Raw genomic sequence first — 57,671 nt, forward strand, 5'->3', positions numbered from 1 at the left:
GTGTGGGAGAGTAGGTCATCGCCGGTTTATTTTTGAACCGAGAACCCCATGTCGAAAGACATGGGGTTCTTTGTATATCGGGTACGTCAGGGTATATCCGGGCATGTCAGGGAACTACCGCAGGGGGCACCCCGGGGTATATGCACGGGGAGATTCAGCGCTCTACCTGTAGCATCTGTAGCGCCTCCTCTCTCCCCTTTCCTCCCCCCATAAAGAACAAACAATAGCCGCCCGCCAGAGTAAAACTCTTGGCGGGCGGCTATCTTTCATAAAGCGCTCCCTCGCGCCGCTAGCGGCGCCTCAGAAAGCTATCTTAGATCCCCTGAGAGAAGAAGAAGATACGGGAACGCTTATGCGTTCTTCCAGGGGTCCTCCACGGGACGAGCTGCGTTGTAGGCTGCGGCGCCTGCAACACCCAGAGCAACCAGCAGACCCAGGAACGCCAGGCCCTTACGGGGGCGCTTGCCGCCGTTACGCTCAATACGAGCCAGTTCCTTCTCAGCGGCACGAACAGTCTTTGCGGTAGCCTTACGAGCCTTCTTCAGGGCCTTCTTGTTGCCGGTCAGCTTCTCAGCGAACATCTCAGCGGTCTTGCCTTCCAGCGCGGACTCAACAGCAGCCAGAGAAGAGACAATAGTCTGAGCCTTAGCAGCCTTGCGTGCCTTACGCTTCTTGCAGCAGAACATGGGGTGACCTCCATCGGTTGAAATGCGCCAGCGACCAGAAAACGCCGCCGCGCGCGTAGTGTTCACCTCTCAGGATATTCAATTCCCGCCCAAAAAGCCCGCCCAACGGTGCGCCCGGGGCGAAAAAACATGTTAGATGGCGAATGAGCGCCGCCCCGTGCCACAATAGAGCCATGACTAATGCAACTGCTAAGGCAACTATCCACACTAACTACGGTGACATCGTCGTCGAGCTCTTCGGCAACCACGCACCGCTGACTGTTGAGAACTTCATCGGCCTGGCTGACGGCTCCCGTCAGTGGAAGCACCCCCGCACCGGTGAAATCATGAACACCCCCCTGTACAAGGACGTCGTGTTCCACCGCATCATCAAGGACTTCATGATTCAGGGTGGTGACCCCCTGGGCATGGGCGTTGGTGGCCCCGGCTACCAGTTCAAGGACGAGATTCACCCCGAGCTCTCCTTCTCCAAGCCCTACCTGCTGGCAATGGCTAACGCAGGCCCCGGCACCAACGGTTCTCAGTTCTTCATCACCACCGTTGAGACCCCTTGGCTGAACGGCCGCCACACCATCTTCGGTGAGGTTACCGACGAGGCATCCAAGAAGGTTGTTGACGCTATTGAGGGCGTTGAGACCGGCTTCCAGGACCGCCCGGTCAAGGACGTTGTCATCTCCTCGATCGACATCGAAAAGCTCTAATAAACCCCATCGGAAGGCTCATACGAGCATTCTGCTGAAGGTGTTGAGAAAACACGTATAGTTCAGGGGCCCGCCAGGATTCTTCCGGTGGGTCCCTGCGCTTATATGCCCCCCCACACCACCCCGGTTGATCCGGCATACCACCCCTGGAGGTTCAGTGGAGAACTTTCCCAACTACATGAACTACGGGCAGAGCCCCACGGTCTGCGTTAACCACCCCAACCGCGTCAGCTACGCCCAGTGCGGGCGCTGCAACCGCACCGTCTGCGGCGAATGCCAGGTAGCGCTGGATGTGGGCATGGTCTGCCCCGATTGCTACCGCGAACTTAAAAGCGGTAGCTCGAAGGCGAAAGGCTCGTTCCTGGCGCGCCACTGGCATATTACGTACACGCTCATTCTGATTAACGTCGTGGTGTATGGTCTGCAACAGCTTATTCCCAACGAATGGGTGGTTAGGCATGGCAACATCTGGTGGCCCTATGTCCAGCACGGCGAGTACTACCGCATCATCAGCTACGGTTTTCTGCACATGCAGAACGACCCGATGCACCTGGTGTGGAACATGATTAACCTCTTCATCTACGGTGTGTCCCTCGAACGCATGATTGGGCGATGGAAGTTCCTTGTGGTGTACCTGGGCTCTATCATCTTTGGTGCATTAGGCGTGTATGTGCTGGCTCCTGGAACGAGCGTGGTGGGTGCCTCCGGTGGTCTATTCGGTCTCATGGGCTCGTTCTTGACCCTGCTAATCATCATGAAGCAGAAGGACACCGCACGAGTGTTCGTCATGATTACTGCCCCGAACATCATCTATAGCATTCTGACCCCGTCGAATATCTCCCACGCATGCCACGCGGGTGGTTTTATCGGTGGTGTGCTGTTGACACTGCTGTTTGTCCCGCTTGTGGATAAGCCCGAGTCCTCGAATCCGCCGCAACAGAGTCCGCAGCAATGGCAAAACGGCAGGTACTAAGCCTGAAAATACGTGAAAAATCTTCGGAAAATCCGGCACAAAATCTTTGGAGGGTCAGTGGAGAACTTTCCCAACTACATGAACTACGGGCAGAGCCCCACGGTCTGCGTTAACCACCCCAACCGCGTCAGCTACGCCCAGTGCGGGCGCTGCAACCGCACCATCTGCGGTGAATGCCAGACGGCACAGGATGCGGGTGTAGTCTGCCCCGATTGCTACCGTGACCTCAATGGAGGCGCCTCGAGCCCGAAGCGTTCCTTCATCGCCCGTCACTGGCATATTACGTACACGCTCATCCTGATTAATGTCGTGGTGTACGGCCTGCAGCTGATCATTCCGTTCCGCTGGGTACACAATCTCGGCATGATGTCTGGTCCCCGTGTCCACCACGGCGAGTACTACCGCCTCATCACGCACGGGTTTGTGCACTCGCAAACTGACCCGATGCACCTGGTGTGGAACATGATTTACCTCTTCATCTTCGGTGTGTCCCTCGAACGCATGATGGGGCGGTGGAAATTCCTCTTTGTATATATGGCGGCTACCGTAGGTGCCGGCTGCAGTGTGTACCTCTTCACCTACTACCGTGGTGCCGTGGGCGCATCAGGCGGTGTGTACGGCCTCTACGGCGCGTTCTTCGTCCTTCTGCTTCTTCGGAAGCAGAAGGATACTGCACGCCTCTTTATTCTGCTCATGGGTATTGACGTTGTGCAGAGCCTCTTCCACCCGAATATTTCTCACGCGGGACACTTTGGCGGTCTTGTCAGTGGCGCACTAGCAACCCTGCTGATTATCCCGTTCGTGAAGAAACCCGAGTCCTCGAATCCGCCGCCGCAGAGCCCGCAGCAGTGGCTCAACGGCAGGTATTAAGCCTGGAAAACCGCGGAAATCCGGTGCAGAGACACGTTATCCACAGCAGTTTTCCACACTGTGTATAACTACATTCGTGTAATTCCACGAGTGTGAGTACATGTTAAAAACCTGTGGATACAGGCTAAAACAACCGAATTACACGGGGTGAATTACACGGGTGTAAGAGTTTTCCCCAGATTTCTCCACAGATGTGGAAAACCTTAAATACCAGGGTGTGTGTAATTACAAAAAATTCCGGTGCTACGCACCAACAAAAAGTGCCCGGAAGGATCAACCTTCCGGGCACTTTCACGTATCGAGCCCCTTACGGGGCAAAGAAGCAGCGGGTGCGAACCTAGTTCGCCTGAGCTTCCGCCTCCTCAACCTCCTCGGGGGTGAGCTCCACGCCGGTGTACAGGCGGAACTGCTCAGCGGCCTGCAGAGCAATCACCTCGCCGCCGTGAATAACTTCCTTACCCGCCGCGCGAGCCGCACGAACCAGCGGAGTCTCAACGGGCATCGCCACCACGTCAAAGACCACCTGTGCCTCAGCAATAGCCTCCTGCGGGTAGGACAGCTCCTCGCTCTCCTCACCGCCAGCCATGCCAATCGGGGTCACGTTCACCAGAATCGGCGCTCGCAGGTTGCCCACCTCCGGCGCCCAGGCGTACTCGTAACGCTCAGCCAGCGCGCGGCCGGTCTCCTCGTTACGGGCAATAATCATGCCCTGCGAGAAGCCCGCATCAAAGAACGCACCAGCCACAGCCGCAGCCATACCGCCCGAACCGCGCAGCAGGAACGGCAGAGACGGATCCACATTATGCGAACGCAGCAGGGAGGCCACCGCAATCACATCCGTGTTGTACGCCTTCAAGAAGCCGTCAGTGTTCACAATCGTGTTCACCGCACCAATAACCGCAGCTGAGTGGTCCATATCGTCCATCAGCGGGATAACAGCCTGCTTAAACGGCATAGACACCGAGCAGCCACGAATACCCAGAGCACGTACGCCGGCGATAGCACCCTCAATGTCGGTGGTGGTCATCGCCTTGTACAGGTAATCCAGACCGTGCTTCTCGTACAGGTAATTGTGGAACTTAATGCCGTGATTCGACGGGCGACCAGACAAGGAAATGCAGACCGTCGTATCGCGGTTCAGCGCCGGGCGAGTCATCTTAAGCCTCGCCGCCAGCGTCGAGAGTGTTCTGGATCAGCTTCTTCACCTTGTTGCGGCTCACCAGGTCAGCGACCACAAAGTGGGTGTCGCCGGTATCCACGGTGGGGACGGTTGCGTTGCCGTCGTTGAGGGACTTCACGTGCGCTTCAGCCTGCGGATCCTCCCAAATGTTGACCCAGGTAGCGTGGTCGCCCAGCTCGCCCAGCTTAGAATCCAGAGCCTCGCAGTAGGGGCAGCCGGGGCGCCAATAAATGACGACGCCGCCATCCTTCATGACCTCGCGTGCCTTCTGCTGATCGGACTGCTGACGTTCAAACATAGTTCCTCCATAAACAGGGTGCTCCGCGGTCTCCAGGAGGCGCTAAAACCTGCCTGAGGGCGCAGCTCAATAAGTTGATGTATCAAGCATAGCCTGAGTACGTAGGTGCGGGGGAGAGGCCCTCATCGGGCGAACGCCCGCGCCGCACCCCGGCAACCCGCACAGCACTCCCGCAGAAGCCTTCACCCTGCGCCCCAGAAGCCTTCCCCCGCGCATTAACGGCATACGCCCCACACCAAGGTTGCCGGACCAATGATGCGGGGCGTATACAGTTCGCGAGAAAGCGCGAGCACTTGTGCTGAGTAAGAGTAAAAGAAGAGTGAAAACAGGCTACCAGGCGGTAACCGAAGCTGAGCAATATGCCGAGTGAGTCGGTGAATGAAAGAACCCAGGCGGGGCAGAACGCCCCATTATTCGAGAGAGATGTTGAGTGAAAGCCGTTGAGTGAAAGCCTGTGATGCAAACCCAGGGAAATGGCGCCCTACCCCATGAGGAAGCGAGGCAGGGCGCCAATCCAAAGGAGGCTGTCGCCTTACTTGCCGAACTTCTCGGTCAGCTTGGAGACGTTCTCGGTCACGACCTCTTCAACCTTGGCAACGTGCTCGTCGGTGACGACCTCCTTGCCAGCCTTCTCGTTGATGACTTCCTGAGCCTTGTCGAGGCCCTGCTCAACGGTGCCCTTGATATCGAAGCCCATGGGGGCCTCCTTTCTGCGCTTTCGCGCTCTAAAGCCTCACTTCAAGTGAGGGGTCTGCCCGGACGGGCAGAAAACTGGAGTGTGATGCTTTGGTGGACGAAACCTGCAAGCTGGGTTTGTATGTGACGGTAGAACCCAGTGTAGATGCTATCCATATGCCGGACTATGCGCATCGAAACTTTACAGCTCACGGATTGCGTCCGTCGATAAGTGTACATACCCGCGAAGGCAAGAAAAACCACCCTCAGAAAACGTGGCGCCACTTTTGACCAATGACCAAAAAATTATGGCTTATCAGCGCGTTATTACGGGGGATGAGCGGAGGAAATTTGCAGAAACTCGCAGGAAACTTCCAGCTATGAATATTGTTCAAAACCCCGAAAAAACGCCCCTATGACACCCCGCTGATTTATGACAGACTTCAGCACCCAACCCTACAACACCGGAATATCCGTAGGAGCAGCGCCCGCAGCCCAATCATGAGACGCCGCAAAACCAGCAACCATCGGCAAAAAACGAGGCGCCGCATAGCCGCGCACAGCATACGCAGTCGCCACCGCATCCGCGGCAGCCTCCAGCTGAGAGGTCGGAATCAGCGCCATCACCGCGCCACCAAAACCACCACCCACAATACGGGCACCCAACGCGCCCCGATCCAGGCACACCTGCACCGCATCATCAATCTCAGGGCGAGAAACACGCAACTCATCACGCATCGATACAAACGACTCCGTGAAAATGCGGCCCGCCTCCTCAAACGCCGCAAAGCCCAGCTCATCAGCATGTTGCAGCAAATAGCTCGCACGACCCACCAGAGTCATATCGTGGAACGCATGACGCACCCAACCACGCGGGAACGAACACGGACGACCCGCATCCTCCAGAGCATCCAAGGCACGATTCACCGAAGAATCCACCAAGTCAGCACGCCACGCCTTTGCCGCACGCGCATCCATACCCGCACACGACAAATCCTCCGGTAGGGCATCACGCAAAAAACGCAGACCCAAAGCGTCAGCGCACGTCTCAGACGCCGCACGACGAGCCGCAAAACCGCCATCCGTCAGCTCATGCGGAGTGTTCGTATCGATCACCAAAAAACTCAGGCCATGCTGGGCAATATCCACCGCAACCGGCTCAATCGAAAAATCACGGAAATCAATCACCAGAGCCTGCTCCGGATACGAACGCAACGACGCCGTCTGATCCAGGCCACCCGTATGCGCGCCAGCCACCTTATTCTCAGCCGTAATACACACCTGAGCCAGACGCGCACGCAAAGCATCACTATCAGCCGGGGTAGCATCCGCCTGCGGGCACTCCTCACGCACCGGACACGAGAGCTCCAACAACGCCAACGCCGTCGAACACTCCAAAGCCGCCGAAGACGACAAACCGCCACCCACCGGAACACGAGAATTAATCAGCAGGTCAGCACCAAACTCATCGGGCAGCATAATATCCCTGCCGCCCTCCTGATTCATCGCCCACGCAACACCCGCCACATAGGTGAACCAGCCCTTTAAATGACCCGGCTGGATATCGCGAATCACGACCGTGCGCTCGTCGCCGGGCATCTGCAAAGAAGCCGCGCGCAACACACCATCACGACGCAACGCACCCGCCACATAGGTGCGGTACGGCAACGGCATCGGCAGGCACGAGCCACCCAAAAAATCAATGTACTCGCCCAAAAGATTCAGACGCCCAGGCGCAGACCACACACCATCCGGCTCGTAACCATACGCAGTAATAAACTCCTCACGCACACGCGCAATCTCCGCGCTATGGTCCGGAAGAGCCGCCCACTGGGCGGTAGCGGTCATCGACATGGAACACCTCTGATAAAGCCCAACAGGGCACTAAAACATAAACGACACCCTTCGCGCACCCGATACACTCCGGGTACAAGCACGTGTCACCTCTAGACTAAAGCAGAAAACCAGCGAACATCGACTCAGCCGCCAAACCGCACCGGTATCAGCGTGCGGCAGGGCAGCCAAAAGCCAACGCACGCAAAAGCCCCGCACCCTACAAGGGGGCACGGGGCAACATACATAACTAATAAACCAACAGAAGGGCCAAGCGATTACGCATCCTGCGTATAAGGCTCCTGCACCACCATCATCGTGTCAATGGCAGAAAGCAGATCCTGGCGGTAACGGTTAAACGCATTCTCAATCAGAGGAACATCGCCACTCGCCACAGCCTCCTGAGGCGAAATCAGCGGCAGAGTCTGATACTCCTCCACCAGGCTCAACGCAATATGGGTCAACAAACGAGCACGACGTAGCGCCTCCGCATGACCCAAACCAAGAGCCTGGAACTCATGAGCCATAGCCACCACAGGCTTCAACTCACGCGGGTGCAGAGCCAAACTCAAACGCACCACCTCAGGGCACTCACGAATCGGGTACAGCAGGGAGAACAACGTATCGCCGCGGCGAATCATCGAAGCACGAATAGCCTCCGGATTCGCCTCAGCCTCCTCAGACATCGACTTCGGGGCACGAGCCAGAATGTAATCCGCCAACAGAATCAGAAGCTGCTGCTTATTCTTCACGTGGTAGTACAGGGCGCCGGGAGCCACGTGAAGCTCCTGAGCGAGTCGGCGCATGGAAAGGTCCGCCAAACCGTAGGTCGCCAAGACCTCGTAGGCGGTATCTAGAATCTTTTCACGGGAAAGTACCACCCTTTCATTTTAGGGTGTTCAAATCTGTAACGTGAGCAAGATGCACCCCACGGCAAACAAAAACCCCACAAATACGCGGCACAAACCCAAAAAGCAATGTTGATTCTCACTCACCCGGAGCGAACGGTTCGCGTTTCACGAGCACTTTTGCCACCAAAACCACTCCAGCACGCACAGAACAGGTAGCCGCCCACGCTCTCGGCATAAAATCACGTCTTAAACCGCCCAAAACCGCCAAGACAGGTAAACCTCGCGGGCGCACGCCCCAAAATCAGGTGTTTAATATTCGGTATGAGCAATGCATTTTCTGAACTAATCGAGCGCGCCACCGCAGGCGAAGGCCTCAACCGCGAAGAAATCCACACCCTCCTCGTGGATGGTGAAGGCCAGGACTTCGCCCTCATCGAGGCAGCCTCCGTCGTGCGCCGCAACGAATTCCGCAACATGATTGCGATCCACACCGAAGATGAAGCACTCGCCGACGCCCTCGGTACCCGCTCCATCGCCGTGGACTCCTACGAAGTACTGGATATCTCCCGCGATATCGATTCCGAAGAACTCGCGGCAACCATCGAACGTATTGCTGAATCCTCCGCCATCGGCGTGACCGTACTACTGCCCGAAAATGCAGTACCCATGATGCTGATGCGCGTGCTGTCCATCCTGCGCCTGGCAGCACCCGCCAAGGTCATTCACCTGCCCGAAGGCTACGAACAGTCCCTGCGCTCGCTGACTTCCCTCGCAATGCACGTGGTCAGCGCCATTACCATTACCGACGACATTGAGCAGTGGCCGATGGTTAACGAGGTGCTCAAGGCACTGCGCCACGGTGGTATCGTCATCTCCGGCACCGGTGGACGCGACGCCCTCGCAGGCTACCTGCGTTACCTCTCCGACCTGGGTGTGGATCTCATGGGTCACCGCGATGCACGCGGCTCCGCCTGCGGCTCGGTCGACGGTGGCGGCTGTGGCTGTGGCTCGGGTGGCTGCGGTAGCCACGAGGAGCCGGCACATTCCGCCGGTGGTTGCGGTTGCGGCTCGGGCGGATGCGGTTCTTCCGCTGAAGCTCCCGGTGAGCCTCACGGCCACTCCCACGGTGGTGGCGGTTGCTGCGGCGGCCACGACGAGCCGAAGGAAGAAAAGGGTGGCTGCTGCGGTGGTCACGACGAGCCTGAACCGGTTGTCGAGGAAGCCTCCGCTGGCGGTTGTGGCTGTGGTGCTGGTGGATGCGGCTCTAAGTAATCCGCTAGAGGTAACTACCCCAATCGATATATTCCAAATATAGAATTTTCCCCTGGATAACCTGCTGAAAAGCAAGGATATTCAGGGGAAAACTCTATATTCCGTAAAGAGCATTAGGCTTAGAGGTAAACAACACCACAATAAACGGTGCAGAACCCCCATATCCGAAAAGCGGAATGAGCCCCTCCGGTAGAGTAGAAAGACGTAGCCGACTAACCCTAGCCGCGCGAAAGGAACAACACCGGACCAATGCTTTACCTCTCCGTTATTGTCATCATCCTGATTGCGACCGTGTTTATGGTCAGCGTCGGTGATCGACTCAACCTCCCCTGGCCGGTCATGATGACCCTGCTCGGCACCGCCGCGCTCTTCATCCCCAACCGACCGGATCTTACTATCGACAGCGACATCATCCTGCCGATCTTCCTTCCGCCGCTACTGTGGGCCATCGGCGTTAAATTCTCCTGGGGCACCCTGCGCCGCCGCTGGAGATCCGTACTGCTCTACTCGGTCCTTCTCACCACCGTCTCCGCCCTGGCAATTGCCAGCGCAGCCATGTGGTGGGTCCCCGGTATGACCATCGCCGTCGCCCTTGCCGTCGGTGCCGCCGTCTCCCCGCCCGACCCCGTCGCCGTGGAAGCAGTCGCTGAGCCCGTCGGCATCCCCCGCCGCCTCATCGGTACTCTGCAGACTGAAGGTAGCTTCAACGACGCTATCGCAATCGTTCTCTTCCACGCCGCAATCCACTCCATGACCAGCGGCCACCACATCGAGCCGCTCTCGGTCGCCAAGGACTTCGTGCTCGGCTCGATCCTCGCGGTCATTATTGGTTATATCTTCGGCTGGCTTGGCGGCTACGTTCGCCAGCGTGCCCACGACGTGGTCACCAGCAACGCCGTGACCCTCATGATCCCCTTCGGCGCCTACCTCGCTGCTGAAAGCGTGCACGCCTCCGGCGTTATTGCCGTGGTCATCGGCGCTATCCAGTTCACCAGCACCAAATACATGGCGGCACTCGAAGCGGAAGAACGCCTCTCCTCCACCTCCTTCTGGCAGATTATTGAGCTGCTCATGACCGGTGTCGCTTTCGGCCTCATCGGCCTGCAGGCAAGTAGTATCATCGCCACCGCCGACCCCTCCCGTATCGCAAGCCTCTTCGCTGACGGTGCCCTGGTCGCACTGGTCGCCATCCTGGTGCGCCTCATCTGGTTCACCATCGTCTGGCTGGCAGGACGCAAGAACCCCATCCACGAGGGTGCACCCGAAAGCTTTGCTGAAGTTATCGTTATGACCTGGTCCGGCATGCGAGGCCTCGTGACCCTGATTCTTGCCCTGTCCATCCCCGTGGTCAACGGCACCGAACAGGTACGCCAGGACGCCATCGTCATGATGCTCTCCGTACTCTTCTTCACCCTCGTGCTGCCCGGCCTGACCCTGCCCCTGCTCGTGAAGGTCCTTGGCGTGCAGGCTAACCATGAAGAAGAAACCGCCGTACCCGAGCTGCTCCAAATTGCGCAGGACGCCGCCCTTGAAGCGCTACAGGCTGAAGCGAAGGCAACCACCGACCCGGAAACCTACGCTCGCGTGAAGGAAATGTGCTCCGCCATTACCCGCCGAGACGAAATTAGTGAGGCACTGCCCGAAGAATACAAGCAGTACATGGAGAAACTTAAGGACAAGAGGAACGACTTTGTACGCCTGCGCGACGCCGCCCTCGTCGCCGCGCAGAATGAGGTCATTGCGGCGCAGGACCGCTACGACTCCCACGACGTGACCCGCGTGGTGCGTAAGCTGGACATCCTGGCGCAGGCTGAAAGCATCCGCTCCTCCGGCATGTTCATTCTGCCCGCCATGACCGCCGGCGCGGTCGCCATGGAACGCTACAACCTCTGGAAGAAGCACCAGGGCACCCTGAGCACCCGCGCAATCCCCGTGGTGGAGAACGCGCCCGCCTCGCCCCTGGTCACTAACGAGGTAACCCCCAAGTCCTAGCCGGTACGCCCGTGCGCGAACACTACGTTTCTGCCCCTGCCTACGCCACCGAGTAAAGCCCGCTGGTCTTTAGCTCACAGGCGATAGACAGGGGCAGAAGCAGATTAAGCCTCAACTATCACCTAAAATGAGAACCGAACGTTAGCTCTCTCAAACTCACGAACACATTGAAAGTAGACATGGATTTCAAGACTCTTTCGCCTGCGTACCTGACCTCCCTCGGCGTGATTTTTTGCGGCGCGCTCTTGATCGGAACCTCCAGCCCCTGGCTCCTGTGGCTCGGCTGGATTCTTCTGATTCTTGCGCTGGGTCTGAACGTCCTTGCCTTCGTGCTGTCCGTGGGTAAGGCGAAGGGTAACCCGACCCCCGCACTGGTTGCCAACCTGGACGGCTTCGAGTCCTCTGTGGAGAACCGCATCCGCGAGCGCTCGGAGCACCGCCGTGAAGAGCGTGAAGCTGCTGAGCATGAGGTAGTCGAGCAGGAGGCGGGCGAGCACGAGGTAGTGGCGCAGGCTGAGCAGGAAGTAGCTCCCGCTGAGGCTGTTGAAGCGACCGCGCCCGCTGAAACTGCAGAGGTCCGCGAGGAAGAGCCCACCGAATCTCAGCCGATTGTTGATCGTGCCCCCGGCCGTATGAGCGTTCTGCCCTCGCGTCCCCGTTCGGGTCGTACCCCCAAGCCCCGCTCCAACGCACGCTAGGTAGGTCGGTAGTGAATACGAAGTTTTTGCTTTCCCCGGCGTACCTGGTTTCTGTTGCCCTGATGCTTTCCGGCGCGGTGCTTTCCGGTGGTCGGTTCATGCTGATCGGCTGGATTCTGTGCATTGTGGGTGTCTGCCTGAACGCCATGACCCTGGTGGTGCTGACGAATCGCGAGCAGCTGTACACCATGGAGGCGAAGGCTGCCCGAGGCACCCGCCGCGGCTTTGATGACCGCCCCGCTGTGGTGCAGCGATTGGACGAGGCTCCGGCTACTGACAGCGCAGACGAAGGATCTGCGGAGTCCGTCGAGGAAGCCGCAGAAGAGCCTGCTGAAGCACCCGCACAGAAGACCAACTAGGGTGTAACCCCTAAGACGTAAAAGACCCCCGCAGAGGGTATCTGACGTAAATAAAAGACCGTAACCGCCCCCCGTACAGGGGAGTGGTTACGGTCTTTTGGGTGCCTGAACACTCACCTCGACTAACGCTCGTCGAATACTTTTTGGGAGGGGCGAGCGAGCGCAGCGGGGTCTTTAGCGCTGAGTGCCCAGCTTCTGTGCCGCGAAATCCGCGTACTCTTGCACGTGCGCGCGAGCCTGCTTGGTCAGCGCCTTATTCTCATCCAGGATGCGCGTCGACTGCGCCGCCATCAGCTTCAGGTACTGGCGGTCGCGGGTCTTTTTCCATGCGGTGCGTGCCGCCTCCAGCTCCGCAAAATCGTTGAGCGCCTGACGCTGCATCGTGTAGCGAACCCACATGAGCACCAGAATCAGCACCAGCGGGATGAGACACGCCCAGCTCTGCCACAGCCCGTACAGCGCCGCCGCAATGGCGCCCAAAACAATCAGCACCGGGGAAATGGAGACGATGGGGGAGTCCGGGCGGCTCTTCTGGTTCTTCACGAGCGATTCACGCGCCATAGCGCGGAAGGTGTCGGAGAAGCTGGACGGGTCGTAGGACTGAGCAGGCTCGGCCTGCTGGTTCTTCTGGGACTGGTTCTTCTGGGACTGATTCTTGCCGGGCTGGTTCTTTGGGGGTTGAGCGGGGCACATAGAAACCTCACGGGGATACACGGGGAGTAACGGGAAAGCGGACGTTTCACGTGAAACGGGGGAGTAGGCGGTGAGTGCGCGTGAGAGAAGCGGCGAGTACGCGGAAGCGGCTGGCAGACGGGCGCTCGCCGCACCTAAACGCCACCTCGGCAGCTTCTACAGGGAAGCCTCAATAAACTCGTACGCCTTATCCACACAATCGGTGGTGACAGCCTTAACCTCATCGGGGGAGTAGCAGAACGACGCCGAACGGTCAGCGTAGCGGTGCATGTCGATATCGTTCCACGAATCTCCAATCGTATGCACCTCATAGGAGCTACCCGGATGCTCCGACTGCAGGTACTCCACCAGATGCTGCAGACCGGTGCCCTTTGTGCAGGCGGGCGGCACAATATCCAGGAAATCCTGGTTCTTGTGGCAGTCCACCGAATTACCAAAACGCTCTAGAATCCAGGTGTACGCCGCCTCGCGAACCTGAGCATCCGGAATCCACAGGGGTACACCCACGTACTCGTGGTTCTGTAGGTCATCAGCCGGCAGGGGAGTGAACTCCGGCAGGATATTCGTCGAGGAGCCCACCCGGTCGCAGAGGCTGTAATCGTTATCCAGAGTCGTCGCGAACAGAGCCACGCCGTCCACGGTGCTGAAATGCTCGTAGCACGCCTGCACAACACTCACCGGAAGAGGCTGATGGTAAATCACCCGGTACTGCCGGTCAGTAATCACCGCACCCGTGTACAGCACGTGGTAATCAAAGCGGATGGCGGTCGGGTTCAACGCCAGTTGCGTGGCAAAAATGCTCTTGCCCGTGCACGAGACCGCCAGGTTACCCTCCGCCTGCCAGCGGGCAATCGCCTGCTCAGTGGCAGGCTCCACGGCACGGTTAAACAGGATCGTGCCGTCAAGATCGAAAGCCATCAATTTGGTCATAGAAACTCCTTCGCGGGAGGGCTGCATTGCCGCGAATTGTGCGCCGCAACCGATAGAAAACGCCCATGAAAAACGGGGGTGCCGCCGGTACTTTTAAGTGTACCGACCGCACCTCCGCCACTTGAGATATAGCCCCTGAATCTCACGCTCTCATAGAAGGGTGAAAGGGTTCATCCCTCAGATTTTTAGAGGGCCAGGAATCCCAGGTAGGAACCGAGGATGCCCACGCCGAAGAGGGCGAAAATCAACCAGATGGCGTTAATCTTCTTCTTCAGAAGCCACATGCACAGGAAGCACAGACCCAGCGAGGCCAGGCCCGGCAGCAGATCGTTCAGCACGGACTGGACGGTCACATTTACCGTCTCGCCCGCCTGGTTTGTGTAGCTAGTCAGCGGCAACGGAATGTTCACGCTCGTCCAGCGGTACACCAGAGCACCCATCACGAACAGGCCCATCACGGAGGCGCCCTGAGTAATCTTCTGCAGGGTGTTGCCGCCCGCCTCGGTCACAATCTGGGTGCCCTTCTCGTAGCCGTACTTGAAGCCGTACCAGCGGGTTGCCCAACGAATTGCGGTCATGCCGAAGAAGAACAGCAGCGGGCCCAGAATATTGCCGGTCACCGCCAGGGATGCGCCCAGAGCCGCCAGCACAATACGTGCGGTACCCCAGAAAATCGGGTCGCCCACGCCGGCCAGTGGGCCCATCAGGCCCACCTTAACGTTGGTGATGGCGGCTTCGTCGATGTCCTTACCGGCTGCCTTCTCACGCTCCATCGCAGCGGTCACGCCCATAATCGAGGATGCAACCCACGGCTGGGTGTTGAAGAACTCCAGGTGGCGGGTCAGCGCCTCCGCCTGGTCTTCCTTCTTGGTGTAGAAGCGCTTAATCGCCGGAATCATGGAAACCGCGAAACCGATGGACTGCATACGCTCGAAGTTAAACGAACCAAGCAGAAAAGTGGAGCGGAAGTAGGTTTCGACCTTGTCGCGCTGGGTGAGCTCGGGAACTTCAACGAGCTCGACGTTCTTGTTCTCAGTCATGATGATGCTCCTTACTCGAGCTCGTTATCGAGGTCGTTTGCTACGGCTGCCGGTGCTACGGCGGGTGCCTCGCTCTTATGGAAGAGCGGGGTCAGCTGGGTGTACAGCAGACCCAGGCAGGCGCCCACAATACCGATAGCAACCAGGTTGAACTGTGCCTGACCGGACAGGGTTGCGACGAGGTCCTTCGCGCCTTCGGTGCCAGCAATCGAAATCGACTGGGTTGCCGGGATAGCGGCGGCGGCAATGAAGCCGAGGAAGAAGAAGGGCATGAGAGCCTTCGAACGCATCATGTTGATGACCATTGCGAAACCGACCACGGTAATCATGCCACCGGCGATACGCAGGCCAACGGTCACCTCTGTGGGAATCATGTTCAGCAGGCGGGTCAGCTCTTCGGAGCTAATCAGAGCCACAATAGCGGTCGGGATAGCCACACGCAGACCCTGCAGAGCCATACCGCTGATGTGCATCAACTCAATACCGCGGAAGTTCGCGGTCTTCGCGAAATTATCCGCCTGATGCTGGAAGAACACCGTAATGGTACGAACGAAAATGGTCAGAACCTGACCTGCTGCAGCCAGCGGCACAGCAATAGCAATACCGGTGGTGATGTCCTGGTGACCCTGAATCACAACAACAGCGGAGATGGTGGATGCCAGGGCCGAGTCGGGAGCCATAGCCGCACCGACGTTCATCCAGCCCAGTGCGATGAGCTCCAGTGCGCCACCGAGCATAATGCCGGTAGTCGGGTCACCCAGCGCAAAACCCATCAGGGTACAAGCGACCAGGGGGCGGTGGAACTGACGCTCGTCCACCACGGATGCGACGCCCGCAATGAACGCCACGAGAACAACGAGAATAAACGTCAGGGCGCTCATGCGTCCAGGCCTTTCTGCTTGAGGATCTTTTCCAAATCAACCGGGGAGTGGTTGGGCAGCTGCTGCACCGTCAGCTTCACACCGCGCTTAATGAGTTCGCGGTAGGCTTCCAGGTGCTCCTCGGAGGCGTACACTGCGTCCGAGAGCTGAACCATGCCGGTCTTGAAGGTGACGCCACCAACGTTCACTTCGTTGATCTTGACGCCTTCGTCGAGCAGTCGCACCACGTCAACGGGGGATTCCACGACGAACATGGTCTTCATGCCGGTGTACTTGGGGTTGTTGTACACGCGGCCAGCCTTAGCGATGTCCAGGACATTGGTCTTCACGCTGGTCGGCGCGACCTGCAGCAGCAGGGACTTGCGCAGCTGATCGTGTGCCGCATTATCGGATGCCGCGATGAAGGTCTGCGGTGCGATGTGCGGAACCCAGGTGCCTGCCACCTGACCGTGAATCAGGCGGGAGTCGATGCGGGTGAAGATAGCGTCCATGGTGCCGCCGGGAACCTGCTGAGCAGCCGGAACCTCGACCGCCTTGGTCTCTGTGGGCTTCGCCTCGGCGGGCTTGGCGGCTGCGGGCTGGTTCGCCTCCTGGAAGGAGCGAATACCCTTAGTGCCAGCCTTGTGCGCCTTAGCGACCAGGGACTTGAGGGTTGCGTTCTTACGGCCTGCGCCGGAGATGACCTCAATAAGCATCGGTACGTTGACACCGGAGACGACGTCGACGCCCTCGCGGGTGGCTGCGAACTGCGCACCGGCGTTGTAGGGGCTACCGCCGAAGAGGTCGACCAGCAGCAGGGTTTCTTCTGCTTCAGACGCCTCAACGATGCGGGTGTACTCTTCGACGAGATCTTCGGGGCCCTGACCCGGCAGGAACGTGACCGGGTGGACGTTCTCGAAGTTACCGAGGATCATGCCGGCGGTCTTCAGCAGAGCCGGAGCCGACTCGCCGTGTGCCGCCACAATGATAGTGACCATAGTGGTCCTCTCGTTTTCGTGACATGGTGTGTATAGGGCCCGTGAGGGGCCTCATAATTCTCAGATGGTAACACGTATATTGTGTGTTTTGTGGGTTTTTCTGGTTATGCACACTTTAGGTTCTGGTGACATTTTTTCAAGTGTTGGAATATGGGTTTTTGATGTCAAAACACGTATTTATTACCGGGGTGCGAAAAATTTAAACAGAACACCGAAAAAAGGTTGTCGACACGGGGAGAAATGCGTTATTTTTGTGAAATTTCAGGAATGACGGCATCTTGCAAGCGGACTGACGAGGTGCTTGTTATGGGATATTTTGGACTGTGATAGTGCAAGAAAATGATTTACAAAGAAAATACCGAACAAAAAAATGGGTGCACGGATCAAAAGATGTGGGATTTATAAAAAACCAACATTTTCCTGCGGTCTGTCCACAGAATGGTATTTCTGGAATATGCCGCTATAAACCGTCATTTCAAAATTTAAATCGACGCGCTAACGCGCGAAGGAAAACCCGGGAAAACGACAATTTAGTGACAGGTTGTATATATAAATAGCAACCCACCTTTAACGGCCACGTTCCGCCCGGCATCACCCCTCTAGAATCCTCACTCCCAGATTCTTCACTCCCCGATTCCCCATCCGAACCCCTCACCGGGATTCTGAGGCGCAGATTTCGCGGCATAGAAAAAGCGACCGGGAACCCTCCCGGTCGCTTTCTATCGAACATGCGCTACGCGTTAATGCCCCACATATCCCGCGCCAGACGCGCAATATGAATCGTCAAATACGTCAACTCATCACGAGTCAGGCTCTGCTTCAGCTGCATCTGCAGTACCAACAAAACCTTCTGCGCACACGCGTAGGCGCGCGGTGCATCCTCACGAAGAGCCGCCAACAAACTCGGCTGCGACACCTCATCTGCATCCTCCGCGCGATTCGCGGAGGCGCGGCTCGCCCGCACAAACAGGTACCGCAGGTGCGTCACAAAACGTGCCGCACTCATCGAATCCGGGTCGATCTTCCGCTCGTAGCTTGCCTCAATAATTTCAAAAACCTGCGCGAAAACCTCGGTCATGCGGAATGCCTGAGACATATCCGCCGTCGCAAATTGCGCGTTGACCAGGTGCAACGCCAGGGGGATAGCCTCGTTCGGGTCCAGTTCAACCTGCAGGCGCTCGCGAACCATTTCCAAAACCGTGCGGCCGTACTCCACCTCGCGCGGGTAGAGGACAGTCACCTCCGGGGCGAGCGGATACTGCACCCGCACCCCGTCACGCGCACGAACCACCGCATAGTGCAGGTGATCAGCCAGCGGAAGAATAAATGAGTTCGACAGCTCCAGTGCACCCTCGGCGCGCACCTTCGACTCCAAAAGCGTGGCAATCGACAGAATCTCCGCCGGAATCTCAGACAGAGTCATGCTCAAACGCTCACCCGACATGCCCTGCTCCGGCACAAACGTCTGCTCCACCGCAGACGGGTCAATCAGCTGACCCTTACGCTTACCAAAAGCAATGCCGCGACCAATCATCACGGACTCCTTGCCGTAATGATCCACCGTGAGGACAACATTGTTGTTATAGATACGGCTAATGCGCATGTGTCCTCCTCTGCGGGTGTCGGGGCGCCTGTGTCGGGGTGGCACACTGAAACAATAAAAGGCGATTGAGTATCACCTAAGCTACTACAAATTTTACCGAAAGATTGAACCCGTATAGAAGGGGTAACGCGCGTGGTTGGGATAATGGGCGGCGCGAAACTGTGCCCCAGCTGTGACGCGGGCAAGCATTCCATAAGTTTGCGGCTGAAAACTGGCTCCCGACCCACCGTGAACCCTAAATCGCGATACTCTTAACCACATGAGCAGCAAAGCAACCGAAATCGCAAAGAACCTTCCCGCGCTAGAGCACCCGGACGGTAGTCCCATCCGCGCCCTCGTCGTTGACGATGAGGAGATGCTCAAAGAACTCGTCAGCATGGGTCTGAAAATGATCGGCTGGGATGTGCAGTCCGCAGGTGACGGTCCCTCCGCACTCGCGATTGCCCGCGATTGGCGCCCCGATGTGCTCGTGCTGGATATTATGATGCCCGGCTTCGACGGACTGGAGCTGCTCTCCCGTATCCGTAAGTTCTACCCCGAGGTTCCCTGCCTCTTCCTGACCGCTAAGGACTCGGTGGATAACCGTATTGAGGGCCTTGCCGCAGGTGCGGATGACTACGTGACTAAGCCCTTCTCCATGGAAGAGGTCATGATTCGCCTGCACCGCCTGGTGCAGCGTTCCGGTGTTGCCGCCATTGACGATGCTGAGTTGGTCGTTGGCGACCTGGTGTTGAACCAGGATACCCGTGAGGTCACCCGCGGTGGCGAGCAGATTAACCTCACCGCGACTCAGTTCGACCTGCTGCGCTACCTCATGGAGAACGCGAAGCGCGTGGTCTCCAAGAGTCAGATTCTTGATAATGTCTGGAACTACGATTTCGGTGGTCAGGCAAATATTGTGGAGCTGTACATCTCCTATCTGCGTAAGAAGATTGACGTGGGTCGCGAACCGATGATTCACACCGTGCGCGGTGCCGGTTACGTGCTGCGTCCCGCTGTCTAAGTTTATTCTCTGCTCTTCATATGGCGCGGTATAACACCCGGTTATACCGCGCCATATCAGTTATATTCCGTATTTCGAATATAGAAAGAAAGGATGCTCGTGGGCTCCTACTCACCCGGTGACCCCGCCTCCCTGGATAACGAAGCAACCCGCCCCCTGCGCGCGGGTACCCCCGCACGAGACGGCGCCACGCGCTCGCCGGGGAACTTCTTCGTGCGCCTACGCGCCGCCTGGAAGAGCATGAGGAATCCCGAAGCATCCCCGGAAGAACTCGGGTACGTACCCCACCTTCGTTCACGTCTTATCGCAATCCTCGTGGCAGCCCTCGGCATCGCCTGCCTCATTATTGGCCTGTCCACCTACGTGACCCTGCAGAACTCCCTCTACCAGCAGGCACAAAGCGACCTCAAAGAAACCAGCCACCGTGTAGTGCAGCCAACTTCTCGAGACGGCAAGCGAGAAGAAGTGGACTGCAGCGACCTGCAGAAGAGTAGCTCCCTTTTCGCACCCGGTCAGGCGTCCGGAACCATCATTACCTGTGTCGAGTCCGAAGGTGCTGTGGAAGTCGCCAGCAAGCTCGGTAAGGACGGCACCGTACAAACCCTCTCCGCCAACGACCAGGTAACCCTCGGAACCATGGCGCTGAACGCCACCAAAGAAGAAGTCCGAGAGGTCAAACTGGAATCCGGCCTGTACCTCATCAAAATCACCCCGAAGGCTAATAGCAGCGCTGACGCCCAGGTGGTTGGTATTCCGCTCGCCAATGTACAGCAGACCCTCACCATCTTCGTGATTGTGGTAGCCCTCGGTTCCATTGCCGTGATGGTCGGCGCCGGCGTGGCGGGCTCCTACATTATTCGTGGCACCATGAAGCCCCTGGAGCGAGTCTCCGCGGTGGCAACCGATGTGGCGCACCTGGACCTGGAAGAGCACACCATCTCCTCGGCGGTGCGCGTGGATCCGAAAGATTCCGACCCGCGCACTGAAGTCGGTGCCGTAGGCTACGCCCTCAATCAGCTGCTCGATAACGTGAACTCCGCCCTGGAGGTGCGCGAACGCACCGAACACCAGATTCGCGCCTTTATTGCGGACGCCTCCCACGAGCTGCGCACGCCCCTTGCCGCCATTAAGGGGTACTCCGATATGCTCCGCTGGACCGAGCCGCTCAGCGAATCCGGCCAGTCCTCCCTGGCGCGTATTGATTCGCAGACCGAACGTATGTCACGCCTCGTGGAGGATCTTCTGACCCTTGCCCGCCTGGACGAGGGTCGCGAACCCAAGCTGGAGCAGGTTGACCTGACCGAGCTGGTGCTTGAATGCACCTCCGACATGCAGGCGGCAGCGCGCACCCACGAATGGCACCTGAACCTGCCCGACGAGCCGGTTGAGGTTGTTGCCGATCGCTCCCAGATTCAGCGCGTGATCTTGAACCTGCTCTCGAATGCTCGCAAGCACACCGATGAGGGTACGCGCGTCACCGCGGGCCTGTCGGTGGATGCTGCACGCCGTGAAGCCGTGGTGACCGTGACCGATAATGGCCCGGGTATTGCCCCGGACTTCTTGCCGAAGATTTTTGACCGCTTCACCCGTGCCGATAAGGCGCGTTCGGGTTCGGATGGAACCACCGGTCTGGGGCTGGCAATTGTGCAGGCGATTGTGCAGGCGCACGGCGGTTCGATTCAGGTGCAGAGTCAGCCTGGGCATACGGTCTTTACGGTGCGTCTGCCTTTGGAGGCGGCGCGCGCCTAATGCGCCTGCTCGGTGGCTTGCTGAGCGGCTCGCTGAGCGGGTAGCCGGGTGAGTGCTCGAGGGGGTGGGGTGTGTTGTGCATACCCCGCCCCTTGGTGCGCGTTTTTGGGGTGTTATAGCGCCCTGACGTGCTAAAACACTAAATTGCTTGTTGAGTAAAGATTAAATCTGCACTTCAAGTTTATTGCCTTGAGTGCAAATATGTGGTCAATCTAACCCCAAAATAGTTACCCTCGGTGAAACAATGCGCGTATTGTAAAAAACATGGCTAATCTTGTTGAATCCCCCGCAAACATCACGGACAAGCGTTCCGCCCGCAAGGCAGAGAACCGCATCGCAATCGTTGAGGCAGCAGAATCCCTCATCCTCGAGGGCGGCTACGGCGCCCTCAACGCAGAAGCACTCGCAGAACGCGCCGGCGTCTCCCGCCGCACCATCTTCAACCACTTCGCCTCCGTAGACGACGTGCTGGTCACCCGCATGAACCAGTACTTCAACCGCATCTTCGAAGAATGCGACTTCAGCATCTCCGGCGAAAACGCAAGCATGGAAGCCGAAATGCTCTCCATCGCCCGCAACGTCTTCATGAGCAACACCCTCGAAGAGTACATCGCACCCTTCGCACACCTGCTCTACGCCCTCGAAATGGACAGCCCCGCAAAGTTCGAGGAATACTCGCACGTCATCCTCGAGCGCACCTACGACATCTTCCTCGAGCAGTACCTCGAGGCATACCCCGACCTGCCCTACCTGCGCGTGGCAGTCTTCGCCTCCAACCTCTCCGAAACCATCGGTGAAGGCGTCTACTACTACCTCACCCGCGCCGAAGAAGTAACCGCCAAGGTCGCAGCGGAAGCCCCCGAAGGCACCCACCCCGAAGCACTCGCCATCGAAGCGATGCGCCAGTGCGTACTCGAGGCACTCGACTACCTGGGCCGTCTGGTCCAGGGCGAATTCGCAAGCTAAGCCCCAAAGCGTTCACGCTCAAAAACTCTCGCTTCGGGCACCTCACCTGCAGGTGCCCGAAGCGGGGTGTTTTTTGCCCAAAAACAGGGCACAGCAATCGCAGTACAGGGCAACCACCGTATTCACACGCACCCAACGCACCAAACTCTTCACTCACTCAACTTCAAAGGAATAATTCATGGCTACATGGCTCTACCGCATCGGTGAAGCCGCCGCCCGCCGTGCCTGGGCTGTCATCCTTGCCTGGGTACTCATCATTGCCGGTGTAGCGGGTGCCTACACCGCGTTCCACGGCAAGCTCAGCAACACCTTCACCATGCCCGGAACGCAGACCCAGCAGCTCTCCGACGAGCTCGCACAGCGCTTCCCGAGCGCCAACCGCGGCTCCGGCCAGATCATTATCACCACCGGCGACGGCACCGCCCTCACCGAAGAACAGAAGCAGGCATTCTCCGCCGCACTGAGCGCACTGCCCAGCGAGGTGCCCTCCGTGGATGCGGTCACCGACCCGTTCACCACCACCTCCAAGCTTGCAGAAGCGAAAACCCAGCTCGACGAGGCGCACGCCAAGATTGACGCCGCCCCCTCCCAGATCGAGGACGGCAAAAAGCAGCTGAATGCCGCCACCTCGCAGCTTGAGGGCGGCATGAAGCAGATTGCCGACAACGAGAAGAAGCTCGACGACTCGCAGGAGCAGATTACCGCAGGTCGAAAGCAGCTGGACGACGCGCAGAAGCAGTTGGACGATGCGCAGGCACAGCTGAAGGACGGCTACGCCCAGGCGGAGGCGGCAGGCTCACCCGCCGCCATGATGGAGCAGCTCAACACCCAGCAGGCGCAGCTGACCGAGCAGCAGAACGCGCTCAATCAGCAGCGCGACACTCTCGCCGAGAGTCAGAAGCAGGTTGACGCGGGTCGCGCAGAAATCGCCTCCAAGAAGGACGAGCTGGCTGAGGGCAAGAAGAAGCTGGACGAGCAGCGCAACCAGCTTCAGAAGACCGAGAGTGACCTGCCTGCACAGCGTGAGCAGCTGGAGCGTCAGCAGAAGCTCTACGACTTCACCGCCGGCTACCGTATGGTCTCTGAGGATCAGTCCACGGCGATTGCGACTGTCTCGTTTAAGAAGAAGATTTACGAGGTGCCGTCCGCCGAATTGCAGAAGGTCATGTCCGATCTCGAGTCGGCGAACCTGCACGGGGCGACCGTCCAGTTCGACGCGAACCTGAGTGAATCCGCGCTTGGCGGCGGCTCGCACACCGGTGAGGTTGCGGGTATGGTCATCGCCTTCATCGTGCTCATGGTTATGCTCGGTACTCTCGTTGCTGCCGGCCTGCCGATTCTCATGTCTCTGGTGGGCGTGGTGGTGGGTGTGCTCGGCACGCTTTCGCTTTCCTCCGTCGTGGAGATGAGTTCTACCGCCTACACCCTGGGTCTGATGCTTGGTCTGGCGGTCGGTATCGACTATTCGCTGTTCATTCTGAACCGCTACCGCACGAACCTGCTGGATGGCATGCCGAAGGTCCAGGCGATTGCTCTGGCGAACGGCACGAGCGGTAACGCCGTGATTTTTGCGGCGAGTACCGTGATTATTGCGCTCGTGGCGCTGAACGTGACCGGTATTCCCTTCCTGGGCGTGATGGGTAATGCCGCCGCGTTCTGCGTGGTTGTTGCCGCCCTGATCGCGGTGACGCTCACCCCGGCGGTGCTGTCCCTGGCGGGTACCAAAATCATGTCGAAGAAGCTGTGGGCTTCCATCGATACCCCGCAGAAGATTGCGGAACGCCGCGCGCAGGATGCCGAACGCACCGAGAAACCGAACGGCTGGTTGCGCCTCGTGCTGGCGCGTCCGCTACTGACCCTGGTGGCCGGTACGCTGGCGCTGCTGGCGGTTGCCGCCCCTATGTCTCAGATGCGCCTGGGTCTGCCGGACGCCTCAAACTACCCCTCCGATAGCGCCGCGTACAAGTCGTATGCGCTGGTCAAGGACAAGTTCGGTGAGGGCATGAGCGCCCCGCTGGTTGCGGTCGCGCACACGCCCGCGAACATGAGCGAGGAGCAGGCTCAGCAGGCACAGATTGATATCGTCTCTGCGGTGAAGGAGCGCGGCGGCGCGAACGTGCAGGCTGTGGTTCCCGGCGGTATGACCGATGACCGTACCCTGATGATTTTCCAGGTGATTCCTGCCCACAGTGCAAGTTCTGTGGAGACTGAAGAGCTTGTCCACGAGCTGCGAGCCGTGACCGTTCCGGTTCAGGGCTCTGAGGTGTCTCTCGGCATTGCGGGTCAGACCAGCGGCAATATTGACGTCTCCGAGGTGCTCGCGCAGAAGCTGCCCCTGTACCTGGGCGTGGTGATGGGGCTGTCCTTCCTGGTGCTGATCCTGGTGTTCCGTTCGATTATGGTTCCGCTGGTTGCCTCGGTGGGCTTCCTCTTCTCGGTGCTGGCGAGCTTCGGCGCCGTGGTGTCGATTTACCAGTTGGGCTTTATGAGCTCCCTCTTTGGCGTGGACCATCCGGGTCCGGTGTTGTCCTTCTTGCCGACCCTGCTCATCGGTATTCTTTTCGGTCTTGCGATGGATTACCAGATGTTCCTGGTGACCGGCATGCGTGAAGCGTACGTGCACGGCAAGGATGCGGCGACCGCCATTGTGAGCGGCTACAACCATGCGGTGCGTGTGGTGGTGGCTGCCGCGATCATCATGATTTCAGTGTTTGGTGGCTTCATCTTCGCTGATTCGACAATGATCCGCCCGATGGGCTTCGGTCTGGCGTTCGGTGTGCTCGTGGATGCGTTCATTGTGCGCATGACGCTGACCCCGGCGATTATGGCTCTGCTGGGCGATAAGGCGTGGTGGATGCCTAAGTGGCTGGATCGCCTCACTCCGAATATGGATGTTGAGGGCGCCGCGCTGAGTGAGAAGATGAGCGAGAATATTCAGCACGAGCGTGAGTCTGCTGCCGCCGACTCGGGTGGCAAGCTCGGGTCAGAGTAAAGTATTAGTGTGCGTTTGTGCGCCACGGCGCACTCTGAAGACTAATACGAGATGAAAGGGCAGGTGCACGGCGATGAGGAACCGCGCGAGTATCCGACAGTGGATAGGAGGCGTTCTGAGCCGTGTGCCTGCCCCTTTTCTTGTCTTTTTGGGAGGCGGTACGGGTGCGCTGTGCCGCGTGTACACTCCCGGCGGCGTGCTGGTGGCGAACCTGCTGGGTTCGTTTACGCTGGGCCTGCTGACGATGGTGTGGAACGCCTACGCGCGCCGTGACGGTGAGGAGCGGATTCATTCGTTCCGTCTGCTTTTTGGTGCTGGCATGATGGGCGGCTATACGACGTATTCGTCGATTGCGGCGGTTTTGGCGCAGACGATTTTTCTGCCGTACACGGTGCATGCTCAATATATGATGCTGGCTGTGGCGGTGCTGCTGGTGGGTGGTTTGGTTGCCGCCGCGGCGGGCATGCTGACGGGTCGTTTTGTGGCGTCCCGCTTGGTGCCCGCCCGTGATGTTGAGGAGGGCCGCTAATGTTTTTCGCTCTGATGGTTTTCCTGTGCGGCGGTTTGGGTGCGATGACCCGTTTCTTCTTGGATAAGGCGATGTCGCCTCGCCTGCGTACGGAGTCGTCGATTATTAGCCCGGTGTTCGTGATTAACCTGGTGGGCTCGTTCCTGTACGGCCTGCTGATTATGCCGGTGTCTAATCCTCGCGCGCTGGGGGTGCACTATAACGCCACGGATCAGGTGGCGTTCTGGTGCACGGTGATTACGACCGGTCTGCTGGGTGGGTTTACGACGTTTTCGACCGCCATGGTGGAGGCGCTGACCGCCCGCTCTGAGGGCAAGATGGTGAAGTTCCTGATGCTGTGGCTGGTGCAGGTTGTGGGTGCGATGGTGGCAGCTCTGGCGGGTGCGTTGCTGTTTGTGTTGCTGTTTGGTCGGTATATTGCGCCGGTGTTCCCGCCGGATGTTCTGTACTGACCGCGCCAGCTGTGGTGGTTCTCATGGTGTGTGTGGGTGTGTGTACAGCTTTTTCACAGTTTCGCCTAGGGCGAGCCATAGAGCGGTCTTTTACACTGGTGGTGAACGATATGCGGCGGGTATGAACGGTAACCCGCTATATACCACCAAGAATATATGTTAGAACAGGCATATATGCAGGTGGAGTTCATATAACTCACTCTCACGACCTAAGGAACACACGGCATGCAGGAACTGCTCAGTAAACACATGATTGGCACCTTCGCCATCGAGATTGCGGCGCTTACTGTCGCACTCTCTATCATCGGGTTCATTGGTATGCGCCTGCGCGCCAAGAAGACCGGTCGAGCGCACAGCATCCGCCAGTACCTGTTGACCGCGTCCTTTGCGCTGTTCCTTGCTTCTATTCTTTCTCTGACGCTGACCCCGATTGGCTCTTCCAATAGCGTCACGAACCCCGAGCTGTACTACCCGCGTTTCTATGTGGGCTGGAGCTGGCAGCAGGCGTGGGATCTGACTGCCGGCATGGGTCTGCGCCGCTTCGCAACGACCGTGTATGCGCAGCTCTTCTTCAATATCGCCATGTTTATCCCCTTGGGCTTCTTTACTGCGGGCTGCCTGCGCTGGGGTCTGCGCGCCACGGCGCTGAGTGGCTTCGCGCTGTCGAGCTTCATTGAGTTGAGCCAGTTGACCGGTAACTGGGGCCTGGCGGGCTTCACCTACCGCACTTTCGATGTGGATGACATTGTGAATAACACTGCTGGCGCGGTTCTCGGTGCGGTCTGCATCTGGGTGGTGCGCGCGATTCAGAAGCGTCGCGCGGCTAAGCATGACCGGGCGCTGGCAATGGCTACCGCCGCCTAGTAGATTCTCGGATCGCCAGACGTTTTCATAACATGATTGATATAATTCATGTTATGAAAACATCTGCTCCTAGCCTCCTTCCTATCTTGCGTAGCGACCTGCAGGGTGAAGTGATGGCATTGTTGTTCTCTCACCCTGAGCAGCAATACACGGTGTCACAGATTGCTGATGCGACACGTGCATCATTGCCGACTGTTTCCCGAGAGGTGAATCGTCTGGAACAGTCCGGTTTGGTGGCTGTCCAGAATGTTGGTAGGACCCGTATGGTGCAAGCCAAGGTTGATAATCCGGTGGGCCAGGCGATGCGTCAGTTGATTCTGGTAACTTATGGTCCTGTTCCGGTGCTCCGGGATACTTTGCAGGGTGTTTCCAATATTGAGGGTGCCGCTATTTATGGCTCGTGGGCTAGCCGTCGTTCTGGGGTGGCTGGGCACGTGCCGAACGATATTGATGTGCTGGTTGTGGGCTCCCCTTCACGGCAGAAGCTGTATGAGGCTATCGATGATGCTGAGCAGAAGCTTGGCTATGAGGTAAACGTGAAGCGGCTATCTCCTGAGGCTTGGAACTCGCAGGACGGCTTCGTGCAGACTGTGCGGTCGCGTCCTATGGAGGTTCTCTTTGGGCAGCTGGAGGTGAATGATGTCCACGCTGAAGCCTAAGCTGGGACCTTTTTAAGGTGCACTTCTCATCATCACCTCCGAAGCTTTTCCGTGAGGTAGACGCAACGAACCCCTCATTTTCATAACCTGACCGATATTGTGCAGGTTATGAAAATGAGGGGTTCGCCGTTTTTAGATGAAACCCTAGACAGGGAAGTTCTCGGGCGGGAAGACTAGTCGTCCTCAATCACCTGGTTGACGACGCGGGTGCTACGGTTGCCCTTCACCTCTTCGGGCAGCAGAATCGGCATGGAACCGGTCGGCGTGTAGGTTGCCGCGCGTGCCGCCGCGGTAGCGTGGGTATCCTCAAACTCGGGGATAACCTCGGAGCTGGGTGCACGGTACAGGTGGCTATTAGCCCACCACGCGAAGAGCAGAACCACAATCGCCAGGGCGCTAGAGACGAACAGCCACGGGCTGACCTGACCCTCGTAGTAGAGCTTGAAGAATGCGCCACCCATGAAACCGCCGGCAATCGGGCCGCAGATCGGAACCCACGCGTAGAACCAGCGCGAGGAGCCCTTATCGTGGATGGGCAGCAGGGCGTGCATGAGGCGCGGACCGAAGTCACGGGCGGGGTTCAGGGCGTAGCCGGTCTGACCGCCCAGGCCGATGACGAGTACGGTGACCATGAAGCCGAAGGCGAGGGGCTTGAGCACGTCGTTGAGGTTGAGGGAGAGTTCCACACCGCCGCTGATGGACGGCTTGAAGTTCACGCCGGTGTACAGTGCCGAGAAGACCAGCATGAACGTGCCGATCATTTCGGAGAGGGCGTTGGTGAAGTAGTTGTGAATAGCGGGGACGGTGCCGAAAACGCCGAGCTTAATCTTCTTGTCGGCGGTTGCTTTCCAGTGCGGCAGGTAGTTGAGGTAGACCAGTCCGGCGCCGACCATTGCGCCGAGTACCTGGGCGATGATGTAGCCGGGGACCTTCTCCCAGGAGAACTCGCCGAACGCTGCCAGGCCGATAGACACAGCGGGGTTGAGGTGGCCGCCGGAGTAGGCGTGGGAGGCGTAGACGCCGAAGGTGACGGCGAAACCCCAGCCGAAGGCGATGGTGAAGAAGTTGTCGCCGTGGCCTTTGGACCGGCGAAGTTCGACGTTGGCGATGACGCCGCAGCCGATGGTGCACATGATGAGCGTGCCGAGGAATTCGGCGAGGTAGGGGCTGATGGTGTACACGGGGTGTCCTTCAGGTAGTGAACTGCGGGTGGTAAACCGGGATTCGGTCGGGTGCGCAGTGCCGAGCGTGAGGGAGGTGTGGTTTTGTGTGGGTTATGTCGCCTGGGTGGCGTGTTTAACCTTTGGCATCTATGGAACCTTGAATACCCCTGGAAGACAATACTTTTGTGTTATTTCACCCTTAGACATAAGCGGTTTTTCGGGTTTTTCGTTTAAAAATAAATGTGGTGGATGAGGGGAAAAACAGGCATAGTCCACACCTTGGACTCATTCCATAAACCCATACTTAAACCCACAGTTCAACCGATCGTTAAATCCATGGCTCAACCAACACTTGAATCCCCACCTTCACTACCCGCCATCAGCACAAAAAATGCCCGGGCACCGCATGAGGTACCCGGGCATTTTCTGTAATTTTTGTGCGGCTCTTATGAGCCGCCATGGTCTGGGTTCTACGCCGCTACACGGTTGCTATGTGGCTGCTACTTGGCGCTCGCCCAGTCGAGAATCGCCTCGAAGAAGCGCTCACATTCGCTCAGCTGCTCCAGTTCAATCCACTCGTTCGGGGAGTGCGCCTGCGCAATATCGCCGGGGCCGCAGATGATGCTCTGCACGCCGGCGCGCTGGAACTGGCCCGCTTCGGTGCCGTAGGTGACCTTCTGCGGTGCGTCGTTGGTGCCGAGCCACTCGTGGGCGAGGCGCACGATGGGCGCATCGTCTTCGGTACCGAGGCCAGGCACGGCGGCGAGCAGTTCATGCTTCACACCCACGCGGGAGGTGAGGCTACCGGGCTCCGCGCCGGTCAGCTTCTCCGCGCGTGCGGCGCGTGCCTGCAGATCGGGCAGAATCACCTCGGAAATCTCGCGGTCAATGCGCTCCACGAAGGACTCGGTAGTCACCTGCGGCAGGGTGCGCACATCGTACTCCACGACCGCCTGCTCGGCGACGATGTTGTACTGCAGGCCGCCGTTTGCCAGGTTCACGCTACCGGTGGAGTGGGGGATGATGAACGACTCGTCGTAGGGACCTTCTTCTTCCCACTGGTCCGCCATATCGGTGAAGAAGGTGATGAACTCGCCAGCGGCAGCAACCGCGTTCACGCCGTGGGTGGCGAGGGAACCGTGCTTGGGCACGCCGGTGAAGGTGACGCGGCCGCGGTGCGCGCCCTTGTGCGCGTCGATGATGCGCATGCTGGAGGGCTCACCCACAATCGCGTAGTCGGGGGCGAGGTCGCGCGCCACGAACTCCTCGATGAGGGAGGGTGCACCGACGCAGCCGATTTCCTCGTCGTAGGAGAACGCGAAGTGCAGGGGAGTGCGCAGCTTCGCCTCGGCAACGCGCGGCAGCAGCCAGAGGGCGACTGCGAGGAAGCCCTTCATATCGCAGACACCGCGGCCGTAGGCGCGGGTACCCTCCACGCGCAGGGTGAACGGGTCGGCGTCCCAGTCCTGACCGGCGACGGGCACGACGTCCGTGTGGCCGGAGAGAATAACACCGCCGCGGGTGGTGCCGTCCGCTGCGGGGACGGTGACCAGCAGGTTGGCGCGGGTGCCGTCCTCGTTGTAGGTGCGCACGCCGCTGTAACCGTAGCGGGCGAACTCGGCTTCGATGAGCTCAATGAGTTCCAGGTTGGAGCTGCCGGAGATGGTGGGAATCGCGATGAGCTTTTCGAGCCAGGGGAGGGAAGCGGGCTGGGTGGTCTGAGCCGTCATAACTATTCCTTCTGCAATGTAATGCTGTGCGCTGTCATGTGCCGCGTGCGCTGTTATGTTCAGGGTACGCCGCGGGGCGGCATTCGTCGCCTCATGGTCGTCGAATACCGCCCCGTGACCCCTGCGCGGGGTTAGATGCTGTAGTTGTTCACGTTGGAGTGGTCGCCCAGCGCGTGGAAGTTGCGCGAGTGGTAGACCAGCGGGGTGCCTTCGCAGTCGTTGCGGATGAACTCTTCAACCTGCGCGGTGAAGACGAGTGCGGGGCCTGCCTCAACGCGGCTGAGCGGGGTTGCGCGCAGTACGCGGCGCACGCCGTGGACGAGGGGCTCACCGGTGTGGACGAATTCCCAGGTGCTGGGGTCCTCAAAGCGGGGGTAGTCGTGGGTTGCGAAGTTCTTCGCGAGGGTGACATTCTCAGCGTCGAGCATGTGCACGAGGAAGGAGGAAGCAGCCGCGATCTTTGCTGCGGAGCCGCTGTTTGCCTTGAGGGAGAAGGCGATGATGGGCGGTTCTGCGGCGACGGAGGTCAGCGAGGAGGCGGTGAAGCCTGCGGGTTCGCCGTTTTCGTCGGTGGCGGTGATGATGGCAACGCCGGCGGGCTGGTGGCCGAAGGCGAGCTTGAACTGCTCGGAGGTGTCGGCGATGGGTGCCTGTGCTGCAATGGTTTCGGTCATGATCGACCCTTTCTTCTGCGGCTGCGTTTGAGGGGTCGTCCAGATGTGTATGCGTTGGGCGACCCTTTGTTAAGGGGAGATATGTTTCAGAGTAAAGCTAATGGGTGCTGAACACCTTATTTATTGCCCTATGTTTCTTAGGTGCACCTTTCATGACGTAGGGCGTGAAATATTACGTCATATTCTTCGTCATATGGGAGCTTCACACAGACAGCCCAACCAGCGCCCTGCAACACATGATTGAGGTGCTATCCCTCTCTCTTCTGGGGGTTTTGCGGGGGTGAAGAGGGCTCTAGGGTATCCTTGCTTGGTACGCGAAAGCGCACCGCGCCCCGTATTTGAGGGGTTTTTCGGTGCGTGAACTGTGGGGAGAAGAGGGTTAATGAGCTGGTTGGCAACTATTCCGCTGCTACTTTTTGCGGTCGTGTTGGCTTTTGGTCCCGGCTATGCGATGGGCTGGGCGTTGCGTGTTCCTGTGCGTCTGCGTGTTTTTTATGCGCCGCTGCTGACTTTTGCCCTGGTGGCTGTCTCTGCGATTGTGCTGGGTAAGACCGGCATTCCGTGGAGCCTGATTTCTTTTGTGCCGGTCGCTGCCGTGATGGTGGCTGTGGCTGCTGGTCTCATGTGGCTGGTGGGCCGCCGCTGGCCTGCCCTGACCTCTGCGGCTTGGCCGGGTAACGATGTTCCGGTGACCTGGCCCGTGATGGGTGCGGTGCTGGGCGGGTTCCTGGTGACGCATATGACCGAGGACATGGTGTATGGTCCGGAGGCGTTCTCGCAGAGCCTGGATAATTCCTTCCATATGAATGCGATTCGCTGGATTCAGGAGCACGGCGATGCCTCCAGCCTGACCCTTGGAGCAGTCGCTGCTGCGAACCAGGAGCCGACGTTTTACCCGGCGGGTTGGCACGATTTTGTGTCCCTGATTTATAGCACCACGGGTACGAGTATTGCGACCGCCACCATTGTGACCGTGCTACTGGCTTCCGGCATTTTGTGGCCCTGCTCGCTGGTGGCGCTGAGCCTGAGCATCCCGAAGCTGCGCCGCCTGCAGGCCCTAGCTATTCCGGCGATGATTTGCGGTTTTGCGGCTTTCCCGGGCCTGCTACTGCGCTGGGGTGTGCTTTTCCCGAACCTGCTGGGCTATGCCCTGCTACCTTCATTTGTGGCACTCATGGTGTACCTGGTACAGGTGATGGTACGCCGCGAGTATTCGGCATCCCTATCGCTGGGTTTAGCCTCCCTGGTGGGTCTTGCGGGTCTGGCGCTGGTGCATCCGAATGCGGTGGTTTCTGCCGCAGCCTTTGCTGTACCCCTGCTACTGGCTGGTGTGGCGCAGGTCCTGCGTTCGCATGAGTTGATTGCTCGACAGAAATGGGTGGGTTCCATCCTGCTACTGGCTTTCCTGGCTGGTTGTGTAGGGGCCTGGCGTGTATTACGTCCCGCTGAGTTTGCAAGTAATACTTGGTCGCCGATTCTGACCGAGGGTGAGGCCCTCTATCAGTTCCTCTTCCTGGGCCTGGAGAATGGTAATCAGCTGGGTGATAAGTTTAATCCCTCCTACTTGGCGGGTTTCCTGGTTCTGTGGGGTGTGGGGTACCTGCTGTACAAGCGCCGTAACCTGTGGCTGATTGCCAGCTGGGGGCTGATTGGTTACCTGTGGATTGTATCCGCCTCGGTGCCGCGCGGTGAGTTCCGCCTGCTGATGGTGGGCCCCTGGTACACCGACCACTTCCGCCTGGCGGCTCTGGTGGTATTCCCCTCAGTGATCCTAGCTGGTATCGGCTTGGGTGGCTTCGTAGAAGGTCTGCTTACCTGGGTTGCGCGCCGAGCACCACGCCCGGCACGCTTGAAGGTTGCGACCATCGGCATGGGTGTCGCGATGATCCTGGTACTGGTAGTTGCTGGTCTTTCTTCGCGTGTTCCTTCGGTGCAGGAGACGACCCAGGCGGTCTCTCGTGAATACCGCCTGACCCCGACCTCTGTGGTGTTGAATCAGGACGAGATGAACGTCATTAATGAAATCCCGAAGATCGTACCGAAGGACGATGTGATCGTGAATAACCCCTGGGACGGTAGCGCCTATATTTACGCGCTGGCGGATCGTCACCTGACGGGATACCACTTCGAGTTTGAGACCTCACCCAAGTACTCGGCGATTATGCACAACCTCAAGGACGCTCGTACAAACCCGGAGGTGTGCCGCGAAGTGAACGAGTACAAGGCCCACTGGTACGTTCACCTGGAGAACCAGCTGAACTTCGGCCCGGACGCCCAGAAAAACTACGACGGCCTCGTGGCTGCTATCGATACGGATGTTCTGACTCCGGTGTACTCCTCGGGTCCGATGACTCTGTACCGTATTAGCGCGTGCGATAACTAATGCGATAACTAAACGGTGCCTCAGCGCTCCTACGGGGGTGCACGCATCTGCAGAAATTCGTGCAGTGGTCTGCATTCTGGCGCTAAATCTGAGATACTGCGGAACCACTGATATGATGAAAGTCGGTATGTCTACTAGGGCATGCCGGCTTTCACACGCACGGTAAGACACATTCGTTAGGAGGGGTAGCTGCCCTATGGGTTCTCCCACATCGCCTCTTACCCCCCACACGTATCCTCGTACGCTGGTGATTATGCCCGCCTGGAACGAGGAAGAAGCACTGCCCGGCACTATTACTGAGCTGCAGGAGACGGTGCCCTTCGTGGACCTGGTGGTGGTCAATGACGGCTCCACCGACAACACCTCCGCTGTGGCTCGTGAGGCGGGTGCTTTTGTGATTGACCTGCCCTACAACATGGGCGTGGGTGCCGCCATGCGCACCGGCTACAAGTACGCGCAGCGCATGGGTTACGACTACGCCATGCAGGTGGATTCGGATGGTCAGCACCACCCCGAAAGTATCCCCACGCTGATTGAGGCAATCAAGGACTACGATATTGTAATTGGTTCCCGCTTTGCGGAGGGGGCTGCCGACTATGAGGTGTCAGGTCCACGCAAGTGGGCGATGGGCCTGCTATCGTTCCTGTTCACCCGCTCGGCGGGCACCCCGTTCACGGACGTGACCAGCGGCTTTAAGATTGCTAACCGCCGCGGCATCGACTTCTACTGCCGCAACCTGCCCGCCGAATATTTGGGCGACACAATCGACATCACCGCCATGGCTATTAACAATGGCTTGAAGGTGCGTCAGGTGCCGGTGAATATGCGTGAACGTCAGGGAGGTACCCCCTCCTCCGGTCCGCTGAAGTCTGCTGTCTATCTGGTTCGTTCACTGTTTGCCTACGGCATTTCGGTGAGCCGCCGCCCCGAGGAGAAGTAATCATGAGCGCGAGTGTTTTTTTCCTCATTCTGTCCGTACTGGTGTGTGCCTTTGTGATTGTGCAGGTGCGTCACCAGCGCATGAAGGAGCGGTACGCCGCCCTGTGGCTGATTATCGGCGCGGTCATTATCGTGCTGGGCGCTTTCCCGAGTCTGCTAAACGGTGTGGCGGACTTTGTGGGTGTTGCCCTGCCGGTGAACCTGTTGTTCCTGCTGTCGATTCTTTTGCTCATGGGCGTCAGTATTCACCTGACCCTGGAGCTGTCGCGCCTGTCGGAGAAGACCCGTATCCTGGCTGAGGAAGTCGCCATTTTGAAGGCGCTTCAGGAGCAGCCGGAGGGTGCATCTGGCTTAGGCCGTAAATCCTCTGCACGGGGCGAGCAGTAGGAACCATAATTTTCTTTTAGTATTTTTTACCCCTTTGACCTGGAGTAATACCTTATGACCGTTGATATTCTGTTCCCCTACTACGGCGACGTCGCCATGATGAAGCAGGCTGTACTGTCTGTGGTCGGTCAGACCAACCCGGACTGGCGCCTGATTGTTGTCGATGATGGCTACCCGGACGACTCGATTCCTGGCTGGTTCGAGTCGCTGAAGGACGAGCGCATCACCTACATGCGTAATGAAACCAACCTGGGTGCGAACGCGAACTACCGCAAGTGCCTGACCTTCGTGGAGAACGAACTGGTCACCGTCATGGGTGCTGACGACGTCATGCTCCCCAACTACGTGCAGTGGCTCGTGGATGCGGCGGCTAAGCACCCCGAGGCGTCCATCTTCCAGCCCGGCGTGGTCGTGATTGATGAGAACAACGGCCTGTCGAACACCCTGGTGGAGCAGACTAAGTCGTTCTACCGCCCCAAGGGCGAGGCTGTGCTGAAGGGCGAGGAGCTGGCTACCTCCCTGCTGCGCGGCGCGTGGTTCTACTTCCCCTCCCTGGGCTGGCGTAAGGACGCTATCGTGGGCACCGGCTTCCGTGAGGGCCTGAACGTTATCCAGGACATGGCGCTGATCCTCGACATTACGATGCGCGGCGGCTCCCTGTACTACGACCCGCAGGTTGCGTTCATGTACCGCCGTCACGGTGGTTCTGACTCGTCCTGGCGTGCCCTGGAGGGTACCCGCTTTGAGGAGGAGCGCCGCTACTACAACACCATGGTTGAAGAGATGACTGCCCTGGGTTGGACGAAGGCTGCTCGCGTGGCTCGTATTCGCTTCTCTTCGCGTGCTCACGCGCTGACTCTGCTGCCGAAGGCGGCTCTGGCGAAGAAGTGGCAGGGTGTTAAGAACCTTGCTGAGCACGTCGTAAAGTAAAGACTTCAATTCTATAGGTGCGACCAGTAGAGAACGGAGATAGCGTGGAATCATCGGCAGAGTCCCAGCCGAAGAAAATGACTCGTGGTCATTCGATGGCAATTTTGGGATCGTCCGGTTTAGCTGCACTATCTTCTCTAGGAATTACCGTTGTTGTGAAACGGTTTCTGGAGGGCGAAAGCCTGACGGAGTTCCTTCTCTTCTGGTCGCTTCTTTTTGCCCTCTACGGTGTGGTGGTAGGTATCCAGCAGGAAGCTACTCGCGCTGTGGGTACTGCACGCCGCGACGGTAAAACTGGTGCACGTATTGCACCCGTGGGTGCTCTGGTGGGTCTTATTGTGGGCGGGCTGACCTTAGTGACGAGCCCTCTGTGGGCTTCCGCCCAGATTCCTTTGAGTGGGTTTAGCGGTGTGCTGCTCCTGAGTGCCGGTGTGGCCCTCTACGCCATGCACATGACTCTCTATGGTGCGTCTGCTGGCCAGGAAAGCTGGTACCTCTTCGCGAGTGTGTCGGGGTTCGACGCTATTTGGCGTATCGTAGCTATCTGTGCGGTCGGTCTGGTCTCTGCACATCTAATCGGTCTTGAAGCCGCAGCGGTTTCTCCGGTACTTCTGTGGCTGCTGATGGTGCTTCTGCTTCCAGAAGCTCGGCGAGTTTTTAGCTCTCGTGCGGATGTTTCCTCGGGCCGTCTGCTGTATAACTACACGCTGTCGATGGGGTCGTCGACTGCTAACGCGGTTCTTATGATGGGCTTGCCGCTTCTGCTGAACGTTAGCATCGATTCAAACGACCCGCTACAGCAGGTTATTTTGGCGGTTCTGATTCTGGCGATTTCGATTACGCGCTCGCCGATTATGATTCCTTTGCAGGCTTTTCAGGGCGTGGCGGTGTCTGCTTTCTTGAAGCAACAGAACCATCCGTTGCGTGCTTTTGCGAAGCCTGCTGGTGCGCTGTTGGGCGTGGGTCTTGTGGGCGCTGCGGCGGCTTATGTGCTGGGCCCGTGGCTGTTTGGTCTGCTTTACCCGCCGAAGCCTTCAGAGGTTGGAGCGTACGCTCAGGTGGTGACTTCTCCGGTGCTTGCGCTTTTGGTGTTTGCTTCTGCTTTCCTGGCGCTTCTGGTGTTGTCGGGGTCGCTGGTGATTGCGTTGAATATGCACCGGTCGTATGTGGCTGGTTGGGTGCTGGCGGCTGTAGTTGCTTGTGTGGTGGCGGTGTCGCCGTTGCCTCTTCTGACTCGCACTCTTCTTGCCCTGTATGTGGGGCCGATTCTTGGCCTGCTAGTACATTTGGGTGCGATGGTGTGGCAGGCGCGTTCTGTGTCGAATAGCGGCAATGCTGAGCTGGAGAATATTTAATAAATAAATGATGAGGGGTTGAGCAAACGAGTAGTTATGCCCAACCCCTCATTTCTAGTAGAGTGAAGAACCTCTAGTTCTCCGGATTATACGAAGTAACCTTATGCTGTGGTGAATCGGCTGGATGCTTCATCCGTCGCGTAGGAGGGCATCTACTGTGGTCAGTATTCACCCATGCCATCCACAACCCCCAAAGGGCTATCGCGAGACCAGCCCACACACTAGCCTGCTCCTGCGATAGAATGCCGTAGGTTTGTAGAACAGCAGTGGCTGCTGGAATCACTGCATAGAGTTGCTTACGCCACCCCGGACGATGCCTAAGCACGACGCTTCGACTTCACGAGGTTCTCCAAATCTGCAATTTGCTTGTGAAGACGTAGCATATTCTCATCGAACCATTCCACGATAGCTCGAGTGCTGACTTTTGCCTGGCCGAAGCGCTGTACGGCAGGGTCGCCTTCACGCACAAAAGGCGCATCATACACATCGGTCAGAGCTCGATGAGCTGCCTGGTATGCAGTGTTTTCAGAAATAGGTGCCATGATAATCTCCTTGGCGGTTAGGCGGCTATGGTAGCCGCGGTTTAACACAAAACCCCGCCGGGATAAACCCGACGGGGTGAACTACAGCAGTGAAATAACAGCTTCATGCGGTAGTTTTATCTGCCCGGGAAAATGGTGTAATCCTACTTGGATTGGTTACCTATGTTCACAGGCAGAAGCATAATGGTGGACGATATTAGTCCTGGCTATGAAGTAGCAGGGCTAAGGCCTTCATGCCTTCTAACCCTTCCCACATAGCAGAGCATGAACGACAAGATGCTCGTTCAGCGGTGTAATACAGTGCAGATTTGCGTATTGATGTTGAGCTGTCGCAGCTTGTTTTCGTGACTTCCTGCTCCCCGCAGTTAGGGCAAAATCCCTGCAAGTCATGGATGGGATGGCGCAACGCAACAATGGCCCGAATCCAACTAGTCGTTATTGCCAACGCCTCATCATGAAGTTCCTGATGTAAGTGATTGCGAATCCACGCAGAAACCTGATTTTTCAGCGATGCACCTGGGAATGAGCCCATAACAACGGAACGAATAGACTCCTGAACTTGTAGCGCATTAGCAGAAATGGGCATACGACATCCAAAGCGACTGGTGCTGGATGCTCCTCCGGTACGTGAACCGCCCGCTATATAATCTGCCAACTCATCCAATAACGCCTGATGACGTGGAATACGGAACTTTGGGCGGTGCAGACATCGACGGTCTGCGTCCTTCACTGGCGTGCCCACAGTTAGAGCGATTAGATGCTGCTGCAGTTGCTCGCCAGACGAAATGGTAGCCATATGATGTAGCCTCTCTGCTAAATGAGTGAATTATTGATATCCGCTACAGTGCGGAAGGTGTGTGAACCATAGTGTTGGCTCTACAAAGAGTTGCCTTGCTTCTGCTTCTTGGCAGCGAAGCTGAAGCGTGTGACAGGCGTTTTCTCCGTGCGCGTAGGAATGACGCTAAGCCAGTATCATGAACGGCCCATTCATCCTGTCCGCCCTTCTTGCCGATTGGAGCTTCAGTATCCTGGGGCGCATTCTGTCGCTTCAGTTGCCGGTAGTGCTTGCGGCATAAGGGATGCCCAGCACGTCGAGAACCCGCATCTATCGGCTTCTCACAACGCGTGCAATGAGAAAGCTCAAGAAAAAGAACCGGATTTGCTCGCGAAGGGTAAATTCGCTGCTTTGAAGTTCGTCGAGCTCGAGGGTTGACAGGAAGATAGACCCGCGGTGAATCAAGAGGGACGGTACCCTCTGGCGCATGGATACATGCACGGCAGATGGAATAGATGGGATTCCACTGATTCTCTATTGCGATGCGTTGTCCGTAATTTTCAGGTTGGATACTACTGGCTGGAAGGGAGATGCCAGCGGTTCTCCAACATCTAGGACAAATAGGTTGTCCCGATGATATGCGGGGATTCTTGTGGAGGCGTATCGCCCTATGCCGTGCTTGGCATGTGCGGCAACCAGCACGATATGTGTCTGTCGGCTCGTGGCATCCTTTGCATAGCCGGGATGGGTACTTCATGAGTCCTCCTTGGAATCAAGACCTAGCAGAAGATTAATCCGATGTTTATAAAAGACGTAAATTAGCTTTTAATATTCATCGAGGGGGGGGGGTAATATTTAATAAATATTTTTTGTATTTAATTGAAATTCAACTCTTAGAAGTTTATTTTTACTAAAATGATTCACAAAGTGAAAGTATGCTGGTGGTTGAGTGTGTTATATATGAGAATTTAACTTGTTTTGGGTAGGGTCCATGGACCCTACCCAAAACAAGTTTTGATAGTTATATATCTATGAGGCTCTATGCATTAGAGAGCTCGGATTGCATTCTCCAGCTCCTTCAGGCTGGTCTCCAGACGGATCATAGAAGTATCAAACCAATGGATGACACCGCGCAAGCCGACAGTGGCATTGCCATAGCGAGCCTTAGCGAGGTCGCCCTGGCGAACAAAAGGCTCATCAAAAATTGCATTCATCGCATTCTTCGTTGCGCGATAGATAACCTCTTCTTCGTTTACTTCTGCCGGGGGACGATAAATCGTGATTGCGGGACCACCGTTGTACGACCAAATCGTGTCGTGCGGATTGATAGAAATACCATTATGGCCAGCGTTGCAATGGATAATCGTGTCGTGGTCATCATAGAAAATGCCGGTGTGGCCAGCTGCACCGTTGGTGTATCCACGGCGACCCCAAATAAACACGTCGCCACGTCGTGCCGGGTAATTACCCGATGCATCCGGTCGAACCTGAGTCCAGCCGTACTTCTCCAAATCATTAAAGAGAGACTCTGTACTACCAAGTCCCGTACTCTTCGGAAGAAGTCCCGCCTCATGCAGGGCCGAATAGACAGCCGAAGAACAATCGTAAGAATGCGGGCCAGTTCGATAATCCATCGAATAGGTCACCTTGCCCTTACGCTGCTCCATCCATGCAATCGCCTGATCAATCTTGGACATAATAAAATCCTTTCGGAAAGGCGGTAGCCCCGCACTATGAACCTCCCGGGAAGTTCATAGTTCGGGGCTACCGCAAATGAATTGGACACTAAAAACGCCGACCAGCTTTATCTTGGTCGGCGTGACTGCTCGGTAGGCACACTCCTGCCGAGGTGATATTCACTTTACGTGAGTTGGGATGCGAAAGTCCTGTCGCGTATTTTTGAAATTACAAATTTCTTTATTGTTCACTCGGTCTCCGTGTTTCTACCTACTTCAAACCTTGGGAACTTAGGTAACCCTATGGAAAATGGGTGGGGTGCTCCCTACACTGGAAGGGCACATTGACAGACCGCACAGGCCGCCTACACCGCGGCCCCGCCCCTCCCAACGGGTATATTACCGAAGGAGCCACCCATGAGCCGACGCACCGACGCGCCCGCCCGATCACCACGACGAGCCGCCCTCGCCAGCTGGATAGGCTCCGCCCTCGAATACTACGACTTCGCCGTCTACGGCACCGCCGCGGCTATCGTGCTCAACCGCATCTTCTTCCCCGAAGACACCGCCGCCATCGGTATCCTCAAATCCATGGTGGTTGTGGGCGTCGCCTACGTTGTGCGCCCCTTCGGCGCCATGATCGTTGGACCCCTCGGTGACCGTTACGGCCGCCGATTCGTCCTGATGCTCACGCTCTTCCTGATGGGCTTTGCCACCTTCGCAATCGGTTGCCTGCCGACCTACAGCGAGGCAGGTATCCTCGCCCCCACCCTGCTGGTCATCTGCCGCATGATTCAGGGCCTCTCCGCCGCCGGTGAGCAGGCAAGCTCCATCTCCATCTCCCTGGAGCACGCCAACGAGCATCAGCGCGCCTTCACGACCAGCTGGACCCTGCAAGGCACCCAGTTCGGCTCGCTACTGGCAACCGCCGTGTTCATTCCCTTCGCCGCCCTGCCGGACGAGCACCTGCTCAGCTGGGGCTGGCGCGTACCCTTCTGGCTCTCCGCCTTCGTGGTGGTGACCGCCTGGCTGATTCGCCGCACGCTCTCCGAACCGCCCGCCTACCTGCAGCGTGAAAAGCTCACCGAATCCCCGCTCATGCTGGTCTTCAAGCACCACAAGCGCGCCGTGCTCACTATCGCCGTGTGCGCCATGGTCAACACTGTGAACATGGTCTTCACGACCTTCGCGCTTTCCTTCGCCACCAAGGGTTACGGCCTTGACCGCAGCACGATGCTGCTGGTGCCGGTCGCCTCCAACACCCTCGGTCTGATTGCGATTCCGCTCGCCGCCATGCTTGCCGACCGGATCGGTCGTAAGCCCGTGTTCATTACCGGTGCGGTTGCTTCGTCCCTGGTGATGTTCCCGTATCTCGGGGCGATCACCGAGGGTAACTGGGTGGGTATCTTCACCTACGGCGTGCTCATGCACGGTGCGCTGTACTCCATGGCGAACGGCGTGTGGCCCGCCTTCTACGCGGAGATGTTCCCGACCCGCGTGCGCGTGACCGGCCTGGCGCTGGGTACCCAGATTGGCTTCGCAATTTCTGGAGGCGTGGCGCCCGCCGTGGCGACGAGCCTCGCCGGTGCCGACCTGCATAACGCGGTGCTGCCCGCCGTGTTCACGGTCGCCATGTGCGTGCTCGTGGCGTTGGGTGCGTTGACGGCTCGTGAAGGGTACAAGAAGTCCCTGGCTGAGCTGGATGCATAGCCCACAGAATATATTCCGAATATAGAATAAATACAGGTGGGGCTGGATAGTTAGCTATCCAGCCCCACCTGCGTGTTTAACCTTCTAAGCCCCCTGCTGAGCCGCAATCAGCGTCTCAAAATGCGCCGCCATACGCTCAGCGTTCGGTTCCAGCCCGGTGAAGAGACGGAACGCATCCACCGCCTGACCCACCGCCATGTAGCCGCCCGTCAGCACCTCGCACCCGGCGGCACGCGCCGCGCGCACCAGCTGCGTCTGTTGCGGCAGGTAGATGACATCCGCAACCCACAGGCCCTCACGCAACACCCCGGCGCTCAATGCCGACTCGCTCAACGGCATACCCGGATGCACGTGCATACCCACCGGGGTTGCGTTCACCAAACCCTGAGCCTCCAGTAGAGCTTCAACCAAGTGCTCATCGTCGCTCAGCACCTCGATCCGGGTCTGTGGGAAGAGCCCGCCCAGCTGCTCCGCAAGCCCCTGCGCCTTCGCCGCGTCACGCTCAAAGAGACTCAGGCGGCGCACCCCCAGGCGGCACAGCGCGTACGCCGTGGCGCTACCGGCACCGCCAGCACCCAACTGCGCCACGTGCTCCAGGCGCGCCGGATCCTCCGCCACCTGCGGCAGGCCGCGCTTCAATCCCGCAATGAACCCGGAGTAGTCCGTGTTATCGCCGTAGAAGCTGCCGTCCTCACCAATCACCACGCAATTGACCGCACCCAGGGCGCGTGCCGCATCCGAAAGCTCGTGCAGGTGCTCCATGACCGACTGCTTGCACGGGTGCGTGATATTGAAAGCGTTAAAGCCGAGCAGTGCCGCAGCATCCAGAAGCGCCGGTGCGGAGGCGCCATCCAGGTTCAGGGCGTCCAGGTCGACAGGGCGGTACAGGTAGCGCACCCCGTGCGCGTCCGCCTCCGCCTCATGCATGGGAGGGGTCAGGGAGGAGGTGATGCCGTCACCAATGAGACCCACCAGGAAAGATTCAGTACGCAAACTCATAGTTTCACTGTACGTGTCCACCCCTCAAGATGCACCTACTTTCTTGAACCCGTACCAAATGCGCGCTGGATTTGGGAAGAAGATAAAAATAATTTCTACGCCCACAAGAGCGATATGTCTGACAGAAACACCTCGAAGGTATAAGCTTGGTATAAGTGCTCGCGCGCCACGGTGCGCACATGAGACCACACAGACACCGTCACAGTGAAGTGATACCGATATTCGGAGGATAGATTGTCAATGACTGACAAGGCTATGGCACACTTCGCTGGCGCCGATGCATGGGTCGAGCAGTATTTCCTGAACAGCCCCGAAGATGAGCGTGAAGAGTTCACCCCGGCAGAGTTAGAGGATTTGGCTCGCACCCACCGTGCGCTAGCTCAAATCCGCCTGCCCAAGACCCCTGTCGTTGCCGCACGCAATGACGAGTACAACACCACCCTGTACGTCGCGACCGACGACATGCCGCACATCGTCAGCTCCCTGACCGCATGCCTTGCCACGCACTTTGGTGGTTTCGTCACCATTCTTCACCCCACCTTCCTCGCTGAACGCGGCCCGGACGGTACCCTTCTGAGCCTGCGCGGCACCGGCATGCGCGGCAACCTCGCCAGTGGCGATACCGCCACTCTTGGCGTGCCCTCCCTCAAGCTCAGCGAGAACGCCCCGGCGGGTACCACTGTCGCTATTGAATCCTGGATTGCGGTTCGCCTGACCCGCTACCTCACTGAGGAAGAGCAGCGCCGCTGCGAGAAGGAAGTTGAACGCGTCCTCGCTGACGTTCGCGCCTGCCACACCGACCTGGATGCCATGGTCACCCGCGTTTTCGACCTGGCGCAGTCCATGTACGACCTGCGCGGCGCAACCCTGGGTCACGGCGAGGAATCCTACGCCGCCAACCCGCGCGGTGTGGAGCCTGCCTCCCGTGTGGAGGTGGCACAGGACTTCCTGCGCTGGCTGACCCGCGGTAACTTCGTGTTCATGGGCGTTAAGGAGCGCGTGCTGGATGGCACCTCCGGCGCTATTTCTCTGGTGGACCGCCCCGGTTCGGCGCTCGGTATTCTGCGCACTACGGAGGGTAAGAGCCGCATCCCCCTTTCGGGCGAGACCTTGGAGCGTGCCCTATTCCCGCGCCCCCTGTACATCACGAAGGCGAATTCCCGCTCCACCGTCGCACGGAACGACTACCTGGACTACATTGGTGTGCGCCGCTTCGACCTGAACGGTCGCGTGATTGGTGAGTACGTCATTCTGGGTCTGTTCACCCGTCAGTCGTACGCACTGCCCGCCATTGAGACTCCGCTGGTGCGTGAGCGTATCGCGATGGTACGCCGCCGCCTCGGCTACCACCCCGGTTCTTACTCTGACAAGGCGCTTCTGGGTGCCTTGGAGGATTACCCGCGCCTGGAGCTGCTGCACGCTTCCGCTAATGATCTGACCGATACGTTCGGCGGCATCATGGGCCTGGAGGAGCGCCGCAAGACCCGCCTGTTCCTGCGCGCTGACCGGTTCAACCGGTTTATTTCCGCCGTGGTGTACCTGCCTCGGGATCGTTACAACACGAACGTGTGCTCCCGTATCCAGCGGGTGTTCCAACAGGAATTTGATCTTAGTGCCATCGACCATGAGGTGTACCTGTCCTCCTCATCGTTGGCGCGTCTATTTTTCCGCATTCGGCTCACCAACCCCAACGATGTGCCGAAGACGGATCATCAAGCTCTCGAAAAGCGACTGCAAGAAGCCGCCCGCTCCTGGGTGGAAGCAACCGCAGCTGCTATTGAGGCATGGAAACCCGGAGCGGAAGGCCGCCGACTCGCATCAGCCTGGGCAGATGCGACTAGTGCAGCCTACCGAGCCGATTACACAGTAGAACAAGCAATCGAGGATATCGTGATTCTTGAATCTCTCTCGGGCCAGAAGCCCGCCGCAATCAAGGTTGAAGCCGGCGAAGCCAACACCACCCGACTGAAGACCTACCTGTCCGCACCTCACACCCTCACCGAGCTTCTGCCGGTTATGCAGAATATGGGCCTGGTCGTTGTTGATCAGAAGCCCTACGAGTTCAAGCCTGAGGATGGCGAAGACTACGGTTACCTCTACGACTTCGGAGTTGAATTCCCCGAGGGCGTGGACGCAAACGCTGTGGCTTCCCTGTACGAGGATGCCCTGAACGCCTACCTGCTCGGTGAGCGCGAGTCCGATACCCTGGACCGCCTGATCCTGGCTGAGGGCCTGACCTGGCAGGAAGTACGTCTGTTCCGTGCCCTGAACCACTACCTGATTCAGCTGGGCCTGGGCTACACCCCGTCCTTCATGTCGAACACCCTGCTCGCAAACCCGGCCATCACCAAGCACCTGGTCGAGTTCTTCGAGGTCAGCTTCGACCCGAACAACGGTCTCAACGATGAGCAGCGCAACGCACGCCGTGACGAAATCGAAGCAGCCCTGGTTGAGGAACTGAACCAGATTCCCACCCTGGACGCTGACCGCTACCTGCGTTCCCTCGGCAAGGTCATCCGCGCTATCCTGCGCACCAACGCATACCTTGCTGACCGCCCCGCACTCGCGTTCAAGGTGGCACCGCAGGAGATCGACTTCGCACCCCTGCCCCGCCCCAAGTTCGAGATTTTCGTCTACTCCCCGCGCGTTGAGGGTGTTCACCTGCGCTTCGGTAGCGTCGCACGTGGTGGCCTGCGCTGGTCGGACCGCCGTGACGACTTCCGCACCGAGGTTCTGGGCCTGGTCAAGGCACAGATGGTGAAGAACGCCGTCATTATCCCCACCGGCGCGAAGGGTGGCTTCTACCCCAAGCAGCTGCCCGACCCCGCAGTGGATCGTGACGCATGGATCACCGAGGGCCGCGAGTCCTACAAGGTCTTCATCGGCTCCCTGCTGGACGTTACCGACAACCTCGCAGTTGGCACCGACGGCTCCGAGACCGTTGTCCGCCCCGAAGGTGTTGTAGCACGCGACGCTGACGACTACTACCTGGTGGTTGCAGCGGATAAGGGCACCGCAGCATTCTCCGACACCGCAAACGCAATCAGTCTGGAGCGCGGCTTCTGGCTGGGCGACGCCTTCGCATCCGGCGGCTCCGTCGGTTACGACCACAAGGCTATGGGCATCACCGCACGTGGTGCATGGGAGTCCGTCAAGCGTCACTTCGCTGAGCTCGGCCACGACGCTCAGACCGAAGAGTTCACCGCAGTCGGCATTGGCGACATGTCCGGTGACGTGTTCGGTAACGGTCTGCTCCGCTCCAAGGCAACCCGCCTGGTCGCAGCATTCGACCACCGCGACATCTTCCTGGACCCGAACCCGAACGCGGCAGTGTCCTTCGACGAGCGTCAGCGCCTGTACAACCTGCCCCGTTCCTCCTGGCAGGACTACAACCGCGACCTGATTTCCGCCGGTGGTGGCGTGTACTCTCGCGGTCTGAAGTCCATCGAGATTACCCCCGAGGTGCGCGAGGTTCTGGGCCTGGATGAGTCCGTTACCGAGCTGGCACCGACCGAGCTGATTTCCGCAATCCTCAAGGCACCGGTCGACCTGATTTACAACGGCGGTATCGGTACCTACGTGAAGGCATCCACCGAGACCAACGCACAGGTTGGCGACAAGGCTAACGATGCACTGCGCGTCAACGGTAAGGACCTGCGCGCCAAGATTGTTGGCGAGGGCGGTAACCTCGGCTTCACCCAGCTGGGTCGTATTGAGGCTGCGCTCAACGGCGTCATCCTCAACACCGACGCAATCGACAACTCCGCAGGTGTGGAAACCAGTGACCGCGAGGTCAACATCAAGATTCTGGTGGACCGCCTCGTGGCACACGGCGAGCTGTCCAGCGAAGAGCGTGCTTCCTTCATCGAGTCCCTGCAGGACGAGGTCGGCGGCAAGGTCCTCGAGACCAACGTTGAGCAGAACGTTCTGCTGCAGGGTGAGTTCCACGGCTCCTTCCTGGGCACCAACCTGTACAAGCGCCTCATGCACGACCTGGAAGAGCACGCCGGCCTGAACCGCGCCGTCGAGTTCCTGCCCACCGACGAGGAGCTGGACGAGCGTCTGGAGACCACCGGCGACCGCCTGACCCGCCCCGAGCTGTCCGTCCTGGCTGCGTACGTGAAGATTTACCTCACCCACGCACTGGAGCAGACCGACTTCGCGGACGACCCCTACCTGGAAGGCGTTCTGCGCAGCTACTTCCCGGCAGCACTGGTTGAGCGTTTCGGTCAGCACCTGGACTCGCACCCGCTGCGTAAGGAAATCATCTGCACCCGCGTCGCTAACGAGCTGGTCAACATCGGCGGTATCACCTTCGCATACCGCGTGATGGAGGAGTTCAACGTCGGTATCGATTCCGTCGCACGCGCCTTCATCGTCGCTCGTGAGCTCTTCGAGCTGGGCACCGCAGCTAAGTTGCACCGCGAACTGCCCCCGAAGACCCCGCTGGATGCATGGTTCACCGTTCTGCGCGACAACCAGCGCGTTCTGGATCGTGCTGTCCGCTGGTTCATCACCGAGCGTGGCGTGGTTGCTGGCACCAGCATCTCTGAGCTGCTGGAGATCTTCGGCTCCGTCGTCGAGATGCGCCACAACCTGCCCGAGTACCTCTCCGGCACCTCCCGCGAGCGTGTTCGTGCAAAGCGCGACGCAGGCGAGGCATGGGGCCTGCCCGAGGAACTCATCGTCATCTGGATCCGCGGTTTCGAGGGCTACGCCCTGCTGGACGTCATCCGTTCGGCACGCGACCACGACTTCGAGGCAACCTCGCTGGCACCGGTCTACTTCGCAACCTACGACCGCTTCAAGGTGGACGAGCTGCTCGGCCTCATCTCCGACCTGCCCCGCAGCGACCGCTGGGAGATCCTGGCACGTCAGGCACTGCGCGGCAGCCTCTACGAGACCGCTGCAGGTCTGGCACTGTCTGTGGCAGAGGGCGCGAAGGGGGACTTCTCCACCGTGGACGGTGCGCAGAAGGCACTGGCTACCTGGATTGAAGAGCACCCGACCCGCGTGGGTAACATCGACCGCATCCTGCAGGAGATTCGCGAAGCTGCTCCCGACGCATCCGGTCACCCGCGCTTGGCTGTAGTGTCTGTGGCACTGCGTACTCTCTCGAGCGCATCCTAATCAGCTAAGACCCTTACGGGTCGCCGCATAGAGCATCCCGGTTCCCTCCAATCAGAGGGGCCGGGATGCTTTTGCGCAGGGACACATGGTGCGTGCACAGGTAGTGCGGGGGATCTTTGGTCGGGTGAACCTTGTGCCGGTGTGCCAGTGCGTCATCACCTCGCGTGGAGCACCCAAATCAGGGTTGTTGCACCCCGCGTATATTGCATAGAATATTGCTCTCACTAGGTGTTTTGCACTCTTATGTGATGCACATTATGTGGGTGTGTCCTAAATCCCTCCAAATATCAAGTAGAGGGTTAAGGAAACCAAAGGTTTTAGTTGATATATGCCGTATATTGATTCACGGCGGCATCAGCGCAAGCCATGGGGACCCGGCACTTCTCGGTACGACGACTCTTTCCCCTGGCGCGTCACACGGTGCTGTTCAAACACACTGCCCCTAATCTTTACGATTATTGACTGAAAGTCTGCAAGATTGTCTACCAACCACGGTACTGAGGAAAAAAGCAACAGCGCATGGCGCCTCCTCATTAACTTTCTGCTTTACGTCTCTCCGGTCGCCCTGCTGACCACCGTCTTCCCCATGGTCACCCCGACCATTAACCGGTACAACCTCGATGGTGTACCCCTGATCCAGGTGATTCTGGCGGCGTCCATTACCGTTCCTTGGCTCAGCCAGGCGGCCTGCCTGCCCCTTTACCGTGCTATCCAGATGGAGCACAAGAAGATTGCGGATGCCCGCGAAGGTCTACGTATTCACGCTGAAACCCTTGAGCACCAGCTCAAGCGTGCCGAAGCACGAGCCGTACGCGCACGCATGTCCGAGCCGCAGTTCCAGGACATTACCGACCTGACCGCGTTCACCCGCAACTGGCTCTACCTCTTCTTCATGACCATGCCGCTGGTGCTGCTCTTCGCAATTCCGGTCGCCCTCGTTCTTCACTGGAGCCCGACTGCATTCGGTGCGTTCTTCGTCCTGGGCGTTCTCAACATTGCGTTCGCGCAGCTGCTGGTCATCCCGAACCTCGCGAAGAACCGCATCATCTGGTTCATCGCGTGGCTTGGCTACACTCTTGCCTTGTACTGCTACCCCGTCATCTGGTTCCTGCCGCCGCTGGTTGGTTCGCTCATCCTGCTGGTGAGCCTCGGTAAGGACCTGGTGCACCTGCTGCACTTCGCGCGCATCCCGCTCAAGGACATTGCGCTCGACGCCCTGCGCGGCTTCTTCACCGGCTCCATCATCTGGGCCGATAAGTACATGCTCTTCCTGGTCACCGGCGGTGAAATCAACGTCGTGGCAATCTACCTGAGCCTGATCCCCTGCGTTATCGCCTACAACTACTTCTTCGTGGTGGAAGCAGACCGCGTCAACGCAAGCATCCAGCACTTGTGGACCATCTTCGACCGCCTGCCCTACAAGGGCGTTCAGGCGGAGTCTTCGAAGGCTCTGCGCACCTCCAACCACGCTATCCGCAACTCCCTGCTGATTTACATCGCCAGTGCTATCGTCACCGGCATCCTGATGTTCATCTTCCTGCCGCAGTCCTACCCGCTGGCGCTCTCCGGCCTGGTCGTGGCGTTCCTCTTCGTTGCAGTGGCACTGCTGATTTACCAGATCGAGTACATGACCATGTACGTCACCGTGCAGCTGCTCTCCGCAGCGCACCTGGTGCTGCTCTTCATCTCCTTCATGATTCTGCCCAACGAGACCGGCTACCTGCCCATCATCGTGGGCGAGACAGTGCTCGCCTTCGCATGCTACCGCGTCTACCGTCAGGCGTGGGCTGCACCCGAGTACTCCCTCTTCTGGCGTCGAGCCCTCGCCTGGTAAGAACCGCACGGTCCGCGAAAGATACACACGACAATGACTGAACAGATGTACCGAAACCACTACGCGCCGCTGCAGCTTCCGGCTCCCGGCCCCCACTACAGCGACCCCGAATACCCGGACGTTGACGTCGCCATCATCATGGAATCCACCTACCCCTACCTCAAGGGTGGGGTGTCCGCGGTGGTGCACGATATCGTCTGCGAAAACCCGGATCTGACCTACGGCATTATTCACATCGCCTGGGATAAGAACTCCCCCCACGAAGACCTCTACGGCATGCCCGAGAACGTCAAGTGGGTCAAGGTGCTGTACCTGAGCCTGGAAGTCAACCGCGACGCCTTCGCGGAAGCCTGCGACCCCTCCGCACTGCGCATGAACTTTGCGGAGCGTCAGGCGCTCACCCAGCGCCTCATGGACGGATTCAGCGCCCTCATTGCAGGCGACGTGAACCCCCTCTGGAAGCTCTACGACGAGGGCATCAACCCCGCAACCCGCAGCTACAACCTCTTCGGCCTCTTCGGAACCCGCGAGTTCATGCAGGCGATTGCGGGCCTGGGCTTCTTCTCCGAGGTGCCCTTCGGTGAGCTCTTCTGGAAGGTGCGCGACTTCGTCTCCATCCTCTTTGCGATCCTGCACGAGCGGATGCCGCACGCCCGCGTCTACCACGCCCACACCACCGGCTACGCGGCACTCATCGCCGCCGCAGCCGCACGTGACCACGGCACCAGCTTCCTGCTGACCGAGCACAACCTGTACATTCGCGACACCGTGAACACCAAGCTCGAACGCAACATGGCGAAGCCCGTTACCACCGACTACGCCTTCCTCAACGAGGAGCGTGAGCACCCCGGCCTGGGCCCGGTCACCCTCGACGAGCGTGCCTGGTCCGTCTGGTTCGTCGAAATGGGACGCTTCTGTTACCCCAGCGCTGACATGGCAACCTACCTGTACCCCAAGGCTCTGGAAGAGGCACGCGGTATTGGCGCGCCCATCGACCAGATGAACGAGGGCGAGAAGGACCGCGCGATCATTCTGCCTAACGGTATGCTCATCGAGTCCGTGGCGGAAGCCTACTACGCCCGCCAGGCGGCGCGTGCCCGCATCCTCGCTGAGGGCCGCGGCCACGTGTGGCGCTTCGTGTTCATCGCCCGCGTGGTGCCTATTAAGGGCCTGACCGACCTGATTCGCTCCCTCGCGGTGCTGCGCGATCAGGGTCTGGTGAACTTCCACCTGGACGTGCTCGGCCCCAAGGACCACCTGCCCGAGTACTACGAACTGTGCCTGCGCACCATCGAAGAGCTCAACATGGGTGAGTACATCACCTTCCACGGCACCGTGAACGTGCGTGCGATGCTCGACCGCTTCGACCTGCTGCTCATGCCCAGCTACAATGAGGGTCAGCCGATTGTGGCGCTCGAGGCGATGGCTGCGTCCATCCCGCTGGTCAGCACCGACGTGGGCGGTATGTCCCAGCTCATCGACGATGTGCTGGTCGCCCCCGACGGCCACGAAATCGGTAACTGCGGTATCTTGACCATCCCCGGCGATATTCACGGCTTCGCGGCGGCGCTGCGCACCCTCATGGAGGAGCCCAGCATCTACGAACGCTACTGTGTGAACGCCTACGACCGTATCGTCAGCTTCTTCCAGCTGCGACTGGTCATGGACCGCTACAACACGATCTACCGCGAGCTGGGCAAGCTGCCCCCTCGCGCCCCCGAATTCGACCCGGAGTACGATGGCGAATAAACTCACCCGCTTGGGCGGACCCGGCAAATTTGGTGCCTGGGTCCGCTACGGCGGTAAGCCCATTACCCAGCAGCAGCTCGATTTTGCGGTCAAGAACTACTCTGTCGCAATCCTGCAGCCCTGGGAACTGGACGCGGCACGCTACCTGAAGAAGCGTGCACCTCAAATGGTGGTGCTGGCGTACAAGTGCCTGTCTTCCACCCGCTCTTATGAGCCCGGCCCGATCTATTCTTCGGGTGTGTCTTACCCGCTGGCGCAATCGATGGCGAACTCCGGTAAGGATTTCTTCGCCCACCGCCTCAACGGTGACCGTATCGAATGGAAGGGCTACCCCAAGCACTTCCAGATGCAGGTGTGGAACGCCGACTACCGTTGGCAGTGGGTGGACGCTGTGGTGCGCGAAATGCGTAACTCACCCTTCGACGGGGTCATGGCGGATAACGACATCGAGAACGACTACTACGACCTGAACTTGCCCATCCAGGGTGTGGAGTCCATGACGAAGATCCGTGAGCACCTGGATTTTCTGGTCGCGTACGCCGGTATTGAGCTGAATAAAATCGGCAAGATTCTGGTGCCCAATATTGCTGAGTCTCGTCTGCGTTACGGCAAGTGGGAGCGTCACAGCGCCTACGGTGGCGGCTTTGAGGAGGTGTGGCTCGGCTGGGGTCCGAACGACTACCTGTCTTCGCCGTACGCCGTGATGCAGGGTCGTGAGATTGCGAACGGCTCGGCGGGCGACGTGAACCTGGGTACTACTTTTGCGGGTCTGGGTGGCCGTAGCGCCGCCTCGCAGAAGAAGGTGACGATTCTGCGTACCCCGCTCAGCGACCGCAAAGCTGCTATTACCGGTACGGATGAGAACTTCCTGTACGGTTTGGCGGGCTTCTGGGTGTTTGGTGGAGGCGCCTTCACCGGCATCAGCGCAACCCACCACGACGCCTACGACGAGATCCCGCACGCCCCGGAGCTTTCCTACGACCTGGGCGATCCGGTCGGCGGCATTATCGCTCAGAAGACCGCTCAGACTCGTGCCTTCACGCACGGTTGGGCTGCCCTGAACACCGGCTCGAAGGATGTGACCGTGAAGGTTCCTTCCGGCCTGGTGGATGCGGCAAACCGCCCGGTACCGTCGAGCTTCACGCTGCGGGCGCATCAGGGTGTGGTGTACCGCCGTAAGGCGTAATTCACCGCTCGCGTAGCTCTTCTGAGCTTCTGCGTGGCACCTCTTATTTGCGCATATAACCTCATAAACAAACCCACCGGCAATATAGCCAATTGGCTATATGTACCGGTGGGTTTGTTATATGTGTGCTAGATGAGCTGGGGTAGCTTACTTAGCGGGGTAGGAGGGCACTTCGTAGCCGCCCATGCGCTCCAGAACGCGAATCACCTGGCAGGAGTAACCGAACTCGTTGTCGTACCAGACGTAGACAATTGCGGAGTCATCGGTCACCACGGTAGCCAGCGAGTCCACAACACCTGCGGTGCGGGAACCCACGAAGTCGGTGGAAACAGCCTCGGGGGAATCCGAGTAGCCCACCTGGCGGCGCAGTTCGCCGTCGATGGACTCGCGGCGGAACAGCTCGTTCAGTTCCTCAGCGGAACCTGCGGGCTTGGTCAGCTTCACGTTCAGGATTGCCATGGAGACGTCCGGGGTGGGAACGCGGATAGCGTTACCGGTCAGTTTGCCTTCCAGCTGCGGCAGAGCCTTAGAAACAGCCTTTGCTGCACCGGTCTCGGTGATGACCATGTTCAGCACAGCGGAGCGACCGCGGCGGTCACCCTTGTGGAAGTTGTCGATCAGGTTCTGATCGTTGGTGAATGCGTGAACGGTCTCAACGTGGCCGCGCTCAACACCGTATGCGTCATCCAGAACCTTCAGTGCCGGGGTGATCGCGTTGGTGGTGCAGGATGCTGCGGAGAGGATCTTGTCCTCATCGGTGATGACGTTGTCGTTCACGCCGAACACGATGTTCTTCATGTCGCCCTTACCGGGAGCGGTCAGCAGAACACGAGAAATACCGGGGCAGTTCAGGTGCTGCTCGAGGCCCGGAACGTCGCGCCAGCGGCCGGTGTTGTCCACCAGCAGAGCGTCCTTGATGCCGTACTCGGTGTAGTCGACAGTGGTCGGGTCAGAGGAGTAGATGAAGCGAACCGGAACACCGTTAGCGATGATGGTGCTGTTCTCCTCGTCCACCTCAATCACGCCCTTGAACGGGCCGTGAACAGAGTCGCGCTCCAGCAGGGATGCACGCTTGACCAGGTCCTTATCGCCGTTCTTACGCACCACAACAGCGCGCAGGTTCAGGCCAGAACCCAGCGGCGAGGAGGAACGCTCCAGCAGAATACGAGCCAGCAGGCGACCAATACGACCGAAGCCGTACAGCACAACGTCCTGCTCCTTCGGCTGGTCACCCTGGTGGTTCACGGAGGAACCCAGCTGCTCGGGCAGCCACATGGACAGCTCGGGGGAGCCGGCCTCGTGGTGTGCCTTGTGCAGAGCAGCAATGTTAATCGAGCACGCGCCCAGGTTCAGCTCAACCAGGGCGCGAACCAGCTCGAGGGAGTGCGCGGGGTTCAGGGGCGCACCGTCGATGTGGGATACGAAATCGTGCAGCTTCAGCAGCTCAATGACAGACTTGTTGACCAGGCTGCGGCCGTGAATGCTCAGCACCACGCCGTTCTCGCGGTGCAGCTTACCGATGAGGGGGATCAGCTCCTCTGCGGTAGCTTCACGGTTAACCCAGGTAGCGGTTGCAGTCGTCACGTATGACCTTCTTCCTAACTTCGTCGTTGGAGGGTAGGCGCGACGATGCTGTCGCGTCAATACCGTGCCGGGCGTTAAGACCCGGCGTCGGTTTAAGTCTAACCCGTGCGGACCCCTTCAGAGCCTCAAAATTAGCGATATTGAGGCTAAAAGTCAGAAGAGACAGAAGGCAGTTTGTGAACCCACACGGCAAGCCAACATAAGCCCTCAAAAGGGAAAGCAAAACCACTTTAAATACCCACAAAAACACACGTCACGACCCGGAAAACATGAGTAGAATTGAAACCATGTTGACTGTAATCGGTGAAGCACTCGTAGACGTCGTCCACCAGCACGACGGAGAAACCCGCGCCTACCCCGGCGGGTCGCCCATGAACGTAGCCGTCGGCGCACGTCGTCTCGGCCACCCCACCAACTTCGTCGGCCACTACGGCCCCGACGCCTACGGCAAGAGCATTGATGCACACCTGGAAGCATCCCAGGTGACCCTGCCCTTCGAGCACAGTGCTGAGCGCACCTCCGTTGCCCAGGCAACCATCGGTGCCGACGGCGCAGCAGAGTACAAATTCGACATCACCTGGTCCCTCGACTCCGTCGCCGAGAAGCTCACCGAACTGGCACGCACCTCCGACGCAGTGCACACCGGCTCCATCGCCGCCATGCTCGAACCCGGCGCGCACGTGGTCGCAGCAGCCTTCGAAGCTGCCCGCGACAGCGCCCTGCTCAGCTACGACCCGAACTGCCGCCCCACCCTCATCCACAACGTTGACGAGGGCCGCGCATGGGCTGAAAAGTTCGTGTCCCTCTCCACCGTAGTGAAGGCATCCGACGAGGACCTGCAGTGGCTCTACCCCGACCGCTCCCTCGACGACACCGCACGCGCGTGGCTTGACCTCGGCGCCGAGCTGATGGTCATCACCCGTGGCGAGGACGGCCCCATCGCCTTCACCAAGAAGTACCCCGAGGGCATCAGCCAGCCCGCACACCGCGTTGAGGTTGCGGACACTGTTGGTGCCGGCGACTCCCTCATGGCGGCACTCGTTGCGGGCCTGCTAGACCGCGGTATCGCCGGTGCTGAGGCGCGCGCCAAGGTCGCCGTACTGACCGCCGAAGACATCACCGACCTGCTGCGTTTCTCCGCAACCGCAGCCGGCATCACCGTCTCCCGCGCGGGCGCTAACCCGCCCACCCGCGAAGAACTTGACGCCGTACTCAACGGCTAAATAATCTACGCCTCGCCGGCGGATAGCTCACTCTGTCCGCCGGCGTCGCCATATCCACCCGCACCCCAACGCTGAGGAGCACCATGACCAACATCGGCACCGCACCCCTGCCCCGCGAACCCTACGCGGGCCTGCCCGAACTGCCTGAATTCACCCTGACCTCCACCGACATTCAGGACGGCGGCGCCGCCCCCGAATGGATGCGCTCCGCCCTCTTCGGCGTGGCGGGCGGTCAGGACCGCTCCCCGCAACTGTCCTGGAGCGGCTTCCCCGAGGGCACCAAGTCTTTCGTGCTGACCTGCTTCGACCCGGATGCGCCGGTCCCCAGCGGCTTCTGGCACTGGACTGTCTCCAATATTCCTGCCAACGTGACCAGCATTGACACCGGCGCTGATGCACCCGCCGGCGCCCTGACGCACCGCAACGACGCCGGTGTGGCAGGCTTCCTGGGTGCTGCCCCTCCGGCTGGTCATGGCCCGCACCGCTACATCTTCTGCGTCACCGCCGTGGATGTGGAGAAGCTCGACATTGACGAGAACGCCAGCCCCGCCGTCGTGAACTTTAACCTGCTCGGCCACGGCCTGGGTCGCGCGTTCCTGACCGTCACCTACGCGGAACCGGCGGCATAGCGGCATAGCGGCACGCCGGCACAGTCTCACCAGCTCTGCATTCTGACCAGCACCGATACACCCCACCACTGAAGGCATATCTGCATGATTAAACTCATCGCCAGCGACCTGGACGGCACCCTCATCGGGCACGACTTCCGGTTCCGTCCGCGTACCTTGCGCGCCCTTGAGGCCGCCCGTGCCGCCGGGATTGATATCGTCTTCGTCACCGGCCGCCCGAGCCGCTGGCTCACGCCCCTGCGCGAGCAGACCGACTTCGACTCCTACGCCATCTGTTCCAACGGTGCCGTGGTGTACCACCTGGGCGCGAACGAGGTGGAAGAAGTCAACGGCGCTGATCCCGCGGTGATTGCCCGTACTCACGAGCTGCTGGAGCCCATGTTCCCCGACGCCACCTACACCCTCGAAACCGTGGATACCGTCTACATTCAGGGCCCGCACGAGGGCGGTGAGGTGCTTGAGGGCGCCCGCGTGGTGGAGGCGAAAATCGCCGAGGCGCTCGAACGTATTGGTTCAACCCCGGTCATTAAGTACCTGATTCGTGTGCCCGGCATGGACCCGGATATTCTGCAGGCACGCGTGCATCAGGCGGTGGGTTCGCTGGTGTCGGTGACCCGCGGCGTGGTCGGTGAGCCGCTCGTCGAGATGGGCTCTAAGACCGTGAATAAGGGGCGGATTCTGGAGAAGTTCGCGGCACGCCACGGCATTGAGGCGCACGAGGTGATGGCGTTTGGTGACATGCCGAATGACGCGGAGATGCTCTGCTGGGCGGGGGAGGGCTTCGCCATGGCGTCGGGTCAGCCGGCGCTCATTGCGAAGGTGGGGCGCACCTGCCCGCCCTTCCACGAGGACGGTGTGGCGCAGACGATTGAGGCGATGCTCGCCGAACGGTCCTAGCCGCCTAGCACTAGCCAGCCGACACTAGCTATCCAGCACGAGCGGCTAGGTGAGCCTCCGCAGACATAACTCAGACATAAACTTTTATGTCTACACATAAAAAATTTGAGTCTAGACATAAAAATTTATGTCTAGACTCAAATTTTTGTGTCTGATTTACATCTGATTTGTGTCTAGACTAAAATTTTTGTATGAACAACGTGGAATGGACCCCCGAATGGCTTACTGAAACCATCAAACTACTGCGTACTCACGGTAGCGATACGCAGTTTATCGAGGTTAAAAAAGCCCACGGAGGCTACCCCGGAAGCCTAGACGCAACCCTTAGTAGCTTCTCCAATAGTTCCACGGGCGGAATCATTATCTGTGGACTCGATGAGAATAATGACTTTGCACCTGTAGGCGTATACGACCCTGCAGACCTAGAAAAAACCCTCGGCAACAAGCTCC

49 protein-coding genes (1 of these 49 running past the window's edge) are annotated in these 57,671 nt (G+C 58.8%); 29 read left to right on the forward strand and 20 right to left on the reverse strand.

All coding sequences use genetic code 11. The features are described 5' to 3' along the window. Positions 1-350: 350 nt before the first annotated feature. A complete protein-coding gene (locus HMPREF2845_RS00235) occupies positions 351-686 on the reverse strand; it encodes a hypothetical protein (RefSeq protein ID WP_070615733.1) in 336 nt (111 codons plus the stop codon). Positions 687-859: 173 nt separating this feature from the next. On the opposite strand from HMPREF2845_RS00235, the gene HMPREF2845_RS00240 reads away from it, so the two are divergent. The 3 genes from HMPREF2845_RS00240 (at position 860) to HMPREF2845_RS00250 (ending at position 3,230) form a co-directional block, all read left to right on the forward strand. Next, positions 860-1,387 (forward strand): peptidylprolyl isomerase, encoded by a 528-nt coding sequence (locus tag HMPREF2845_RS00240; RefSeq protein WP_005508008.1) that lies wholly within the window; start codon positions 860-862, stop codon positions 1,385-1,387. Between the two features lie 157 nt (positions 1,388-1,544). Continuing rightward, positions 1,545-2,360: a rhomboid family intramembrane serine protease gene (locus HMPREF2845_RS00245; RefSeq protein ID WP_083308713.1), complete on the forward strand. Its 816-nt coding sequence runs from the start codon at positions 1,545-1,547 to the stop codon at positions 2,358-2,360. Between the two features lie 57 nt (positions 2,361-2,417). After that, on the forward strand, positions 2,418-3,230 hold the full coding sequence (locus tag HMPREF2845_RS00250) for a rhomboid family intramembrane serine protease (RefSeq protein ID WP_083308714.1): 813 nt from the start codon (positions 2,418-2,420) through the stop codon (positions 3,228-3,230). A gap of 337 nt (positions 3,231-3,567) precedes the next feature. On the opposite strand, the gene HMPREF2845_RS00255 is transcribed toward HMPREF2845_RS00250, so the two are convergent. The 5 genes from HMPREF2845_RS00255 to HMPREF2845_RS00275 all read right to left on the reverse strand — a co-directional run bounded on the left by HMPREF2845_RS00255 (position 3,568) and on the right by HMPREF2845_RS00275 (position 8,097). Continuing rightward, a complete protein-coding gene (locus HMPREF2845_RS00255; protein WP_049354130.1) occupies positions 3,568-4,386 on the reverse strand; it encodes a shikimate 5-dehydrogenase in 819 nt (272 codons plus the stop codon). Between the two features lies 1 nt (position 4,387). Continuing rightward, entirely contained in the window at positions 4,388-4,708 is a 321-nt protein-coding gene (locus HMPREF2845_RS00260) for a glutaredoxin domain-containing protein (protein WP_012902647.1), read from the reverse strand. 532 nt (positions 4,709-5,240) lie between these two features. Next, entirely contained in the window at positions 5,241-5,405 is a 165-nt protein-coding gene (locus tag HMPREF2845_RS00265) for a hypothetical protein (RefSeq protein WP_005504128.1), read from the reverse strand. A 434-nt stretch (positions 5,406-5,839) separates the two neighbouring features. Next, positions 5,840-7,237, reverse strand: coding sequence for a galactokinase (locus HMPREF2845_RS00270; RefSeq protein WP_005504129.1), 1,398 nt, complete (start codon positions 7,235-7,237; stop codon positions 5,840-5,842). 257 nt (positions 7,238-7,494) lie between these two features. Next, positions 7,495-8,097 carry a TetR/AcrR family transcriptional regulator gene (locus HMPREF2845_RS00275; RefSeq protein ID WP_070633559.1) on the reverse strand — a complete coding sequence of 201 codons (603 nt, stop codon included), beginning with the start codon at positions 8,095-8,097 and terminating at the stop codon, positions 7,495-7,497. Positions 8,098-8,388: 291 nt separating this feature from the next. Between HMPREF2845_RS00275 and HMPREF2845_RS00280 the strand changes: the two genes are divergently transcribed. The 4 genes from HMPREF2845_RS00280 (at position 8,389) to HMPREF2845_RS00295 (ending at position 12,388) form a co-directional block, all read left to right on the forward strand. Beyond that, complete coding sequence (locus HMPREF2845_RS00280; protein ID WP_070633562.1) at positions 8,389-9,339, forward strand: biotin synthase; 951 nt, start codon at positions 8,389-8,391, stop codon at positions 9,337-9,339. 249 nt (positions 9,340-9,588) lie between these two features. Beyond that, entirely contained in the window at positions 9,589-11,331 is a 1,743-nt protein-coding gene (locus tag HMPREF2845_RS00285) for a cation:proton antiporter (RefSeq protein ID WP_049340059.1), read from the forward strand. 179 nt (positions 11,332-11,510) lie between these two features. After that, complete coding sequence (locus HMPREF2845_RS00290; protein WP_070633563.1) at positions 11,511-12,029, forward strand: hypothetical protein; 519 nt, start codon at positions 11,511-11,513, stop codon at positions 12,027-12,029. 11 nt (positions 12,030-12,040) lie between these two features. After that, a complete protein-coding gene (locus HMPREF2845_RS00295; protein ID WP_049338642.1) occupies positions 12,041-12,388 on the forward strand; it encodes a hypothetical protein in 348 nt (115 codons plus the stop codon). 174 nt (positions 12,389-12,562) lie between these two features. Here the strand turns inward: HMPREF2845_RS00295 and HMPREF2845_RS00300 are convergent, their stop codons facing one another. The 6 genes from HMPREF2845_RS00300 to HMPREF2845_RS00325 all read right to left on the reverse strand — a co-directional run bounded on the left by HMPREF2845_RS00300 (position 12,563) and on the right by HMPREF2845_RS00325 (position 18,512). Beyond that, a complete protein-coding gene (locus HMPREF2845_RS00300; protein WP_210394512.1) occupies positions 12,563-13,081 on the reverse strand; it encodes a hypothetical protein in 519 nt (172 codons plus the stop codon). Between the two features lie 156 nt (positions 13,082-13,237). Beyond that, positions 13,238-14,011 (reverse strand): HAD-IIB family hydrolase, encoded by a 774-nt coding sequence (locus tag HMPREF2845_RS00305; RefSeq protein WP_070633565.1) that lies wholly within the window; start codon positions 14,009-14,011, stop codon positions 13,238-13,240. A gap of 185 nt (positions 14,012-14,196) precedes the next feature. After that, entirely contained in the window at positions 14,197-15,051 is an 855-nt protein-coding gene (locus tag HMPREF2845_RS00310) for a PTS system mannose/fructose/sorbose family transporter subunit IID (protein ID WP_049352264.1), read from the reverse strand. An 11-nt stretch (positions 15,052-15,062) separates the two neighbouring features. After that, the gene (locus HMPREF2845_RS00315) at positions 15,063-15,932 is read right to left on the reverse strand and encodes a PTS mannose/fructose/sorbose transporter subunit IIC (protein ID WP_070633567.1); all 870 of its coding nucleotides are present in this window, start codon (positions 15,930-15,932) and stop codon (positions 15,063-15,065) included. Continuing rightward, positions 15,929-16,909: a mannose/fructose/sorbose PTS transporter subunit IIA gene (locus HMPREF2845_RS00320; protein WP_012902658.1), complete on the reverse strand. Its 981-nt coding sequence runs from the start codon at positions 16,907-16,909 to the stop codon at positions 15,929-15,931. Before HMPREF2845_RS00320 ends, HMPREF2845_RS00315 begins: the two co-directional genes overlap by 4 nt. A gap of 733 nt (positions 16,910-17,642) precedes the next feature. After that, positions 17,643-18,512, reverse strand: a complete 870-nt coding sequence (locus tag HMPREF2845_RS00325; RefSeq protein ID WP_049345980.1) for a PRD domain-containing protein — start codon at positions 18,510-18,512, stop codon at positions 17,643-17,645. Between the two features lie 259 nt (positions 18,513-18,771). Between HMPREF2845_RS00325 and HMPREF2845_RS00330 the strand changes: the two genes are divergently transcribed. The 8 genes from HMPREF2845_RS00330 (at position 18,772) to HMPREF2845_RS09175 (ending at position 27,726) form a co-directional block, all read left to right on the forward strand. Continuing rightward, complete coding sequence (locus HMPREF2845_RS00330; RefSeq protein WP_049345979.1) at positions 18,772-19,515, forward strand: response regulator transcription factor; 744 nt, start codon at positions 18,772-18,774, stop codon at positions 19,513-19,515. 93 nt (positions 19,516-19,608) lie between these two features. Beyond that, a complete protein-coding gene (locus tag HMPREF2845_RS00335; protein ID WP_246824574.1) occupies positions 19,609-21,264 on the forward strand; it encodes a sensor histidine kinase in 1,656 nt (551 codons plus the stop codon). Between the two features lie 264 nt (positions 21,265-21,528). Continuing rightward, positions 21,529-22,230, forward strand: coding sequence for a TetR/AcrR family transcriptional regulator (locus HMPREF2845_RS00340; protein WP_049357527.1), 702 nt, complete (start codon positions 21,529-21,531; stop codon positions 22,228-22,230). Between the two features lie 178 nt (positions 22,231-22,408). Beyond that, positions 22,409-25,222, forward strand: coding sequence for an MMPL family transporter (locus HMPREF2845_RS00345; RefSeq protein WP_070633569.1), 2,814 nt, complete (start codon positions 22,409-22,411; stop codon positions 25,220-25,222). Positions 25,223-25,346: 124 nt separating this feature from the next. After that, on the forward strand, positions 25,347-25,751 hold the full coding sequence (locus HMPREF2845_RS00350) for a fluoride efflux transporter FluC (protein ID WP_239662311.1): 405 nt from the start codon (positions 25,347-25,349) through the stop codon (positions 25,749-25,751). Further along, positions 25,751-26,203 carry a fluoride efflux transporter FluC gene (locus HMPREF2845_RS00355; protein WP_005504159.1) on the forward strand — a complete coding sequence of 151 codons (453 nt, stop codon included), beginning with the start codon at positions 25,751-25,753 and terminating at the stop codon, positions 26,201-26,203. The genes HMPREF2845_RS00350 and HMPREF2845_RS00355 overlap by 1 nt, the downstream gene beginning before the upstream one ends. Positions 26,204-26,428: 225 nt before the next feature. After that, positions 26,429-27,067 (forward strand): VanZ family protein, encoded by a 639-nt coding sequence (locus HMPREF2845_RS00360; protein ID WP_070633571.1) that lies wholly within the window; start codon positions 26,429-26,431, stop codon positions 27,065-27,067. A 113-nt stretch (positions 27,068-27,180) separates the two neighbouring features. Next, entirely contained in the window at positions 27,181-27,726 is a 546-nt protein-coding gene (locus HMPREF2845_RS09175; protein WP_049352282.1) for an ArsR family transcriptional regulator, read from the forward strand. 173 nt (positions 27,727-27,899) lie between these two features. Here the strand turns inward: HMPREF2845_RS09175 and HMPREF2845_RS00370 are convergent, their stop codons facing one another. The 3 genes from HMPREF2845_RS00370 to HMPREF2845_RS00380 form a co-directional block, all read right to left on the reverse strand. Further along, positions 27,900-28,907, reverse strand: a complete 1,008-nt coding sequence (locus HMPREF2845_RS00370) for an MIP/aquaporin family protein (RefSeq protein WP_070633572.1) — start codon at positions 28,905-28,907, stop codon at positions 27,900-27,902. 482 nt (positions 28,908-29,389) lie between these two features. Beyond that, the gene (argE, locus tag HMPREF2845_RS00375) at positions 29,390-30,619 is read right to left on the reverse strand and encodes an acetylornithine deacetylase (protein WP_049362477.1); all 1,230 of its coding nucleotides are present in this window, start codon (positions 30,617-30,619) and stop codon (positions 29,390-29,392) included. 131 nt (positions 30,620-30,750) lie between these two features. Continuing rightward, positions 30,751-31,293 (reverse strand): flavin reductase family protein, encoded by a 543-nt coding sequence (locus tag HMPREF2845_RS00380; protein ID WP_049340082.1) that lies wholly within the window; start codon positions 31,291-31,293, stop codon positions 30,751-30,753. Positions 31,294-31,675: 382 nt separating this feature from the next. Between HMPREF2845_RS00380 and HMPREF2845_RS00385 the strand changes: the two genes are divergently transcribed. The 5 genes from HMPREF2845_RS00385 (at position 31,676) to HMPREF2845_RS00405 (ending at position 37,287) form a co-directional block, all read left to right on the forward strand. Then, positions 31,676-33,676, forward strand: a complete 2,001-nt coding sequence (locus HMPREF2845_RS00385) for a DUF6541 family protein (RefSeq protein ID WP_049345958.1) — start codon at positions 31,676-31,678, stop codon at positions 33,674-33,676. A 196-nt stretch (positions 33,677-33,872) separates the two neighbouring features. Further along, the gene (locus HMPREF2845_RS00390) at positions 33,873-34,616 is read left to right on the forward strand and encodes a glycosyltransferase family 2 protein (protein ID WP_049345957.1); all 744 of its coding nucleotides are present in this window, start codon (positions 33,873-33,875) and stop codon (positions 34,614-34,616) included. Between the two features lie 2 nt (positions 34,617-34,618). Next, complete coding sequence (locus HMPREF2845_RS00395; RefSeq protein WP_049345954.1) at positions 34,619-35,002, forward strand: DUF2304 domain-containing protein; 384 nt, start codon at positions 34,619-34,621, stop codon at positions 35,000-35,002. Between the two features lie 54 nt (positions 35,003-35,056). Next, positions 35,057-35,932 (forward strand): glycosyltransferase family 2 protein, encoded by an 876-nt coding sequence (locus tag HMPREF2845_RS00400; protein ID WP_070633574.1) that lies wholly within the window; start codon positions 35,057-35,059, stop codon positions 35,930-35,932. Between the two features lie 155 nt (positions 35,933-36,087). Continuing rightward, positions 36,088-37,287, forward strand: coding sequence for a hypothetical protein (locus tag HMPREF2845_RS00405; protein ID WP_239664268.1), 1,200 nt, complete (start codon positions 36,088-36,090; stop codon positions 37,285-37,287). Positions 37,288-37,604: 317 nt separating this feature from the next. Here HMPREF2845_RS00405 and HMPREF2845_RS00410 read toward each other — a convergent pair whose 3' ends face one another. The 3 genes from HMPREF2845_RS00410 to HMPREF2845_RS00415 form a co-directional block, all read right to left on the reverse strand. Then, positions 37,605-37,829, reverse strand: a complete 225-nt coding sequence (locus tag HMPREF2845_RS00410) for a hypothetical protein (protein ID WP_005504194.1) — start codon at positions 37,827-37,829, stop codon at positions 37,605-37,607. Between the two features lie 196 nt (positions 37,830-38,025). Next, positions 38,026-38,625 (reverse strand): hypothetical protein, encoded by a 600-nt coding sequence (locus HMPREF2845_RS09180; RefSeq protein ID WP_005504196.1) that lies wholly within the window; start codon positions 38,623-38,625, stop codon positions 38,026-38,028. Positions 38,626-39,650: 1,025 nt separating this feature from the next. Then, positions 39,651-40,301, reverse strand: coding sequence for a peptidoglycan amidohydrolase family protein (locus HMPREF2845_RS00415; RefSeq protein ID WP_005504199.1), 651 nt, complete (start codon positions 40,299-40,301; stop codon positions 39,651-39,653). Positions 40,302-40,697: 396 nt separating this feature from the next. Between HMPREF2845_RS00415 and HMPREF2845_RS00420 the strand changes: the two genes are divergently transcribed. Further along, a complete protein-coding gene (locus HMPREF2845_RS00420; RefSeq protein WP_049357512.1) occupies positions 40,698-41,990 on the forward strand; it encodes an MFS transporter in 1,293 nt (430 codons plus the stop codon). An 84-nt stretch (positions 41,991-42,074) separates the two neighbouring features. On the opposite strand, the gene HMPREF2845_RS00425 is transcribed toward HMPREF2845_RS00420, so the two are convergent. Next, a complete protein-coding gene (locus tag HMPREF2845_RS00425) occupies positions 42,075-42,989 on the reverse strand; it encodes a shikimate dehydrogenase (protein ID WP_049357568.1) in 915 nt (304 codons plus the stop codon). A 240-nt stretch (positions 42,990-43,229) separates the two neighbouring features. On the opposite strand from HMPREF2845_RS00425, the gene HMPREF2845_RS00430 reads away from it, so the two are divergent. The 4 genes from HMPREF2845_RS00430 (at position 43,230) to HMPREF2845_RS00445 (ending at position 52,888) form a co-directional block, all read left to right on the forward strand. Continuing rightward, complete coding sequence (locus HMPREF2845_RS00430; RefSeq protein WP_070633576.1) at positions 43,230-48,119, forward strand: NAD-glutamate dehydrogenase; 4,890 nt, start codon at positions 43,230-43,232, stop codon at positions 48,117-48,119. Between the two features lie 478 nt (positions 48,120-48,597). Continuing rightward, on the forward strand, positions 48,598-49,953 hold the full coding sequence (locus tag HMPREF2845_RS00435) for a hypothetical protein (RefSeq protein WP_070507430.1): 1,356 nt from the start codon (positions 48,598-48,600) through the stop codon (positions 49,951-49,953). A gap of 33 nt (positions 49,954-49,986) precedes the next feature. Further along, entirely contained in the window at positions 49,987-51,702 is a 1,716-nt protein-coding gene (pelF, locus tag HMPREF2845_RS00440; protein ID WP_070599560.1) for a GT4 family glycosyltransferase PelF, read from the forward strand. After that, positions 51,692-52,888, forward strand: a complete 1,197-nt coding sequence (locus tag HMPREF2845_RS00445; RefSeq protein ID WP_070633579.1) for a putative glycoside hydrolase family 15 protein — start codon at positions 51,692-51,694, stop codon at positions 52,886-52,888. The genes pelF and HMPREF2845_RS00445 overlap by 11 nt, the downstream gene beginning before the upstream one ends. 147 nt (positions 52,889-53,035) lie before the next feature. On the opposite strand, the gene HMPREF2845_RS00450 is transcribed toward HMPREF2845_RS00445, so the two are convergent. Next, positions 53,036-54,472, reverse strand: coding sequence for a glyceraldehyde-3-phosphate dehydrogenase (locus HMPREF2845_RS00450; protein ID WP_070633581.1), 1,437 nt, complete (start codon positions 54,470-54,472; stop codon positions 53,036-53,038). A gap of 287 nt (positions 54,473-54,759) precedes the next feature. Between HMPREF2845_RS00450 and HMPREF2845_RS00455 the strand changes: the two genes are divergently transcribed. The 4 genes from HMPREF2845_RS00455 to HMPREF2845_RS00470 all read left to right on the forward strand — a co-directional run. Beyond that, positions 54,760-55,695, forward strand: a complete 936-nt coding sequence (locus tag HMPREF2845_RS00455) for a carbohydrate kinase family protein (protein WP_070633582.1) — start codon at positions 54,760-54,762, stop codon at positions 55,693-55,695. A gap of 83 nt (positions 55,696-55,778) precedes the next feature. Continuing rightward, entirely contained in the window at positions 55,779-56,324 is a 546-nt protein-coding gene (locus HMPREF2845_RS00460; RefSeq protein ID WP_070605219.1) for a YbhB/YbcL family Raf kinase inhibitor-like protein, read from the forward strand. A gap of 84 nt (positions 56,325-56,408) precedes the next feature. After that, the gene (locus HMPREF2845_RS00465) at positions 56,409-57,221 is read left to right on the forward strand and encodes an HAD family hydrolase (RefSeq protein WP_005507952.1); all 813 of its coding nucleotides are present in this window, start codon (positions 56,409-56,411) and stop codon (positions 57,219-57,221) included. Positions 57,222-57,412: 191 nt separating this feature from the next. Beyond that, positions 57,413-57,671, forward strand: partial view of an ATP-binding protein gene (locus tag HMPREF2845_RS00470; protein WP_070633584.1) — the 5' portion only. The gene runs 1,259 nt beyond the window's last position; the window shows 259 of its 1,518 coding nt (coding positions 1-259); the start codon lies at positions 57,413-57,415; the stop codon falls past the right edge of the window.

The sequence above is a fragment of the Rothia sp. HMSC065B04 genome (genome assembly GCF_001812285.1).
GTDB lineage: Bacteria > Actinomycetota > Actinomycetes > Actinomycetales > Micrococcaceae > Rothia > Rothia mucilaginosa.

Excerpts from the sequence above, each read along its gene's own strand:
- HMPREF2845_RS00235 (WP_070615733.1), bottom strand. The coding sequence starts at position 686 with ATGTTCTGCTGCAAGAAGCGTAAGGCACGCAAGGCTGCTAAGGCTCAG.
- HMPREF2845_RS00240 (WP_005508008.1), top strand. The coding sequence starts at position 860 with ATGACTAATGCAACTGCTAAGGCAACTATCCACACTAACTACGGTGAC.
- HMPREF2845_RS00255 (WP_049354130.1), bottom strand. The coding sequence starts at position 4,386 with ATGACTCGCCCGGCGCTGAACCGCGATACGACGGTCTGCATTTCCTTG.
- HMPREF2845_RS00260 (WP_012902647.1), bottom strand. The coding sequence starts at position 4,708 with ATGTTTGAACGTCAGCAGTCCGATCAGCAGAAGGCACGCGAGGTCATG.
- HMPREF2845_RS00265 (WP_005504128.1), bottom strand. The coding sequence starts at position 5,405 with ATGGGCTTCGATATCAAGGGCACCGTTGAGCAGGGCCTCGACAAGGCT.
- HMPREF2845_RS00270 (WP_005504129.1), bottom strand. The coding sequence starts at position 7,237 with ATGTCGATGACCGCTACCGCCCAGTGGGCGGCTCTTCCGGACCATAGC.
- HMPREF2845_RS00280 (WP_070633562.1), top strand. The coding sequence starts at position 8,389 with ATGAGCAATGCATTTTCTGAACTAATCGAGCGCGCCACCGCAGGCGAA.
- HMPREF2845_RS00285 (WP_049340059.1), top strand. The coding sequence starts at position 9,589 with ATGCTTTACCTCTCCGTTATTGTCATCATCCTGATTGCGACCGTGTTT.
- HMPREF2845_RS00290 (WP_070633563.1), top strand. The coding sequence starts at position 11,511 with ATGGATTTCAAGACTCTTTCGCCTGCGTACCTGACCTCCCTCGGCGTG.
- HMPREF2845_RS00300 (WP_210394512.1), bottom strand. The coding sequence starts at position 13,081 with ATGTGCCCCGCTCAACCCCCAAAGAACCAGCCCGGCAAGAATCAGTCC.
- HMPREF2845_RS00305 (WP_070633565.1), bottom strand. The coding sequence starts at position 14,011 with ATGACCAAATTGATGGCTTTCGATCTTGACGGCACGATCCTGTTTAAC.
- HMPREF2845_RS00310 (WP_049352264.1), bottom strand. The coding sequence starts at position 15,051 with ATGACTGAGAACAAGAACGTCGAGCTCGTTGAAGTTCCCGAGCTCACC.
- HMPREF2845_RS00315 (WP_070633567.1), bottom strand. The coding sequence starts at position 15,932 with ATGAGCGCCCTGACGTTTATTCTCGTTGTTCTCGTGGCGTTCATTGCG.
- HMPREF2845_RS00320 (WP_012902658.1), bottom strand. The coding sequence starts at position 16,909 with ATGGTCACTATCATTGTGGCGGCACACGGCGAGTCGGCTCCGGCTCTG.
- HMPREF2845_RS00325 (WP_049345980.1), bottom strand. The coding sequence starts at position 18,512 with ATGCGCATTAGCCGTATCTATAACAACAATGTTGTCCTCACGGTGGAT.
- HMPREF2845_RS00330 (WP_049345979.1), top strand. The coding sequence starts at position 18,772 with ATGAGCAGCAAAGCAACCGAAATCGCAAAGAACCTTCCCGCGCTAGAG.
- HMPREF2845_RS00335 (WP_246824574.1), top strand. The coding sequence starts at position 19,609 with ATGCTCGTGGGCTCCTACTCACCCGGTGACCCCGCCTCCCTGGATAAC.
- HMPREF2845_RS00340 (WP_049357527.1), top strand. The coding sequence starts at position 21,529 with ATGGCTAATCTTGTTGAATCCCCCGCAAACATCACGGACAAGCGTTCC.
- HMPREF2845_RS00345 (WP_070633569.1), top strand. The coding sequence starts at position 22,409 with ATGGCTACATGGCTCTACCGCATCGGTGAAGCCGCCGCCCGCCGTGCC.
- HMPREF2845_RS00355 (WP_005504159.1), top strand. The coding sequence starts at position 25,751 with ATGTTTTTCGCTCTGATGGTTTTCCTGTGCGGCGGTTTGGGTGCGATG.
- HMPREF2845_RS00360 (WP_070633571.1), top strand. The coding sequence starts at position 26,429 with ATGCAGGAACTGCTCAGTAAACACATGATTGGCACCTTCGCCATCGAG.
- HMPREF2845_RS09175 (WP_049352282.1), top strand. The coding sequence starts at position 27,181 with ATGGCATTGTTGTTCTCTCACCCTGAGCAGCAATACACGGTGTCACAG.
- argE (WP_049362477.1), bottom strand. The coding sequence starts at position 30,619 with ATGACGGCTCAGACCACCCAGCCCGCTTCCCTCCCCTGGCTCGAAAAG.
- HMPREF2845_RS00380 (WP_049340082.1), bottom strand. The coding sequence starts at position 31,293 with ATGACCGAAACCATTGCAGCACAGGCACCCATCGCCGACACCTCCGAG.
- HMPREF2845_RS00385 (WP_049345958.1), top strand. The coding sequence starts at position 31,676 with ATGAGCTGGTTGGCAACTATTCCGCTGCTACTTTTTGCGGTCGTGTTG.
- HMPREF2845_RS00390 (WP_049345957.1), top strand. The coding sequence starts at position 33,873 with ATGGGTTCTCCCACATCGCCTCTTACCCCCCACACGTATCCTCGTACG.
- HMPREF2845_RS00395 (WP_049345954.1), top strand. The coding sequence starts at position 34,619 with ATGAGCGCGAGTGTTTTTTTCCTCATTCTGTCCGTACTGGTGTGTGCC.
- HMPREF2845_RS00400 (WP_070633574.1), top strand. The coding sequence starts at position 35,057 with ATGACCGTTGATATTCTGTTCCCCTACTACGGCGACGTCGCCATGATG.
- HMPREF2845_RS00410 (WP_005504194.1), bottom strand. The coding sequence starts at position 37,829 with ATGGCACCTATTTCTGAAAACACTGCATACCAGGCAGCTCATCGAGCT.
- HMPREF2845_RS09180 (WP_005504196.1), bottom strand. The coding sequence starts at position 38,625 with ATGGCTACCATTTCGTCTGGCGAGCAACTGCAGCAGCATCTAATCGCT.
- HMPREF2845_RS00415 (WP_005504199.1), bottom strand. The coding sequence starts at position 40,301 with ATGTCCAAGATTGATCAGGCGATTGCATGGATGGAGCAGCGTAAGGGC.
- HMPREF2845_RS00420 (WP_049357512.1), top strand. The coding sequence starts at position 40,698 with ATGAGCCGACGCACCGACGCGCCCGCCCGATCACCACGACGAGCCGCC.
- HMPREF2845_RS00425 (WP_049357568.1), bottom strand. The coding sequence starts at position 42,989 with ATGAGTTTGCGTACTGAATCTTTCCTGGTGGGTCTCATTGGTGACGGC.
- HMPREF2845_RS00430 (WP_070633576.1), top strand. The coding sequence starts at position 43,230 with ATGACTGACAAGGCTATGGCACACTTCGCTGGCGCCGATGCATGGGTC.
- pelF (WP_070599560.1), top strand. The coding sequence starts at position 49,987 with ATGACTGAACAGATGTACCGAAACCACTACGCGCCGCTGCAGCTTCCG.
- HMPREF2845_RS00445 (WP_070633579.1), top strand. The coding sequence starts at position 51,692 with ATGGCGAATAAACTCACCCGCTTGGGCGGACCCGGCAAATTTGGTGCC.
- HMPREF2845_RS00455 (WP_070633582.1), top strand. The coding sequence starts at position 54,760 with ATGTTGACTGTAATCGGTGAAGCACTCGTAGACGTCGTCCACCAGCAC.
- HMPREF2845_RS00460 (WP_070605219.1), top strand. The coding sequence starts at position 55,779 with ATGACCAACATCGGCACCGCACCCCTGCCCCGCGAACCCTACGCGGGC.
- HMPREF2845_RS00465 (WP_005507952.1), top strand. The coding sequence starts at position 56,409 with ATGATTAAACTCATCGCCAGCGACCTGGACGGCACCCTCATCGGGCAC.